The 57,671-nt window shown below is 47.0% G+C and carries 34 protein-coding genes (1 of these 34 running past the window's edge); 25 read left to right on the top strand and 9 right to left on the bottom strand.

The window, feature by feature from the left end:
• From HMPREF0645_RS02305 to HMPREF0645_RS02275, 7 genes are all read left to right on the top strand, one after another.
• Positions 1-1,905, top strand: partial view of a SusC/RagA family TonB-linked outer membrane protein gene (locus HMPREF0645_RS02305; RefSeq protein ID WP_007173219.1) — the 3' portion only. The gene continues 1,515 nt to the left of window position 1, outside the view; only the last 1,905 of its 3,420 coding nucleotides appear in the window; the start codon falls outside the window, past its left edge; its stop codon occupies positions 1,903-1,905.
• A gap of 24 nt (positions 1,906-1,929) precedes the next feature.
• Positions 1,930-3,390 carry a RagB/SusD family nutrient uptake outer membrane protein gene (locus tag HMPREF0645_RS02300; RefSeq protein WP_007173218.1) on the top strand — a complete coding sequence of 487 codons (1,461 nt, stop codon included), beginning with the start codon at positions 1,930-1,932 and terminating at the stop codon, positions 3,388-3,390.
• Complete coding sequence (locus HMPREF0645_RS02295; protein ID WP_007173217.1) at positions 3,377-4,003, top strand: fasciclin domain-containing protein; 627 nt, start codon at positions 3,377-3,379, stop codon at positions 4,001-4,003. Before HMPREF0645_RS02300 ends, HMPREF0645_RS02295 begins: the two co-directional genes overlap by 14 nt.
• A 7-nt stretch (positions 4,004-4,010) precedes the next feature.
• Positions 4,011-5,540: a hypothetical protein gene (locus HMPREF0645_RS02290; protein ID WP_044123146.1), complete on the top strand. Its 1,530-nt coding sequence runs from the start codon at positions 4,011-4,013 to the stop codon at positions 5,538-5,540.
• Between the two features lie 18 nt (positions 5,541-5,558).
• The gene (locus HMPREF0645_RS02285; RefSeq protein WP_007173215.1) at positions 5,559-6,524 is read left to right on the top strand and encodes a DUF6528 family protein; all 966 of its coding nucleotides are present in this window, start codon (positions 5,559-5,561) and stop codon (positions 6,522-6,524) included.
• Positions 6,525-6,526: 2 nt separating this feature from the next.
• On the top strand, positions 6,527-8,308 hold the full coding sequence (locus tag HMPREF0645_RS02280; RefSeq protein ID WP_007173214.1) for a glycoside hydrolase family 99 protein: 1,782 nt from the start codon (positions 6,527-6,529) through the stop codon (positions 8,306-8,308).
• Positions 8,309-8,964: 656 nt separating this feature from the next.
• The gene (locus HMPREF0645_RS02275) at positions 8,965-11,592 is read left to right on the top strand and encodes a glycoside hydrolase family 2 TIM barrel-domain containing protein (protein WP_044123234.1); all 2,628 of its coding nucleotides are present in this window, start codon (positions 8,965-8,967) and stop codon (positions 11,590-11,592) included.
• Positions 11,593-11,751: 159 nt separating this feature from the next.
• Here HMPREF0645_RS02275 and HMPREF0645_RS12940 read toward each other — a convergent pair whose 3' ends face one another.
• Genes HMPREF0645_RS12940 through HMPREF0645_RS02260 form a run of 3 tightly spaced genes read right to left on the bottom strand, consistent with a single transcriptional unit; the run spans position 11,752 to position 17,701 of the window.
• Positions 11,752-12,789, bottom strand: a complete 1,038-nt coding sequence (locus HMPREF0645_RS12940; protein ID WP_007173211.1) for a TlpA disulfide reductase family protein — start codon at positions 12,787-12,789, stop codon at positions 11,752-11,754.
• A 51-nt stretch (positions 12,790-12,840) separates the two neighbouring features.
• A complete protein-coding gene (locus HMPREF0645_RS02265; RefSeq protein WP_007173210.1) occupies positions 12,841-14,202 on the bottom strand; it encodes a RagB/SusD family nutrient uptake outer membrane protein in 1,362 nt (453 codons plus the stop codon).
• A 19-nt stretch (positions 14,203-14,221) separates the two neighbouring features.
• Positions 14,222-17,701, bottom strand: coding sequence for a SusC/RagA family TonB-linked outer membrane protein (locus HMPREF0645_RS02260; protein WP_169305446.1), 3,480 nt, complete (start codon positions 17,699-17,701; stop codon positions 14,222-14,224).
• Positions 17,702-18,654: 953 nt separating this feature from the next.
• Here HMPREF0645_RS02260 and HMPREF0645_RS02255 point away from each other — a divergent pair.
• From HMPREF0645_RS02255 to HMPREF0645_RS02205, 11 genes are all read left to right on the top strand, one after another.
• Positions 18,655-19,842 (top strand): DUF4876 domain-containing protein, encoded by a 1,188-nt coding sequence (locus HMPREF0645_RS02255; RefSeq protein ID WP_007173207.1) that lies wholly within the window; start codon positions 18,655-18,657, stop codon positions 19,840-19,842.
• Positions 19,843-19,948: 106 nt separating this feature from the next.
• Complete coding sequence (locus HMPREF0645_RS02250) at positions 19,949-22,675, top strand: TonB-dependent receptor (protein ID WP_007173206.1); 2,727 nt, start codon at positions 19,949-19,951, stop codon at positions 22,673-22,675.
• Between the two features lie 5 nt (positions 22,676-22,680).
• Positions 22,681-24,297: a DUF6850 family outer membrane beta-barrel protein gene (locus tag HMPREF0645_RS02245; protein ID WP_007173205.1), complete on the top strand. Its 1,617-nt coding sequence runs from the start codon at positions 22,681-22,683 to the stop codon at positions 24,295-24,297.
• 16 nt (positions 24,298-24,313) lie between these two features.
• The gene (locus tag HMPREF0645_RS02240) at positions 24,314-27,178 is read left to right on the top strand and encodes a S8 family serine peptidase (RefSeq protein ID WP_007173204.1); all 2,865 of its coding nucleotides are present in this window, start codon (positions 24,314-24,316) and stop codon (positions 27,176-27,178) included.
• A gap of 4 nt (positions 27,179-27,182) precedes the next feature.
• Positions 27,183-28,115 (top strand): PorV/PorQ family protein, encoded by a 933-nt coding sequence (locus HMPREF0645_RS02235; protein WP_156777821.1) that lies wholly within the window; start codon positions 27,183-27,185, stop codon positions 28,113-28,115.
• 1,156 nt (positions 28,116-29,271) lie between these two features.
• Complete coding sequence (locus HMPREF0645_RS02230) at positions 29,272-32,343, top strand: SusC/RagA family TonB-linked outer membrane protein (protein WP_007173201.1); 3,072 nt, start codon at positions 29,272-29,274, stop codon at positions 32,341-32,343.
• A gap of 59 nt (positions 32,344-32,402) precedes the next feature.
• Positions 32,403-33,872: a RagB/SusD family nutrient uptake outer membrane protein gene (locus HMPREF0645_RS02225; RefSeq protein ID WP_007173200.1), complete on the top strand. Its 1,470-nt coding sequence runs from the start codon at positions 32,403-32,405 to the stop codon at positions 33,870-33,872.
• Between the two features lie 3 nt (positions 33,873-33,875).
• A complete protein-coding gene (locus HMPREF0645_RS02220; RefSeq protein WP_007173199.1) occupies positions 33,876-34,631 on the top strand; it encodes a DUF4843 domain-containing protein in 756 nt (251 codons plus the stop codon).
• A 79-nt stretch (positions 34,632-34,710) separates the two neighbouring features.
• Positions 34,711-36,207 (top strand): PKD domain-containing protein, encoded by a 1,497-nt coding sequence (locus HMPREF0645_RS02215; RefSeq protein ID WP_007173198.1) that lies wholly within the window; start codon positions 34,711-34,713, stop codon positions 36,205-36,207.
• 15 nt (positions 36,208-36,222) lie between these two features.
• Positions 36,223-37,557, top strand: a complete 1,335-nt coding sequence (locus HMPREF0645_RS12935; RefSeq protein WP_007173197.1) for a TlpA family protein disulfide reductase — start codon at positions 36,223-36,225, stop codon at positions 37,555-37,557.
• Between the two features lie 256 nt (positions 37,558-37,813).
• The gene (locus tag HMPREF0645_RS02205; RefSeq protein WP_007173195.1) at positions 37,814-39,478 is read left to right on the top strand and encodes an AMP-binding protein; all 1,665 of its coding nucleotides are present in this window, start codon (positions 37,814-37,816) and stop codon (positions 39,476-39,478) included.
• A gap of 89 nt (positions 39,479-39,567) precedes the next feature.
• On the opposite strand, the gene aspS is transcribed toward HMPREF0645_RS02205, so the two are convergent.
• Positions 39,568-41,325 (bottom strand): aspartate--tRNA ligase, encoded by a 1,758-nt coding sequence (aspS, locus tag HMPREF0645_RS02200; protein WP_007173194.1) that lies wholly within the window; start codon positions 41,323-41,325, stop codon positions 39,568-39,570.
• A 139-nt stretch (positions 41,326-41,464) separates the two neighbouring features.
• Between aspS and HMPREF0645_RS02195 the strand changes: the two genes are divergently transcribed.
• The 5 genes from HMPREF0645_RS02195 to HMPREF0645_RS02175 all read left to right on the top strand — a co-directional run bounded on the left by HMPREF0645_RS02195 (position 41,465) and on the right by HMPREF0645_RS02175 (position 47,260).
• Complete coding sequence (locus HMPREF0645_RS02195) at positions 41,465-42,589, top strand: glycoside hydrolase family 88 protein (protein ID WP_007173193.1); 1,125 nt, start codon at positions 41,465-41,467, stop codon at positions 42,587-42,589.
• 809 nt (positions 42,590-43,398) lie between these two features.
• Positions 43,399-43,542 carry a hypothetical protein gene (locus tag HMPREF0645_RS14110; RefSeq protein WP_007173192.1) on the top strand — a complete coding sequence of 48 codons (144 nt, stop codon included), beginning with the start codon at positions 43,399-43,401 and terminating at the stop codon, positions 43,540-43,542.
• A 168-nt stretch (positions 43,543-43,710) separates the two neighbouring features.
• Positions 43,711-43,992, top strand: coding sequence for a hypothetical protein (locus tag HMPREF0645_RS02185; protein ID WP_044123231.1), 282 nt, complete (start codon positions 43,711-43,713; stop codon positions 43,990-43,992).
• A 71-nt stretch (positions 43,993-44,063) separates the two neighbouring features.
• Positions 44,064-46,172, top strand: coding sequence for a TonB-dependent receptor (locus tag HMPREF0645_RS02180; protein WP_007173190.1), 2,109 nt, complete (start codon positions 44,064-44,066; stop codon positions 46,170-46,172).
• A 68-nt stretch (positions 46,173-46,240) separates the two neighbouring features.
• Positions 46,241-47,260 (top strand): hypothetical protein, encoded by a 1,020-nt coding sequence (locus HMPREF0645_RS02175; RefSeq protein WP_156777820.1) that lies wholly within the window; start codon positions 46,241-46,243, stop codon positions 47,258-47,260.
• Between the two features lie 278 nt (positions 47,261-47,538).
• Here HMPREF0645_RS02175 and HMPREF0645_RS02170 read toward each other — a convergent pair whose 3' ends face one another.
• The 5 genes from HMPREF0645_RS02170 to HMPREF0645_RS02150 are packed head-to-tail and all read right to left on the bottom strand — an operon-like array spanning position 47,539 to position 53,421.
• Positions 47,539-48,819, bottom strand: a complete 1,281-nt coding sequence (locus HMPREF0645_RS02170; RefSeq protein WP_007173188.1) for an ABC transporter permease — start codon at positions 48,817-48,819, stop codon at positions 47,539-47,541.
• A 1-nt stretch (position 48,820) separates the two neighbouring features.
• On the bottom strand, positions 48,821-49,993 hold the full coding sequence (locus tag HMPREF0645_RS02165) for an ABC transporter permease (protein WP_007173187.1): 1,173 nt from the start codon (positions 49,991-49,993) through the stop codon (positions 48,821-48,823).
• Positions 49,990-50,976, bottom strand: coding sequence for an HlyD family secretion protein (locus HMPREF0645_RS02160; RefSeq protein WP_007173186.1), 987 nt, complete (start codon positions 50,974-50,976; stop codon positions 49,990-49,992). Before HMPREF0645_RS02160 ends, HMPREF0645_RS02165 begins: the two co-directional genes overlap by 4 nt.
• Positions 50,977-51,015: 39 nt before the next feature.
• Entirely contained in the window at positions 51,016-52,533 is a 1,518-nt protein-coding gene (locus HMPREF0645_RS02155) for a TolC family protein (RefSeq protein ID WP_044123229.1), read from the bottom strand.
• Positions 52,534-52,548: 15 nt separating this feature from the next.
• Entirely contained in the window at positions 52,549-53,421 is an 873-nt protein-coding gene (locus HMPREF0645_RS02150) for a hypothetical protein (protein WP_007173184.1), read from the bottom strand.
• Between the two features lie 350 nt (positions 53,422-53,771).
• Between HMPREF0645_RS02150 and HMPREF0645_RS02145 the strand changes: the two genes are divergently transcribed.
• The gene (locus HMPREF0645_RS02145) at positions 53,772-55,262 is read left to right on the top strand and encodes a glycoside hydrolase family 28 protein (RefSeq protein ID WP_007173183.1); all 1,491 of its coding nucleotides are present in this window, start codon (positions 53,772-53,774) and stop codon (positions 55,260-55,262) included.
• Positions 55,263-55,353: 91 nt separating this feature from the next.
• Complete coding sequence (locus HMPREF0645_RS02140; protein ID WP_007173182.1) at positions 55,354-56,994, top strand: alpha-L-fucosidase; 1,641 nt, start codon at positions 55,354-55,356, stop codon at positions 56,992-56,994.
• Positions 56,995-57,671 lie beyond the last annotated feature (677 nt).

The raw sequence follows: 57,671 nt of genomic DNA, 5'->3' as shown, positions 1-57,671 counted from the left end.
TCCATGGTGGGTGTGTTTAATGGTCAGAAGAACCCTATGGCATTGATTGAATACACAACCGATTTCACCGATTCGTATAAGATGAATTTCTTTCAGTTTGGTGTGATCAGGTTTAATAAGTATTTGAAGTTCCGCACCAATCTCAACTTCAATTTCTATCTCGACAAGCGCAAGCAGATGGAGCCGAGTCTTATTACTGATGAATGGCAAAAGTCGAACAAGGGGTTCTCATATAACCATACCAACTGGAACTGGATGAACGAGAACTACCTGACCTTTGAACGCAAGTTCGGGCAACATCACTTCCAGGCTATGGTGGGTATGAGCTTACAGCGTTGGCACTATGAGAACGAGAACCTGGTAGGCATCAACTCGTCCAACGACTACATCTACACCCTGAATGCCTTTTCTGCAAACCTCGACTTGTCCAACACGAGAACTTTTGTGTCCAATCACGCCTTGGCTTCTGTCTTCGGACGTGTGACCTACGACTACAAGAGTCGTTATCTGTTTGCTGCTAACTTCCGCAGAGACGGGTCTTCGCGCTTCTCCAAGGACAATCGTTACGGTAATTTCCCCTCGGTTTCATTAGGTTGGCGTTTCTCAGATGAGAAATTCCTCAAGGGTATGAAAAACGTTCTTACGGATGGCAAGCTGCGTGCCAGCTTCGGTATAACGGGCAACCAGTCTATTGGCAACTATGATTATGTATACACCTACTCGCCAAGTACGATTTATGACGGGGTAGGAGGCATTGCTCCGACCCGAATAGGAACGGAACACCTGAAGTGGGAAGAGACCAAGCAGTTTGATTTAGGTTTGGATCTGAACTTCTGGAACAGTCGTCTTGTTGTTACCGCCGACTATTATTACAAGTACACTGACGGACTTTTGGCTAATTACCAATTACCCAAAGAGTCCGGATTCTCATACATGAAAACCAATGTTGGTGAAATCAGTAATCAGGGTTTCGAAATCTCGGTGTCGGGAGACCTTATTCGTTCAAAGGATTGGACATGGAATGCGACCTTCAACCTCTCAAGAAACATCTCTCGTATAGAGAAGCTGCAAAATGGGAAAGCCTATATGGAAGGTGATATTTGGTGGATGGAAGAAGGAGGAAACATTGGCGACTTTTATGGATTCAAAAGCAACGGAATATTCCAGTATGATGAGTCGAATGCCTTTACCAAGGACTGGAAACAGCTTACCCCAGTGTTCGAGGACGGGGTTTTCCAATACAAATATCTGTTGAATGGCTCGCCATACACAGGTGACGTACATAAGAAAACCTTGCCAAATGGCAAAGCATTCCGCGGGGGCGACTATAACTGGATTGAGAATCCGGAGAGCCAGAACGGCGTGATCGATGACAACGACCGCATGGTTATTGGTAATGCCCTGCCTAATGTGACTGGCGGTTTCAACACCACCGTGCAGTGGAAGGACCTGAGCCTGTATGTAGGAATGTATTTTTCATTGGGCGGAAAGATTTACAACTATGCAGAGCATAACCGCAACCAGTTCAAGTATATGGGTACGACACCATCTCCTGAGGTGATATACAACCTGTGGTTGCAGCCCGGCGATGAGGCCATTTATCCCCGCCCATTCAACGACGAGTTCAACAACGCACGCATTGCCAACTCTTTCTATTTGGAGGATGCCTCTTTCGTCCGCTTGCAGAACATACGCCTGTCCTATCATTTACCAAAAATGCTCATGCAGAAGATATTCCTGAAAGACTTGAGTCTGTATGCTTTTGCAAACAATGTGCTGACTTGGACAGACTACTCGGGCTTCGATCCTGAGTTCTCTACCAACAACCCCTTACAGATTGGTAAAGATACCTATCGCTATCCGCGTAAGCGAGAGTTCGGCTTGGGTTTCATTGCAAATTTCTAATTACTAACCAATACGTTCTGAAGAATGAAAAATATAAAATATATCATCATCGGTCTATTAGGACTGTCAATAACAACCGGCTGTTCTGACTTCTTAGATGAGGAGACCGTAAGCGAGGTTCCTGCAGAGAAGATGTGGAAGACTGCCCGTGATGCCAAAGCCGGTGTGAATGAAATCTACGGCTTGTTGAGACAAACCTTGCGCGAGAACTATTTCTATTGGGGCGAGTTCCGTTCTGACAACTTTGCGCCCGGTGCCCCTGTGATGGTGAATCAGGCAAGAGCAATGAACAACTTGATGTCTACGGATGAGAAATGCGCCAAATGGACTAACCTCTACAAGATGATCAATCAAGCCAATCTTGCCATTAAGTATATTCCCGAAATCAGCATGCCCAACGTTTCCGACCGTAATGACTATTTAGGGCAAGCTTATGCACTCAGGGCCTTGGGCTACTTCTATGCTATCAGGGTTTGGGGAGACGTTCCCGTGTATACCGAACCAGTGGAAGTCTTCAACGACAAGATCTATCATGCACGTTCTCCTAAGGATTCTATTATTACACACGTGATCATTCCCGACTTAAAACGTGCCGAGCAGTTGATCAACCGAACGGGAAACCGTGAACGTAAGCGCATCTCTATATGTGGTGTATGGGCCATTATGGCTGATGTGTATATGTGGAACGAGCAGTACAGTCTGGCCGATCAGACTATCGACAAGATTTCCAGCATCAGCACTGGTCGTGAACGTTTTATTGATTTTGAACCATCGCTGGAAACCTATCGGCGAATGTTTACCGAGGAGCTTAACAACAAACCCTCGGATAACACGCCCGAAAATGATGAATACCAGACCAAGGAGTTCATATTTGTTTTGCATTATGACATGGACGAAGTGGGCACTAATGGCTACAGCTATATGTACCAATGGTTCACCGGGTCGGGAAACCGTGCGGCCGTCGTGGCAGACAAGTATATGGATATCTTCAATCAGCCGGATATGAACGGTGACCTCCGCAAGGACATGTTTGTGAAATCTTATCAGGGAGGCAACGAGTTGCGCAAGTATATTGCAGGCGACATCAGCACATCACTGAACAAGACGTGCGAGATAGCTTATCCGATTTATCGCTATACGGACATCATGTTGTTGCAGGCAGAAGCCAAGGCCCGACTCGGCAAGTGGGAGGAAGCCTTGGACCTAGTGACCAAAGTCCGCACACGTGCCGGATTGCAAACTCCTACAGCCGTGGAGTTTGGAACAGAGGAAGAGCTGGTTGATTTCATTCTCCGTGAACGCCAAGTAGAACTTATCGGCGAGGGACGGAGATGGTTCGATTTGCTGAGAACCAAGAAGTGGAAAGAGGTTATGGAACCTATCAACGGCATGAATACGGATGGAAACGAACTGTTCCCCATTCATTATTCGCATCTCATAGAGAACAATAAACTATATCAAAACACTTACTATGGAGACAAATAATATGCAGAAATATATGAAAACGATATATGGCATTTTGTGCTTGTCATGTGCCCTGCTCATGAGTTGTGATCTGGATTTACAGAAAGACTACGACTACAAGGCCTCTGTAGCCGATATGCGAGTGGACAAGACGGCCTGGGAATACTTACAGGATAATAATGAGGAGTTCTCGATGTTCATGGCTGCCATTGAGTATGCAGATCTGAAAGCGTACTACACCCAGTCGGCCCAGCCTTACACTTTTCTTGCGTTGAGCAACACGGCCATGAAGAGTTATATGGAGAATGTGTTCCCCGGCGAGGAAACTATCACATCGTGCGACCTTTCCACAGTCAGGGATATGCTCTTGTATCATATTGTGGATGGTGCTTACAGCTCGTACGGCCAGCTCGATGTAGAGCCGATGTACGTGCTGACCATGCTCAAGGGAGAGCAGGGACTGATGACCATGTGCGTATGGAAGAATCCCTGGCAGGCTGCTGTTGGAAAGGTGCTCATCAATCAGGCTGGCAGCAACGGCAAGTCTCCACAACGCAATGTGAGGAAGAGCAACATCATCGTTACCAATGGTGTGATGCATGTACTCGACAATTACTGTTATTACCAAAAATAAAAGAGCCATGAAAGATAAACTATATTATTTTCTAATCGGACTTTGTCTGCTGTTTGCAGCTTGTTCGGATAAAGACGATCTGCCGACGGGAACATTGCCTCCTGTCATCAATTTCCCCATGGAAAGTCTTTCGATAGATCTCAACAAGATAGATAATCTTCCCGTGATAGCCATTGTCAGGTCGGAGGTAGGACTCAGCGAGATTTCCGTTAAGATCAAGACAGCCGAAGGGATAGAAGATTACAAGACCATAACGGATTTCTTTGACGACAATGCCTACAGCCTTGCCGTTACCCCGGAGTATCGTGCAGATTTCGAGAGCATTATTGTTAAAGCCACGGACCGCAAGAATCAGGTGACGGAAGACACCTTGAAACTTTCTGTTATTGACGTGTTCAGCCGGCCGGAGATTACTTTCACGCCAGCAGCAATCGTCTATGACGAAATGGATGAGAATCCGCAGATTCCGCGTACCACGTATGTGGTTAAGTCGGACGCCGGTATCAAGCATGTGGAAATGTATCTGGTGTCTGCGGATGGACAGACCTCTAAGGGCGTTGCAGAGCTGGATGGTGAAAAGGAATACACCTTCGACGAGATGATAGAATACAAAGAGGGCGACAAGGGCTTCAAGGTGAAAGTGACTGACATATATGGCAACATCACAGTTTCCACCCTGCCGGTAACCTATAAGACCCTGCCCATTCCTTCGCTTACGTTGCCCACCCGCGCCATCAATACCACTTCAGACATACAGACAGGTGTCCCGATGAAGATTTCATCGGTAAGGGGTGTGCGTTCAATCAAGGTTTATGAGCAGACAGCAGATGGTGAGAACCTGCTCTTCGAGGAAAACAAGGCCAATGACCACGAGTTGGACATTGCTCCCAAGATGAAAATCTCTGATGCCGCCTACATGCTGAAGGTTGTTGTTTCGGATGGTCGTGCGGGCAAGGAAGCTGTTGGTTATGTCAAGGTCTATGTCGATATGAATGTTGGTTCTCTCATGGTTGGCAGTCAACCGTTGGCCAATGCAGCCCACAGCAAATATCCTGAGGCATTTGGAATGGTGTCGATCAGGGATATGAAGACCTATTCCGTGGACTATGCAATAGGCAGTGAGGCCAATGCCAAGAACATAGACTTCAAGTTCTATTGCTTCGGCGGGAAGGCCATTCCGCGTCTCTACTCCATGGACAATACCGAGAAAGACAAGGAGTTTAATGGCGCAACAGGCAAGCTTTCTGCTATTCCCGTCAAGAATGGAACGCGGTTTGCAAAGATGAACGACTTTGATTACGAGAAGGCCACCAAGGCTTCGATTTCCAAGATTCTGTCGAGTAATATTACCATATCCAAGCTCACACCGTTTGAGGAGGGTGATATCATTGCTTTCAGAACAGGCAAGAACTCCACGGCAGGCGGTGCCAAGATTGGCGTCATGAAGGTAGTCAAGATGGTTAGTTCGCAAGAGCTGGGACTTGCTAACAAGACCGCTGTTGTCCTGATCGTAGAGATTAAATTTCCTAAATACTAATTCAATGGTTTATACATCATGAACAGATTCAAGATAAAGGCTTTATCACTCACCGTTCTGGGATTGGGACTCATGTTCCAATCCTGTACCGATGATGAGAGTTATCAGCGTCCGGCCACACGCCCTAACAAACCGCTCACCGCTCTTCCTGCCAAATCGTTTGCACTGGCAGAGCAAGCCAGGAACGCCATTGTCATTCTTGATGCAGCCACGCAGCAAGTAGTTTGGGAATGGACAGCCGTAGAGGCAAAAGTGCCAGCCGGTTTCTCGAGGTGGTTTGTAGGCCCAACCGAAGCCAAGCCGGTGTATAACAACAAGTATATTCTGATGACGGCATCCGGCGGAGCTGTGGCCTTGATACGCATAGCCGACAAGAAGCTGATGTTCTATGCCAACTGCGGAGGCAACCCTCATTCCGCCGAGATGCTTCCTGATGGCAACATCGTGACCGCAGAATCCAAGAAAGGGGAGATCAATACCTTTGTGGTTGATACGGTAAAGGTGTTGGGCACCAAGGCCAATACGCTGAAGATAGGCAATGCCCACAATGTAATCTGGAGCCAGGAGCAGCAATGCCTGTATGCCACGGGCACTATGAGAGCCGGCAACACGGCCGTTTTCAGATTCAAATACAACAACGATGCTGCCCATCCCAAATTGCTGAACCAGAAACGCATCTATACCTTTGCGAAGGAAAACGGCGGGCACGACCTTTATCCGGTATATGGAGAAAAGGGAAAACTCTGGCTCACCGCTGCCCATGCCGTTTATAAAATCGACGTGACCCGGGCGGAAGTTACCTGCGACAAGATATACGACATGCCCGACATCAAGGGTATATGCAACGATGCGGAGGGCGTATATATGTTGAGTCCCACGGAGGAATGGTGGGCAGAAGGGCTTGTCAACGACAAGGGCGAGCAGATTTTCCGTCTCAACGGCTCACGAATTTACAAGGGTAGAATCATGATTAATCAGCCATAGCCATGAAGAAGTTGCTGACCTTCCTGATGTTGCTCATGCCTCTCGTGGGCTTTTCGCAGAATGGAAAGAAGGTTTACGTAGATTTTCACGGGGTGAGATTCACCCGTCAGCACGATGGCAAGCTGGGGCGATGGGGATTGTATGCCAATACCGAGAAGTCGGCTACGGGCATCAGGAGCCTGTGCTACAATGCTGATATCCTGCACGAAGAAACGGGCAGGAACAACATTGCCGCCGCAGCTTACCCATCGCTCGGAATGCAGTCTGACCTCGACCCTGATTATATAGAATATCAAATTCTGTTAGCCAAGACGGCCGGGGTAGATGGATTCTTTATCGAGTGGGGCTTCTTTCCTCATGAAAACAACACGCTGTTGCAGGCGATGCTGCCCGTGGCACGCAAATATAACTTCGAAATAGGCGTGAATTGGTGCGATGGTTGGTTGTATTACGACTGGATAACAAAGATTTATCCACAAATCAACAACCGTGAGGCGAAGACTGCCTACATGGCCAAATGCTTCCAATATCTTATCGATTCGGTCTTCACGGCGCCCACGGCACCAATCGTTTGCGGCCGGCCGGTGTTCTATCATTTCGGCCCGGGTGCCCGGGTAGACGAGTTTCGGGAGGTGCTCTCTGCGGTAAACTTCGGAGAGGCGGCTCCCGTCGGACTTCGCCGTTGGGCCGACTGGGGAGAGCTGCGCAACGATGTCTACATGCCGGTGCGCTACAGCGAGGAGATCAAGCAGTGGGAACAGCTGGGCGAGGTGCCCACAGCATGGATACCGGCACGGGTAAGGCCTCGTGATGCCCGGCATCCGCAGTGCGACCATTATGCCACAGAGGCCGACCTCATTGAGTTTATGAAGCCTTTTCGCGACTCCGTCTGGCTTTCTCCCAACCCGCAGTATGTTGTCAAGTCGGGGTTTGCCATGCCCGGCATGGACAATAGGGGGTGTGCCGGCTGGGGACGCTCGCACTTTTATTTCATTCCCAGAAACAACGGGCAGACCTATCGCGACATGTGGAACTTCTGCATGGAGAGTGCCGATAGTCTGGACATGATGTTCATCGCCTCATGGAACGACTTTACCGAAGGGCATGAGATATTGCCTACGATAGAAAATGGGAACCGTGAATTGCAGACCACTTTGGAGTATGCTTCCATGTTCAAGGACATGGAAGCCGACTATCATGGCTTGGCATTGCCTGAGAAGTTGTTCAGCCTTCGCAAAACGGCTTATTTCCTGACGATGCTGAAAGCAGATGTCCTAAGCCAACAGGCCGCGCTCGATAAGGCTGCCCTGAACATCTCGACAGGCAAGTATCGGGAGGCGGAAACGCAACTTCATCAGTTGCAAGAACAATTCAATGAACGCATGAAAGGCATCAAACAGGAGACGCTGACACTGTCTGAGTTTGACGTGGACATCAAGCACAAGCAGAATGATGCGGAGGCCGGTGTGGAAGAGTTTTCCATCACGCTGCCCGTCAAAGCAACCGTATTGTTTCAGCAACATTATTTCAAGGCGTATCTTGAGTTCGATTATTTGGACAGAGGGCAGGAGTTTGTTCATATTGGGTGCAAGACCAACAGGGTGCCCAAGGAATCCTATAATACGGTGGCACACTTCCGGACAGACGATTCGAATACGTGGAAACATGCGAAAATAGAACTGTTCTGGGAAAACCTGTCGTTCCCCTACAACAAGCCTTTCCTCTTCTTCAAGGGCAGGAGCAAGTTCAGGAATATCTCCATGGTGTTCAGTCTCTATAAATAGTGAAAAGGACATTGGCGGTTGCCAGTTGTGTGTAAAAATTAACTACCATTTTTCAGATGCATGTTTTTGTAGTAAATAGAAAGAAATGCGCCATGTTTTGGCCGTTTATTATCTGCGAAAACAACATGAAAATATAGAGTACGATGCGTTTAGCATTCGATCATCATGCGTTGAGGGCTTCAAGACCGCACGAGAGAGACCTGATCGGTGTGCGTTTAGGGCTTTATCGTCTTGCCATTCGATATGCAATCGCGGGTGACAAAATTGAAGTTGTAAGCAGTATTCGGCTAAGTGGTTGATTATTAGACAACTGCAAATTGCTTCAAATTTTGCGTATTTCGGAGCGAACGGTTTATATTTTTAAATTCGCGAAGCATGGAAGGGAATTTGTTAAGATAATGGATAATTGATAATTTATAATGTACAATGGACAATGTATAATGTATAATGTATAATGAATAATGTACAATGGGTGCTTCCTATGCCATAAAAGTTCCCGTGTTTTGCGCTTTAAACATTTCGATTTGTTGAGAATAACATATTTTAAGACTGGAAATACAAAATACAAAATATGAAAGCAAATATATTTCGAAAGGAATGTGTATTTTTGCATGGAGTACTATGATTCTGCTAACGATAAAGACCAATTCATAGCTATGAAGAAAACAACAACTTTACTTTTGTGTTTGATGTTGCTCTGTGTAGGTGCACTGCATGCACAGCAGCGGTTGGTTTACACCATCAACTCCGGGTGGACTTTCGACAACCGGCAAACCGTGGACATTCCGCACACTTGGAACGCCCAAGACTGTATGGACGACACCCCAGGATATTTGAGGGGAACAAGGGAATATACCAAATCGGTGTTTATAGACCAGGCTCAACAGTCGAAAAGAGTGCTCATTTATTTCGAGGGTGCCAATCAGGTTACTACTGTCTATGTAAACGGGACGCGTGTTGGCGAACACAAGGGAGGCTACACCCGGTTTTGCTTCGACATCACTCCGCATGTCACTTTTGGAGCCGACAATCAGTTTCGGGTTGTTGTAGACAATTCCCACCAGCCCGACATTCCGCCCCTCTCTGCCGATTTCAATTTCTATGGGGGCATCTATCGCGATGTGTATTTGCAGTTTGTCAATCCTGTGCACTTGTCGCATGACGATGAAGCAACATCCGGAGTGTATGTCAGGAGCAAGGAGGTCAGGGAAGATTTGGCCACTGTTCATATTCTGTCGCTTGTTGACAATGCCACCCAGGAGGCAAGGAACATTCGGGTGCAACACTCGATTATCGATTCCGACAACCGAGTTGTGGCAACCGCTTCCGGCAAACTCAGGCTCAAGGCGAATACGGAGCAGACGCGTAATGAGCAGGAACTGAAGGTGAGAAACCCGCATCTTTGGGATGTGTCGGCACCGTATATGTATCAGGTAAAGACCGAGTTGATAGACGAGAAGACCCAGGCGGTGATCGATTGTTGCGTCAGTCCGTTGGGTATTCGTACGTTTGCTTTCGACCCGGACAAGGGGTTCGTCCTGAACGGAAAACATGTCAAGCTGATCGGAACCTCCCGACATCAGGACTATCAGAACAAGGGCAATGCGCTGCCTGATGAGATTCACGTGAGAGATGTGATGGAACTGAAGGAAATGGGCGGCAACTTCCTCCGCGTATCTCATTATCCACAAGACCCAGTGGTGATGGAAATGTGCGACAAGCTGGGCATTCTTACGTCTGTGGAAATACCTGTTGTGAATGGTGTGACGGGGAGCGATGCTTTCTTGAGCAATTCCGTCCAGATGGCCAAGGAGATGATCAAGCAGAACTATAATCACCCATCTGTCATCATTTGGGCATACATGAACGAGGTGTTGTTGAGGTTGCCGCAATTGGACAGTGCCCGTATGGAAACTTATTTCAAGTCGGTTTATCATGTGGCGAGCACGCTGGAGACACTCATTCGGCATACAGACCCCACGCGTTATACCATGATGGCTTATCACAATGCATACGAAAGATACAGCAAGTGTGGCATTACCGAGCTGCCGATGATACAGGGGTGGAACCTGTATGCGGGCTGGTATGAGAGAGACATCAACGCTTTCCAGCGCACACTCGACCGCCTGCATGGCTTGCACCCCGATAAGATTCTCATGGTTACGGAGTATGGAGCCGGCGCCGATCCCCGTCTGCACTCATACCACCCCGAGCAATTCGATTTCTCGCAGGAGTATGCGGTGGTGTATCATAAGCACTACCTCAACGAAATTCAGAAGCGCCCGTTTGTTGCCGGCGCATGCGTATGGAACCTCAACGACTTCTATTCCGAAACAAGGGGCGATGCCGTGCCACATGTCAACAACAAGGGATTGGCCGGATTGGATCGTGAGTTGAAGGACGTCTATCTCTATTATCAAGCCTCATTGAGCACGCAGCCAATGCTGAATATAGGCAATCGTGAATGGAAATGGCGTGCCGGTGTGGCCGGGGAAGGTCAGGTACAGTGTCTGCAAACCGTGCCGGTATATACCAATGCCTCACAGGTGGAGTTGATCGTTAATGGTAAAAGTATTGGAACGAAGGATGTTGCAGATTGCACGGCAGAGTTCAGGGTGCCCTTTGCAGACGGGCGAAACTGCATAGAAGCCGTGGCAACAAGGGACGGCAAAACAATGCGCGATGTGATTTATCCCCACTTCAGTGTAGTAGGAAAGCGTCTCACACAACAAAACTTCCCGACAAAGGGACTGAATGTGATGCTGGGCTCCGACCGGTATTATGAAGACCGCGAGGGCGGCGTGTGCTGGATTCCGGAGCAAGAATACAGTGTTGGCAGTTGGGGATATGTTGGAGGAAAGCCTTATCGTAAAGGCTTAAATCTCGGTTCTGACATCAATATAGAAGGAACGGAACACGACCCTGTTTTCCAGACACAACGTGTTGGAATCGAAAGCTTCAAGGCCGACATTCCCGATGGGCAATACAGCGTAAGTCTTTATTGGTCGGAGTTGGACGGTAAGAAGCCTGCCGGGGCTTTGCTTTATAATCTGGGCAGCGGCTCTTCTGCCCCGGAGCAAATACATCAACGCAGCTTCTCGGTAACGATCAACGATGTTGAGATGCTCTCCGATCATGCGATGAGCAAGGAGCTATTCCCCGCCCGCCCGGTTATCAGGAAGTTTATAGTGAACGTAAGTGGTGGAAAGGGCCTGACCATTAATTTCAAATCAACTCAAGGCAACACCATACTGAATGCCGTCAGGATTTTTAAGAACATGTAAAAAGTGATATAACTCTAAAAAATAACTTCCTACATATCGCGAGGTGAGAAAGCAAAAACCTCCGTATCCCAGACGGAGCGTACGGTGATGTGAAAGACCTGTAAATACAAAAGTAGGAGGTAAGTACTTGCGATTAGTATCTACCTCCTACACGATAATTTATTTTTTAATAAGAGAATTCAAGTTTGGACTTTGACTTGTAATAAAGCCTTGCGGACTGATCAAAAACAGTTGAGGAATAAATGATACCTGATAGGCCTGTGCTATTTTGTTTTTATTAAACGGCACTACATCGCATGTATTTGTCCATGAAATTCCTTCCTCACGGCTTGCTTTCCTCCATGCTTCAATGTCCTCGTCGAGACTGATGCTGACAACGGTTATACCTTGCTTTGTGAGCTCTGGATATATGGCTTTCAGCTTTTTCATTTTCGCTCTGCATGGCAGGCACCAGGATGCCCAGAAATCCAGCAGTACTGTCTTGCCTCTAAAATCACTTAACCTGACCACTTTACCATTAATGTCCTTGGTGATAAAGTCTGGAGCTTCCTTGTCCTGTATCCACTTTGCAGACACCTGACGGAAGTCGTTATCAAAGCGTTTCCATGCCCTGGTGTATGTATACGGACTTGATGAAAGAACTTTATGCAAGCGTGAAAGCAGGGGGTAGTCTGAAGAAAGCAGCTCAGAGGCTACTATCATTGCAGCCAAGCTGTTCGGGTCAGACTGGATAAATTTTGCTTTGATGTCAACGGCACGTGTAAACAAGGCGTTGTTTGGCTCAAGCCATTTCTCAGCTTCCTCATCTTTCCCTTGTTCTTTCAGAGTGGAATACTTTTGACTAATTACCTGCATACTGTCGTTCAATGGCTCAAGGACAGAGTTAAGACTATCTATTCGGGCCTGCTCTTTGCCACCTTGGATAACTTTTCCATCAGAACCTTCCATCGTGATAGTATATTGCACTCCTGGTTCTGCGAGAACGGAAGTGTTAAAGCGGAAGGGCCTGCTTACCAGTGTATATTCATCGGGATGGTCAATGCTGTGTGAGATTGAGAAAGCCGATCCGTTGACTTCAACAGAATCCACTTGTGTGAGTCTGTCCTTGATACAGCATAGATACACCTTGCCTTGGAACGCCTTGTCGAGTCTGACATGAAATGTCGTTGGTTTCTGGGCTTGGATGTGCAGGCACATCAATAACGACAAGAATAGGAATGACAATCTGTTCATTTGCTATATGAGATGTTATTTGCGGTTATTGGGGATAATGTTTTTGTTGAGCGACAGCACCTGCAGGGGGATGGGCAGCACATACAACTTTGAATTAGGTTCCAGTTTATATGTCACACCGTTAAACTCGCGTTTTAGCACAGTTTTATAAATTCCTTCTGCTGCTAAGCGTTTCATGTCAAGCCATCTCAGGCTGTTCAGGCAAAGTTCCCTTCTGCGTTCCTTCAGGACAATGTCAAGAAGAGAAGTCTCCTTGTTGGCTGTCAGTGGTTTATAGTGTTCTGTGTCTATTCTTTTGATGCGGAGTTTGTTGATAATGTCCAGTGCCTTACTGTCATTATTGCGTGCCAATGCCTCTGCCTCAATGAGCATCATTTCCGGGACGGAGAAGCTGTAGTCAAGGTTCTGCAGATAGCGATATCTTCCATCTTCCCAGGGTCCTCCTGTACGGGTGAGATTGCTGAAATAGAACTTGAAACGCAGGTCGCCCTCGTCATACAGTTCCTTAAGGTCATCACTGATGCAGAATGAAGTTATAAGGGATGAGAAACTGTTGCTCATATACCATAATTTCTCAGGGGATTTATAGTTATGTATTTCTCGTCCATTAATGCCGGCACTTGGCTTACTGCTTTTTTTGAAGGTCCATGTACGCATGTCGTACAAGGAGTTGTTGACGGAAAGTGCAAGCCTGGCTTGTTCCGCCGCCTCGTTATATTTATGCTCATAGAAAAGGATACGTGCCTTGAGGGCATATACGGCACCTTTTGTTGGACGGAACGCGTTTGTAGCCTGGTCCGGCAAAATTTTCTCGGCTTCGTCAAGATCAGCCCATATCTGATCCGTCACTTCACGAACGGTAGCCCGAGGCAATTTGGCTTCCAAGTCAGGCGTCAGCGAAAGTGGTACACTGAGGTCAGTTGCCGCTGTCGCTTCATTATAGTCTTTGGCATAGAGTGACTGCAGATACCAGTAATAGTATGCGCGCCACACCTTTGCTTCTGTAAGTATTGCCTGCTTCTCGCTCGTGGTTCCCTCTGTCGAAGCCATGACATTGCCAATGACAACATTCATGACGTAGATGTGTGCATAGGTTTTGTTCCATGCGTCATCATTTTCATTTACTTTGTAGAAGTCTTCCAACCAGAAGTATGCCTTGCTTGTAGCACTCACCCCGTTTTGGTCGGTGCTGAAAACGTCATCACAGCTAACATTTGCTATTGGAAAACCTGTTGAAGAATTCGCCACGTCTATGGTCATCTCTCGGTAATCTTCCGTTGTAGTCGGGATGACCTTACCTTTGGGGATAATCTCTGTGAAATCACTGCATGCAGTCATTGCTGCTGCTATAGTGAGCATTACTATATATTTTTTCATTATTTTGTTGCTATACGAATTAGAAATCTAACTTAAAGCCCATAGTGAAAGAGAAGGGCTGAGGCAGGGACAATCTGCCCGATAGTGGATCTATCGCTTCCGGGTCGTAGCCCTCGCGATTTGCCGTCCACAGCCATACGTTGTTCATCTGCAGGGTAAGCGATAGCCGCTTAACGAATGTTTGTCGTAATAATGAATTGGGCAGCTCGTAGTTGAACAGTATTTCGCGCAGGCGGATCATATTGCCCTTGCGGATGCTGTTTGAGGAATACTTGCATGCATGGCTGCGGTAGTAGGTGTTTGCCCACAGATCCTTCATTGAAGGCAGACAAGCGACATCGGTTTTTTCCTCATCTCCCGGTTTCATCCAGCGCAGCGCAACCTTATCTGTCATTGACGGTGAGGCGTCATAAGGATTCAGTCCTGGGTATTCAGCGCGGAATACATGTCCAAAATTATAGACGAACATGAGGTTCAGAGTCAATTGGCGGAATCGCAGACTTGAGGTCATCGAACCATTATACTTTGGTTGGTAAGTACCGCTGTATTCCAAGTCTTCCGGATCAAGGGTTGCGATGTCGTAGGTTTTCTCGCCCTTGCGATTATACACTTGCGGTTCACCCTTCTCGTCAAGGCCGGCCCACTTATAGCTCCAGATGGCTTCACGTGCATACCCTTCCACAAATTGCGTTGTACCTGTTACGCGGTCTAAGTGTGCTTCACTTTCCGTGATTTTGTTCTTGATGATCTTGTTCTTGTTGTAAGCGAAGACCCATCTAAGGTTCCATGTCCAGTTCTTGTTACTAATTGCATCTGCTGATAGATCAAGCTCCCATCCGTGGTTGCGCATGTCAGCTGCGTTGATCTTTGCCGATGTATATCCGTTCGTCGGGTCTACGAGCGTGTTGCCGAGCAGGTCATAACAGTAGTTATTGTAATACGTTATTGTGCCGTTGATGCGATTGTAGAACCCAAAGTCAAGAGAAACGTTAACAGAACGGTTGCGCTCCCATCTCAACTTGGCGTTTGGCGGGGTTGACAGTCGGATAACGTTATCATTGATAGTCGAAAAGTATCGTTTGTACCCAACCATTACGGGAGTCGTCGATCCTGATCGGTCGAAGTTTCCGGTAAGTCCAAACGAGGTACGAAGTAGCAGGGACGTTATCGGTTTGAAATAGAAGAACTTTTCATTCCTGATATTCCAGCTTGCGCCAAATGCGTATATCGGATTTCTACGAAACTTATGACTTGCGCCAAAGAGGTTCGATTCGTCGATACGAAGGCTTGCCGATCCTGTGTAGCGTTTGTCGTAGGTGTAGATGGCTGATAGAAAATAAGACAACTCGCGGTTTTTCACATCACCAAAGCTGTCGTAAAAGGATGCGTCATAAATATGTTGTTCGCCGTTCCACCACAAATACCCATTTTGCAGAGCTACTTGGTCGATAGGCTGCCAATTCAGTGTCTGAGTGTTATATCCCAGTTTACGATAGCTTTCGTTCAGCCGATGGTGTTCGCGCATCTCAAGTCCCGCTACGGCATTAACATAGTGTTCGCCGTTAGAGCCGAAAGATCGGTTAAGTGTTGTTCCCAGCTTGAGAATCCAAGATTCTGCGTCATACTGTGAGTGATCCAGAATATTTCCCTGTGGCAGGTTATATGTCAATTTACCATCATTACCGGGCACTGCCATGCTATTGATCAGGTGTCTTGTGTTGTGACTGTCTTTTGAGGATATGTTTTGCGTGCGCGATAGCAGCTTCTCATATTGGTAGTCAGCATTCAACGACAGTCCTTTAAGTAACATGTAGTCCAACCCCATTGAAACCTTATAGTTGGTGTTTCGTGTAGTGTTGTCGGCCAACTGCACTTCCTCGATGATGTTTTTGCCTTCATTGGCATAGCCATAATCCTTGATCATTGAAAGAGCTTGCTCGCGGTTGAACGAGGCATAGTCGTAAACTAAATCGCCTTTGGTATCCTTCAGCATTTGGTATGGATAGAGGTTGTAGATATCCGATGCTATCGGGGTATATCCGTTCTTGTTCCGTGTAAATGCTGCATATACGTCAGTGCGTAATTTCAGGTTATCAAGCAAGTGCACGGTCAGCCTTGAATTTATCTCAAACATCTTCTGTGTGTCACCTTGCTGATAGGCTGAATGTCCCCCCGTGTAGCTTCCGGAGACGAGGTAATTGATTTTGTCGCTACCTCCTGATACCGACACCATGTGGTTTTGTCTCAGGGCATGACGGAGCAGCAAGTCATCTATTTGCGACTTGTTGCTCTGCAGGGCAAGGTCATTTAGCCTGGTGTCCATTTCCTTGAGCCTGTCATCGGTAAGCTCTGATGGGTCGTTTACCAAGTAATCTTTCAGAATCTCCTGTGAGAGCGAATACCCGTTTGTGTTATAGTCGAAAAATCCTGGGAAATAGAATCCGCCCCTATAGGCATCTCTGTCATAGGCAACAATATCGGCAGAGCTTGCACGGTGCAGGGCATTGTAGTTGGGCTTGGCAGTGATCCTGACGTTCCCGGAGTAGCTTATCTTTGCAGCCTCCGTTTTACCGCGTTTCGTCGTGATGACAATTACGCCGTTTGCTGCCCGTGATCCCCATATAGCCGTTGCTGCCGCATCCTTCAGAACTGTTATCGATTCTATTTGGTCCATGTTCCCCGGTAGCTGCTCTGCCTCGAAGTTGTCGACGATGATAAGAGGGCTGTTCCCTGATTTAAGAGATGCACCACCACGAATGCGGTATTCGCCGTCGTAGACAGTCAGCCCCGGCACTTCGCCCTCAAGGATAGATAGCAAATCGTTGCTGGACCGGAGGTCTATTTTCTCGTTACCGATCACATTAACGCTACCCGTCATGTTGTATTTCTTCATCCTCTGGTAACCTGTCACGACAATGTCCGAAAGCTCCACGGTCGAACTTGCCATCCGTACGTTGACCCTGCCGTCAGCACCTACTTTCTTTCGTTCCGTGGTATATTGGAGATAGTTGAATTCAAGCTCCTCCCCCGGGATAGCCATAATAGAGTAGTTCCCGTCGATATCTGTCACCGCAAGTCTGCCGGTTTGCAGTGATTTTACGGTGCACCCTATCAATGGCTTTCCAGACGATTCTTCTATTACCGTTCCCCGCACTATACGCGATGTTGTTGATTTTTGCTGTGCCTTACTGATAGTGATAGTCTTACCTGTCATTTTCCAATGGAGGTTCTGATTCTGCAGAATCTGCTCAAGCATTGAGGCAACGCTGGTGTTTTTGAAGTCAACAGTTACTGTTTTGTTGAGGTCAATCTCCTTGACGTTATACCTTATGGAGTAACCCAAGTGATTCTTCATGTAGTTCAGTGCTGTCTTTACAGTCATCGGCTTGCCTGCTACTTCCATGACTATGTCGGCAGTGTTGGCCAACACAACACTTCCTGGCAATGGTATGGTAGCACACACCGCAGCCAGGAGGAATTGCAAAGTTTTCTTTCTCATTCTAATCTCTCTCATTTTAGGGTTATTTGTAATTTGTGACATATCCCTTATTGATTTACTCGGGTTCTCAAATTGGTTATTTAAAGCTCTAAGGGGTATAGCATTCTGTTTTGTTAATGTCTTAGAACATAGGAGCACTCATGCCGCATTGGTCTTCGAAAGCCCTCCAACATGTCCATGTTTTTAAATGAAAGGGTCAAAGTTATGACTTTTATTTTTTATATACAACTTTTTGCACATTTTTCGATTAAGATAAATATAACTCTTGATTTTTCTCAATTTTTTGCTTGTTTTGTGCATAGGCTTACCGTTATCATTCGCAATTTTCTTGACAAACATTCTCTCAAATTTTGAGAATTTGAAAACAAACACCCTTTGTTCCGAGATTCTCGAAATTTGATGTAAAATGTAGGCAATTGACAATCAGATATTTATCTTGTTTTCTTTACCGCGGCCTTTTTTGTCGTCTGCCGTTGGGTATCAAACGGCCATGCGGTTAAGGCTTAGTCACACGACGAGAAGACTTCTGTCACACAATGGATAAGCCCAAACCGCACGACCAAAGGATACCAACCGCAGAGCCTGTAAAATTTTCTGCTAAATTTAACCAATACTGACAGTGAAAACATGGCGCTTTACTCGCTAAATGCCTTGGAAATAATTATCGAAATTTGGTAATTTCATTTTACTCACAAAGTCAACGCGTCAGTCAAGTTTTAGTTGCTAGTTCATTGCATGATGAGACAGGGCAGCCCGAATGGTAAAAACAACAGGGTATGGTATTAACCTTAAACCTGTAACATCTTGTATTTTCTCTTTTATTTAATGGCAAGGATATAGTATAAAACATATTTATAAATACCTATTATTAGGTATTGTAGCAGAGCGTTATTACTTATATCTTTGCAAGCAATATTTTATTATACATATTCAAACCTTTAAATTATTTAAGAATGAAAAAGCTATTATGGATGTTTATTGCCATACTTTCCTTTATTACGCTATATTCATGTTCGGAAGATGAGCAAGATCAACTGTGTGCGCTATCCATACAAATTGAAGGCGTAAATGACGCTTCCATGTACACTAAGTTTCAGGTTAAACTAACCGAACAAAAATCGGGAGCAACGACTACGGCTACCGTCAATGACAAGGGGATTGCCACAGCAACACTCCCACAGGGTACATACAAAATAACAGCAGAAGACGCAGAGAATGGTGCTTGCACCATGTATGGCGCAATAGACAATTATACGCTCAGTCAAAAGAATGCCGAACTGAAACTTGTCGTCAAACCTATTTTTGAGACTTTAGACAAGACCTTTGTCTTGGACGAGCTGTTTTTCAACTGTTCCTCAAACGATGGGGCATACGATCGAAATTATTTTGAAGAATATCTCACCATTAAAAATATCAGTAACCAACCATTGTACGCAGACGGTTTAAGTATCGCGATTGCTGCAGACCCTAATGATTCAGAAGCCGGAGAAATGACCGAATACCTCAAAAAGGACAAAATTGTCATCAGTCAGCTTTACACTATTCCCGGCAAAGGGCGTGAACACCTCGTGCAACCCGGCCAAAGCATAGTCATTGCGCATTCGGCCGTAGACCATAGTGAAGGTGGAAAGAAGGCGAAAGCGCGTAATCTGACAGGAGCCAACTTCGAGATTTTTGTTCCCCACCAATATGCCACGACGGTTGACAATCCAGAGGTAGACAACATGATTGTAAACTTCTCTACGTTCCAAGCCTTTCAATGGGGATATGGAGGAGGCATCTCTATTATGCTTGTAAAAACAAAAGAAGACGCTACTCAATATTGCAATGGGAACAAGGTGACAATGAACAACCCCAATGCTTATATGACAAAAAAGCAAGACTATGTTATCCTTCCGACCAATACGATCATCGATGGTGTTGAAATTGGCGCTAAAGGATCGCTCGTTCACAAGGCTCTGCCAAATAACATTGATCGCGGTGCCGTATTGATTGACGACACGCCGGGCATGATGGGCGGCTTCAAAGGTCTGTTTGTACAACGTAAAACGGCCGAAAAAGGTTATCTGCAAGATACCAACAACAGCACTGACGACTTTGTTGTTATAGCCAATGGGCAGAAAAACTATATCAAAAAATAGACATCTGATTGAGCGTGCAACCCTTTATCAGCTGCACTAAACGACGACACTAAGGTGCACTACGCGTGCGTCTTAGTGTCGTTTTCATATATTGTATCTAATCTTTATGCGCTACAAATTGTTTCTTTCCCTTGTGTTTCAGTTAAGCCTTGCATCTGTTTCGCTCGCACAAAACATTCTACAAGGCAAAATATACGATGGCAAGACCATGCAACCCGTGAGTTTTGCCAGCGTCTATGCTATAGAAATTGGCAAGGGCGTTATGGCTGATGTACAGGGGCAGTATGTCTTTCACCATGCCTTTAGCGGTGATTACCGACTCAGGATTTCATGCATGGGATATGCCACACAAGAGATAAGCGTCAAGGCAGGCACCACGTCTCTGAATGTTGCGATGCTCGAGCAAAGTGTTACGCTACGCGACTTTACTGTTACCGCCAAATATAATAGTAAAATTGGAAGCGAGGCCACAATCAACCAAGAAGCCTTAGAATACATACAGCCCACGTCTTTGAATGATATTTTTGTATTGTTACCAGGTGGAAAGATGGGCAGCAATAACATTCAAAATAACACACTTATCAGCTCTCGGCAGGTGGGAACAGACCTTGCCACTGCCTTTGGAATGGGTGTTTCTATCAATGGAGTGCCCATACAAAATGATGGCATGCGTATGCAGCTGAGCGGACTGACAGGATCATCTATGGCTGACCCTAACGGCAATGTGACTGCCAACACCGGGATAGACCTGCGAACCATATCCACAGACCATATCGAACGCATTACGGTTACACGAGGAATATCGTCGGCCAAAGAAGGCAACCTTAGCTCTGGAGCTATCAAAATAGATTTGAAGCAAGGCAAAAGCCCATTAAGGATAAGAGCAAAGTTTGACCCTTTAAACAAACTGGCATATGTTGGCAAGGGCTTTTTGTTGTCGGAACAGTTGGGAACGCTATATATTGGTGCAGATATTGTGCAGTCTGCCGCAGATATTGCCGACACGCGCGGAGCGTACAACCGCGTCACAACACAACTTAATTATAACAACAAATGTCAGTGGTGGGGCAAAACCATAGACTTAAACATGCGCGGAAGCTGTGTGACATCATTCAACAACAACAAGACAGATGCATTGATCAAGGCTTATCAGGAGAAATATAACACTTTATACCAACGCCTTGACTTCTCTGCCAAACTGAAGATGGCTCTCGAACTACCATGGATTGACTATATAGAACTGGTGACGTCGACAGACTATACCAATAACAAATTGGAACATCACAAGCATGTTGTCAACCATTCTGTCACTCCCATGCCACAGTCCTATGGCGAAGGTGAGCACGACGGAATCTTCCTGCCATCTACCTACGACACATATTATGAAATTATCAATCGTCCTATCAATACATTCGCACAACTTTGTGGACAAAAATTTGGTAAGTGGAGCAAATGCCTAAACTACAACCTGTTACTCGGATCCTCTCTGAATTATACCAAAAACTTAGGAGACGGAACGATTATGAACCCTCAACGTCCTCCATTTCCAACAAGCAGTTTCATACGTCCGCGCAAGAACAGCGACATCCCCGCATTGGTCAATCAGGCCGCGTTTGCAGAGATGACATTGCGTTTTCAGGCACGACGTAACGAGGTTAACATGCGCATAGGTGTTAGAGAGGCCATGATGCTCAATCTCCCAAAACATTATGACCTGCACGGCAAACCGTTGTTAGAGCCTCGTATACAATTGGCTTATACCATAACAGGGTCTCATCACATGCAAAACACGTTTCGCATAGGATATGGAGTTGAAAACAAGCTGCCCTCTGCCGACTATCTGTATCCTGATAAGGTATACCATGATTTGATGGTTATGAACGCCTACTTCAACGACGAGAGCAAGCGACGTCTCATACTTGACACGCATATAGCCGACCCCTCCAATCCACGTCTGCATGAAAACAAAAACAAAAAGTGGGAAATAGGCTACGACTTTTCTTGTCATGGATGGAAAATAAACCTGTCGGCGTTTCATGAAGAGATGAACGATGGCATCGAATACTTCACGCAATACGAGCCAGTGGCATACACCTATTATTATCAATTGAAACATCCCGTTAGCACAAGGCCCTCGCGCAAGGACTTCCTCTCTCGGACCATGCACTCTTTTTTATCTAATCGAATGCCCAAAAACAGCGCGAAAGTAATCAAAAAAGGATTGGAATACCGAATACACATTCCCACCCTAACTGCAATAAAGTCAGACATAGAGGTCAATGGCGCTTACTATCATACCATCTATACCGACGGTGTTCCTGTCATGTATTGGCCAGGCACTATCCAGAACGACAAGCCTTATCCCTACGTGGGACTATACGATGGATTTGAAAAAAAATATGCATCAAGCCTCAATACCAACATGTGGATTAACACAAGACTACCCCAATGGAAACTCATCTTTACCAATTTTATACAGACCGTATGGTTCACTAAAAGCAGATTAGGGAAGGATGTCGATATATATCCGGCAAATTACCTCGATTGTGATGGTGTCATTCATCGTTTTCGCTACGAAGATTTGGAACGAAATCCAATACTCCAATCGCTCAAACGTGAATTTATAGGCGCTCGGTACAACGAAAACAAGGCGCCTGTCTCGCTTCTATGGAATATAAAATTGACAAAGGAGATGGGGCGCTCGTTCAAACTTTCGTTCTTCGCCAACAATATTATACAGATTAATCCTAAATATGTAAATGCATATTATCAAACGACGCGAAGCTGGCACAAACCATTCTTTGGCGCAGAACTCACGGTCAACGTTTTTTAAGCAATATGAGAACACCTATTTACATTATCGGCTTGTTGCTATCTATTAGCGTTCAAAATATTTTCGCGCAGAACAACTTAACCTATCTGTTGAGTGGAGACAGGTTGGCCAGTTCCCCCTATGTTGAGCCAATGCCATTTCATAATACTGATATTGAGAACAGCGCCGTACATCTTATGCGTGAGAATGCCGCGCTCTTCCATTTCATGCAATCGCTCAACGATAGCAGCACTTACTTCAAAAGCCACCGTCGCGATAATGTCAACATACTCAAATCAAGCATTAACCATGTCAATACATCGGGAAAATATCTATCGTACAATGGATGCAAACTCTTTGATGGAGACATAGCCGCATCAGGAACATACCGCACCAATCATGGTACCATATTCGGAAACGCGACTTACATATACCGTGGCAAAGACGGTGTGACATATAATTATGCCACCCAACCAGAACTTTACAAACCCTATTTTGTAGGTGACACGCTGTCCAAGGGATGGCTGCGCCAAGAAGTTTATTATCTTAAAGGAGGCTACGGCTTCCGATTGGGCAAGCTCTACTATGGTATCGATGCCCTATATGAAGGCATTGCGCAGTCACGTCCAGACAACCCCAAGCAGTCAAATTACTCTTATTGGTTAACATTGGGACTAAACATGGCATACGTTCACCGCCAAAATCTTTACGCCATCAAGGTAACACCCGAGCTAAACAGGCAGTCCATATCGGCCAACACGGTGTCAGACGGCATACGTTTTTTCCAGTTTTATGGATTTGGGCAATGGCATCGTCAGGAGAGCAAAGGTACGTTGGCATACGGAAGGACACAAAAAATAGAAGGGGTTACGACCGAAATGCTCTGGCAAAGAGACGGGAAAACTGAAGACGAATGGGACGTTGCCACCCATCTGTCATACAATTACCGCCACGCCTGCACCGAGGAAACTTCGTTCAAAAACCTATTCGAACTTCACACCCACAGGTTCAGCCAACAAGTAGTACTGGACAGGCGGTTCGAAAGCTCATCCTTGCACATACAATTGATGGGCAACGAAAATGTCAAAAAAGGCGTGGAAAATATTTACGAAAACCAAATACAAAATAAAGAGCAATACATTTATGATGCGAAAAAAGTGGGAAGCGGACAGCTATACAAAGCCCGGAGCCAGTCTGTAGACCTACGTGCTAAGTACATTCTGCCTTTGTCCATAGGGCATCAGGTATACATGATGGCGGCAGCTAACTATTATGGTTACCAAGAGAGTTATGTTTCGCCACGAATGAAGATAACCAATCACTCTTTTTCTCCATCGCTTGGCACCGGCTATGCCATGAGCAACACTAAAAACAGTCTTGTGGCAGACTTTCTTCTCGACATGCGGCAGGGAATAAAAAATTATTATTCGGTGCCCATTCCTTTCGACAAGTTTGTCGATGCCCATGCCTACACGCCCTATTTGCTGCGTGGAGAGAACGCACAACGTTTATCGATGCGTATGGGCTATGCCCGAAACCTAAAAGGAAGGCAATGGTTCGGCATCGAAACAACCTTGTCCTACATGCGCTCTGACTATCGAAAAATAACAGCAATGCACTGTAGTTTGTTCTACTTCTTCTAATTTTTATACTTATATCATGTTCTCAAACAGCATAACATACAGCTTTCATATTGCCCAACAGTTATTGGCAGCAACAGCCATTGTCGCCTTTACGGCATGCACCGACACGATAACTACCACCGATCTGACAAGTCAGACGGAGTCGCGTAATGTCTCTATAATACCTAATAGGCTCAATATCAAGCTGAAAGCATGTGTCATACAGCAAATAGATAACTCAAGAAACACGCTGTCCACACCAACAGGAAGTGACTTGCTGGATAAATATTTGCGTGATGTCGGAGTCAATAAAATAGAGCGCATCTTTCCCTTTGCCGGCAAGGATGAGCACAGGCAACGAGCCGCCGCGCTCAACACATGGTACTCCATCGCCATGGACAGCACCAAAACGTGCGGCACAAGGGCTGCTACACAAAACCAATTAGAAACTATCGCAGACTATACCGAGCCTGCTTACCATGCTGTTTTGGAAAGCTCTGAATACATACCAGGCGATGACAAGCTGCAGACACGAGCAAACGAGGGCACATATTTTAACGACCCCTTGTACGACAAACAGTGGAATCTGCGTAACAATGGCAATATAGGGAACTATACTGACGGTACGGGAAAGCGCATCACAAGCAGTATTGCACATGCCGACATCAATGCCGAAGCGGCTTGGCGGCAGACAACCGGCGACCCGTCAGTGGTCGTTGCCGTTGTGGATGGTGGTATAGACATTCACCATGAAGATTTGCAAGGAAGCATTTGGATTAACAAAAATGAAATACCAGGCAATGGTATCGACGACGATAATAATGGATATATAGACGATGTGTACGGTTATAACTTTACGGAAGACACTGCGCTCATTACTCCCACGCGACACGCTACGCATGTTGCGGGGATTATCGCCGCTCGCAACAACAACGCAAAGGGCATCAGCGGCATAGCAGGAGGCAATGGTAATCCCGACACGGGGGTCAGACTGATGTGCTGTCAGATATTCAGAAACAATCCCAATTACGACCCATCTGACAAACACTCCTCGGAAACTATCGGCACGGGAGACCGCAACCGCGAAGCGGCGGCGATAGTATATGGTGCCAATAACGGAGCGATAATCAGCCAAAACTCATGGGGATACGATCGCATTATGAAACAAACGCCACAAGTTATTAAAGATGCCATCCACTATTTTAACACCTACGCAGGTGGCGACAAGACCGACAAACCACTGATGCAAGGTGGATTGGTGGTATTTGCTGCCGGTAACGATGCCACATCCGCCCCCAGCATGCCTTCGGCGGAATCGTCTGTGGTGTCGGTATCATCTTTCAACCCCGATTTTAGTGCATCTTGGTACACCAACTATGGTTCGTGGACCGACATCTCGGCACCAGGTGGTTCAAAACCGGTAAATGGGCTTTATCCGTTGCAGGACGGCCAGCCCACGTCTGCCATATTGAGCACCGTGCCTGCCACCACGGCTCATCCCAATGGTGGCTATGCCTATATGCAAGGCACGTCAATGGCCACACCACACGTGTCGGCCATTGCGGCGCTTATCGTTTCTAAATACGGCAACGGGCATTTCACCGCCAAACAACTTAGGGAAAGACTATTGACAGGTGTTCGCCCAATAGATTACAACAAGTATTTAACCGAGACATATCGCAACTCCATGGGCAGTGGCTATGCCGACGCACTCGTGGCACTGGCCGATTACGACCACGACACAACTCCCGCAGCACCCTTTTTCCTTGTCAATCAGGCTACACCCGATTATGGTAAAATAAGGCTGGCGTGGACATCAAAAAACAATGGGGCTGATGGCTCATTACAAAAATATGTGCTCTACTGTTCCAAAAATCCCATTACAACAGCCAATTACACCAACAAGGATGTCCAAGCGTACAACATTCCTGCCCAATTTGCCACAGACAACCAAGTGTTTCAATATGCCATCACGCATTTGGACAACAACACAAAATATTATTTTGGCATATTGGCAGAGGCGAGGAATGGACACCAATCGACTTTGACTGTGTTGCCAAACAGCATTGCGACGCTCAACAACACACCACCACAAATCACACCAGACATCGAAAGCGAGCGCATAACGTTAGCCGGCAATGACACCAAAGACATCACGCTGCGCATCGAAGACCCTGAGAACCATAAATGGACTGTGGCCTTCAGTACTGTTGATAGATTGCGCATCGTCCGTACCCAATCTGGGGTAAATATACACATAGAGGCCAAACATTACATGCCGGGCGTTTATCCAGTCATTGTTAGCGCAAGAGACGAGTTTGGCGCCAAGAGTTCCTATCAATTCATCATAGAGGTGGTGGCAGACAAAGCCCCTTCCATGAAGAGTCAGGCGCAGAAGATACGACTGCGGTTGGGTGAGTGCACGCAAATTGATTTACGCGAAATAACGGACGACGAAGACGTGAACTCAGTTCGGTACGAACTGATAAACAGTGAAGACCAGGGAACAGATATCTCCGTCAAAGATGGTCGTATGAACGTGATGGGCTCCACATGGGGACAGCGACAAATACACATAAAAGCCACTGACAAGCACGGACAGAGCTGCACGATGACCTTCGACGTGTTTGTATATCGGAATGAAGGTATATACAGTTTGTTTCCCACGATGACCACTGGAACGTTATATCTTAAGGTGGGAGATACCATTGATGGCCATGTAAAGTGGGAAATAAGGAATGTGGCGGGTAAACTGGTTAAAGCTAACGCTTTTGACACTTCCTCATTAGATGCTGACAAGCGCACTTATTCAATGGATGTGTCAAGCCTCACGGTGGGGCAATACACGCTCTACATAACCTGCCAAGGCAAGACCTACCAAGAAATGTTCGTTAAAAACTAATGCCATGAATAAATATCTCCTCATCGTAATCGGATGCCTCGTCTCATGCCATGCGATGGCGCAAGGCCGACCTTTTCCCATCACAGACCTACCCTCATCACCCCGCTCCCTTAGTATGGGCGGGACTACAACTTTGCGAGATGGCGGTTGCTACGTCTACACACAGCCATCCAATATTTTTATGACGCAAGACACGTCTATGAGAGCCGACTATCAATTAGGTTACATTGACAATGCCGAGCATGTCAACAACTACACATGGCACACGCTCACCATGACTTGGCGACGTGAAAAACAGGCTATAGGTGTAGGAATGCGATACCTTGACATGGGCAAGCTGGAACAAAACGTGGACAAAGACATGAACCAGGTGCCTGGAAACGGGAAATGCATGCGTAGCTTCTCATTCGACATGGGATACGCCTTGCAACTAAACAGCAGCCTGTCCGTATATGCCACGGCGGCACTGATGAGCGAGAGGACATTGTTGACCATGAATGGCTGTGCGCTGAACACAGGTGCAGCCTACTCCTCACATGGGCACAACATATCATATACTGCCGCCATGGGAATCCGAAATGTAGGCTTTTACAGCTATCAAAACACCACCAAAATGCTTACTCCACTCGTATATATAGGCGGAAACATTTCTTTGCCGACATGGGGCAACCAAAGACTTACTGTCGCTGCAGAATCTGGAGCCTATGTGGGCAATGGACGCGTCAAAAGCAGTTGCACCCTCTCGATGGGCGTAGCCTACAGCGTATGCCGTTATCTCAGCTTAAGAATGGGTACACATTGGGGAGATGAAGACAACTATATGGCATACGGATTAGGTGCGAGATTTGGGAAAATATCGATCGATACTGCCATAAAGACACCGGTCACGGCCAATGTAGGCAAGATGTACATGGTTGGGATTGGAGTGAATATTTGACAATATCCACTTCTTAAACTCTCTATACCACCGTATTTCATGTCTTGAGGAGTTTGTGGCAAAGTCGAGTTCCTGGTGTTGGATCAATACAAAAGTAAGAGGCAAAACCTACAATTTGTATGAACCTCCTACCCGATTCAACAAGTCACTTTTTTGGTTCATCCGACATTTGGAGTGATAACCCTAATCTAACACGAGATGCAAGATTATTCCCGACGAGGGTGACTCCTGTGTCCTATTACATCAACTAAAATGGATCATCGTTCATCCATGCAGTTTTGTTCTCATCAACAGATGTATAGGGTGAATCCAGAGACAACAGATACTAATATTTTTTCTGACAAACATCTCTCTATATTTCGCGAATTCAAAAATAAGAATCCATCGGTTTGGAATTCGAGAAATTTGAGATAATTCGTAGTGGGTTGACAATCAGAGTTTTAATAAATATGATTTTACCATACGGCTTTTGTTGTCTACGATTAGATATCAAACGCCACTGCGGTTAAACTCTAACCACGATGCGACAAAGGCTCGGTCGCGCAATCGATAAGCTCGAATCGCGGTGCCACAAGGCTGTAACCGCATCGGTCTTGTGTTTCTGATGTTCTTCAGGAACAAAGTTATCCGCAAAAACATGGCGCATTTTTGTCCAGATGCGACGAAAGGAATTGGCCGGAAACGGTAATAATATTTTATAAAGTGAAGAGTGAAGAATGTAGAATGAAGAGGGATGAATATGCACTACATGACTGTCGTATCACTCGAAATGTCGGATGAGTCATTTTTTCTGATGGAAGCACTTGAAAAGGTAATGAGGTTTATGTTAATTCTTTAGCATTTATACATAATTTTATAGAACCTTTAAAATAAAAGGGTATCTTTATTGCAAATTATTATTTTTTTTGTATTTTTGTGGCTGAATTTTGGAGGTGTGAATAGTCTGTTCACTTTGGCTTCCTGATATGTTAAGGAATATGTTGGGATTCGGAGGTGAAACGGGCATTTATGGGAATTTAAGACTGGCCTGATTTTACAGGCCATTCGCATGAAGCTATAGAACGAATTTAAGAAAAAGGTGGATAGCTGTCTGCCCATTCACTTCGGCATGTTAGCTCTGCGGAAAATATTACCCTCACATTATTATATATAAGCGATGTATATCACAGAAAGATTAAAGGAGAAAGGAAGGCTTGCGGCCATGGTTCTCTCACTGCTGGCACTGCCTGCATGGGCGAGTGCCACGGAGCAGATCTCAACCCAAAATCAACAGGTTGGCCAGCTTAAACAGCAACAGAAAAGTCGATTGTTGCAGGGGCAGATTATCGATGAGAACAATGAACCGCTGATCGGTGTGACCATACAGGTGGAAGGTACACCAGCGAAGGCTGTATCTGACGTTGACGGCAACTATCAGATCTATGTGCCCAGAGATCAAGGTTGCAGGGTGATATTCACCTATGTGGGCATGGAGAAGCAGGTGCTTAACGTGAAAAAAGGTGAGGACAAAATTACGGAAAATATCGTGATGCACAGCAGCCAGGAATTGGAGGCTGTTGTAGTTACGGGTTTTTACACCCGTAACAAGGAAACGTTTACCGGGGCGGCACAGACCTACCGGGGCGAAGATCTGCGTAACATCTCCCCGACCAATATCATGCAGGCACTGTCGACGTTGGATGCCGGTATTACCATTAGTCAGAACAATGCAGCGGGAAGCAACCCCAACCAGATTCCTGACCTTGTTGTGCGCAGCACAACGTCGCTGGCTACAGGTGAGGAGAGTGGTCTGAACAGTCCGTTGATTGTTATTGACGGCGTGGAGCAAAATTTGCAGGCTCTCTACGATATTGACATCAACGATATTGAGCGTGTGGATATTCTCAAGGATGCCTCGGCCACTGCCCTCTATGGTGAGAATGCTGCCAACGGGGTTATTGTCGTTGAGCGTAAACGGGTAAGTCAGTCGCCGGTCAAGGTGCGCTATACGTTCACGCCGACGTTGAGCTTTGCCGACCTTGGTAGTTATGACCTTTGCAACGCCGCCCAGAAGTTGGAACTGGAACGACGTGCCGGGCTCTACAACTCGTTGAATGGCAGTTTGGATCAGAACTATTACGACAAACTTGCCTTGGTGAGCAGCGGCATCAACACCGATTGGATTTCGAAACCGGTGCGCAACAGTTTCTCCCATGCCCACTCCATATCTGTTTCCGGACGCGGACAGGGGCTTGACTACAATATTAACGGCAACTATGCCAACACACAGGGAGTCATGAAAAACGATGGGCGCAGCCGATATGGCATGGACATCTATTTGTCGTACCGCCAAGTGAAAAACCTGATCCTTACGCTCCGCGCCAGCCACAGTGAACTGAAGGTTAAGCCTTCCAACTATGGCACTTTCTCTGATTACACCCAGGCCAACCCTTACGATTTGCCCTACGACGATCATGGCCATCTGCGTCGCATGCTGTCATACGCCAAGAATAACCCGCTCTACGAGGCCTCACTGAGTAGCTTCAGGAAATCGGAAAGCCGAACCAACGAAATTTCTCTCGACCTGCGCTATAATTTCAAGCCTACGCTCTATGTCACGGCACAAGGTTCCTTCAATACCACGCGTGGTACAGAGGATACGTTTGTCTCGCCCGAGAGCAATCAGTTTACCACAACCCTTGATAACACGAAGAAAGGAAGTTACCAGCTGGGTAACACTGGTAGCGATAATTGGTCGGCTAAGATTGTGGGAAACTGGATTATCAACTTTGATGATGCCGGGTCGATGCTCACGCTTAATGCCGGTGGTGAGGCTAAGCGCCAACGTTCCTATCTGCGTAATCTCGCAGCGACGGGTTTTCTGAGCAATGATCTCAGCGACATTGTCTATGCGACCAACTATCCTGACGGTCGCCCTTCCGGCACAGAAGACATTGCTACGAGCATGGGACTTTTTGCATCGGCCAACTATGTTTACAAGATGCGTTATTTTGTGGATGGTTCCTACCGTATGTCAGGGTCGTCGAAGTTTGGAGAGAACAATCGCTACGCACCGTTTTGGAGCGGTGGTGTGGGCTGGAACCTGCATAATGAGAAATTTATCAAGCGCCTCGGATGGATCAATACACTTCGCCTACGTGGCAGCTATGGCTATACCGGCAGCGTGAAATTTTCCAGCTATCAAGCTGTAACCACCTATCACTATACCAATGATTATGTGCATTACAGTGGAGTAGGGGCTGTGCCGCTTGGGATGTCGAATCCGGACTTGACATGGCAGACCACTAAAAAAGCGAACGTCGGCATAGTATCAGCGATGTTCAACGACCGCCTGAATGTAAATTTGGACTATTATCGCGAGAATACCGATGACATGCTTATCGACATGTCGTTGCCCCCGTCGTCGGGAGCGACAAGCGTCAAGAGCAATATCGGACGTCAGAAGAGTAATGGTGTCGAGTTTAGTGTGTGGGGTAGGATTGTCGATACCAAGGACTGGACACTGACGACAACGCTGAACGGCCTGCATACCAAGACCACCATTCTGGGTATCAGTGAAGCCTTGAAACGTTGGAATGAGCAGAATGCCGCCAACGACAAGAGTGCTGCACCACGCCTGCAGTTCCGGGAGGGTGAGTCGCCAACAGCTATCTATACTGTGCGCTCGGCCGGCATAGACCCGGCTTCCGGCAAGGAAATATTCATCAAGAAGGATGGCAGCTACACCTATGACTATACTACGGAAGACCTGATGAACTGTGGTGATACTAACCCTATCTTGCAGGGGTCGATCAGTGCACAGCTGCGGTGGAAACGTTTCTATCTCATGACCAGTTTCTCCTATAGATTTGGCGGAGATATGTATAACTCCACGCGCGCCTCAAAGATAGAGAACATTGACCCGCAGAAGAATGCCGATGTGCGTGCATTCACCGAGCGGTGGCATAAGCCCGGCAACGTGGTGCCCTATCTGAACATCTCTACCGAGGGTGGAAAGTCGTTTGTCTATACAGACCGTTTTGTGGAGAGAGATAATGAGTTTTGGTTTTCAAGTCTTCAGCTGCGTTACGATGTACCTGACGAGTGGTCTCGGAAATTCTTTGCCGAGAAAGTATATGTCAGCGTTGGAACGTCAGACCTGTTCCGACTCACATCGGCTAAATATGAGCGTGGCACAAGCTATCCCTACAGCCGTAGTGTGAACTTTACGTTTAACATCACTTTCTAAGCCTTTGCGTTCAGAACAATGGAGATGCGAACATTGAACATAGATTTACTGAAATAAAAATGAGAAACAATTTATACAAGATATTGCTGATGGGTGCTGTAGTGCTGTCGATGACAGCCTGCGACGACTTCCTCGATGTCAGACCCAAAGCGGAGAAGCTGGAGCGAGAACAATTCTCTACTGCCAAAGGGTTTGAAGATGCCATTTACGGCGTGTATGGAGAGATGCAGACCACCGATCTCTATGGTAAGAATCTCACATGGGGGGTCACAGAGTTGCTGGCTCAGAATCTGACATCCAGTAGTACGGCAGCTGAGGCTTTAGAGAAATACGACTATACCAGCAATGCCACTGTGCGTAAAATGTTTAGTAGCATTTGGACGAAAGCGTACGAGACCGTCGGACATGCCAATAACATTCTCGACCAGCTTTCGAAGAAAAGCCCTGCTGACCTGCCTCTGTATAACTATTATAAAGGTGAGATGCTCGGCGCGCGTGCCATGCTTCATTTTGAGTTGCTGCGCATGTTTGCGCCTACCGACACCACGGCCATGGGCATACCTTACGTGACGGGATATTCGCCTACGGTGAAGCCTTTCGAGACCGTTGGAGCCAACTACCGACATATCCTCTCCGATCTTACAGAGGCTGTGACTCTGCTTCGTGCCGAGCGCGACATCATCACTTACCCGCGTCAGGACACCAACTATGATAAGTTCCTAAACAAGCAGGAAACTCATCTTAATGCCTACGCTCTCGAAGCTTTGCTTGCCCGTGTCTATTGGTATATGGGCGACTTTAGCAATGCCGCGCGTCATGCCGAAAGTGTTATTGCCAGCGGTGCATTTCCATTGGTTAATGAGAACGAGGTGAAAGATTATGTAGCTGGGGTGCTCTCGCCCAAAGAGACGATATTTGGGTTGTTTTCCACAACATGGGCAAGTACGGTGAAGTCATACCTATACAATTACACAACTTTCTTTTCTTATACGCCATACTACAACGGAGCCTTTACGGGTACTAACTATATCGATCCCTATACCGAAATATATGCCAGAAACATCAGTGCTACCGAACAGGATCGCCGACTTGATCACTTTATACAGAAAAAGGGATATGCCACGTGGCAGAAAATGGTGGACTACTACAATATAGAAGGCAACAAGCGTGCTAATGAAGACAGTTACATCAAGGGCATATCAGTGCTTCATGTGGCTGAGGTCTATCTGATCGCTGCAGATGCCTTGCTCGACACCAACTACGACCTTGCCTTGCGGTATTTTGATGCGGTGGTTCAGAGTCGTGGACTCAACGGCTATGCGCGTCAAGGCAAGACACTTACCCATGATATCCTCTTTGACGAGTATCGCAAGGAGATGTTTGGTGAGGGACAAACCTGGTACAATATGAAACGTCTGAACCGTGATATCAAGAGCAACCACGCAAATCGTGTGATCCCGGGTAGTAAGGCGGTGTACAATATTCCCATTCCGGAAGATGAGTATGAATACAGAAATCAGGAGGACTAAGTCATGAAGCAATATATTAGATGTGCGCTACTTGCAGTTGCTGTAATATTCACGGCTTGCTCAGAGGAAGATTATAAACTCTATGACACGAGCCAGGTTGATGCAGTTTTCTTTCAATATAAGAATGCCCAAGGCGATGAAGTAGACACAGTAAACTATGTGTTCAATTACGAAACGGCCAACAGCCATTCCATAGAGTTGCCTGTGATGCTTATGGGAATGCCGGCCAACCATGACCGCAAAATCGAAATAAAAGCCATGCCCGACTCCAGTGATATGGTGCTCGGCGTACATTATACTGTAGAGAATGCCGTGCTTCCGGCCAATGCAGTGAGTACAGTGGTGACGGTTAAACTATTGCGGGACAATGACCCAGAACTTCAGACCCGAGCCAAGCACGTTCTGCTTCATATTGAGGATGGAGAAGAGCTGAGAAGTGTGGGCAAAAGCTCATTCCGCATTACTTACAGCGATATCAGACCAACAATTCGTCCCGAATGGTGGAGCACAACAGCCACGTTGCCCGTTTATTCTTTCGAGAATGCCCAGCTGTTTTTCAAGTATTTCTATGAATATGCACCAAAAGCCAATTTGGATGTTTTCAATGAGATGAACGAACGCTACGGCGAATATTTTGTCAAAGCTGCACGTTTCCAGGGTCCGATGGCTATGTACGGTGACTTCCTGATGATGTATGTGCTCATGCCGCTTTATCGGGATCATCATGACATAGAATGGCAAGAGGTGCCGGGCTTCTGACAAACCTGAAATTCTTAAAGCTCGGAACATTTTGGCATTTTGTATTTATCAATCCTTACAGAACAATTACTTATTCAGAATGAAGATAAGACACATTACTTTTCTCTTGCTGCTCCTCGTTATGGGGCTGTCGTCTTGTATCTCCGACGATAGTGAGGGGGTGTCTGTCCTGGTGCCGACTATTGGTATCGAGACTGATGACACCACTTCCATGCCTGTGAAGAATTTTAATCTTGGCAACGATGCTGTCATTACACCAAAGATTAGTTATTCCGGACAAGACGAACTGGTCTATACTTGGTATGTTGGTACTTATAAGAATGGAGTCAAAGGTGAAATGAAAATGGTGAGCAATGACAAAACGCTGAGTCATCGATTCACGAACGGCGGCAACTACTATGCTCACCTTACTGTCACCGACGGACGGGTGGGGGCCGCCCGAGACTATCGCATCAACATCCGTCGCACTTTTGAGGAGGGATACCTTATCGTGAGCAACGATGCCAATGGTAAAGGCAATCTTGCCTTTGTCAAGACCATGACACCGGAGGAAATCGCGGAAGGAGAGAAGCAGATCTGCATGGAACATATCATAGAGCGCATGAACGAAGGTATCACTGTTGGCCATTTATACGGAGCTATGCATGGATTTATCACATGGCCGAAAACTATTCACCGCATCATTGCGGCAACCGAAGACCACAGCTACTTCTTTGATCCCAACTCATTTACAATCACATCAAGTGTACGTTACGCTGACGTGGTGGATGGATTCAAGGCTTCAGGGTTCTATGCAGATTCGTATAGTCCGTTCGCCTACGACGCATCGAGAAAGAAATTCATCCATCTCAATCAGCAGTATATGTTCGGCTACGAACTTGGATATTTCCAAGGACAGTCTTTCGAGGACTTATTTCAAAATCCATATGCGGCATTTGGTTCAGTCTACTACAGTAATTTGTATGTAGACTACACCACCAGTACGGTGAAGGCGCTCAATATGAATATGGGCACGTTCAACGATACGGGTGAACGACTTGCCCAAGAAGAGATTATTTCGTGTTTCCTTTCCCCCATACTGGAGTACATACCCCATGATCTTATCCTCACACGTTCCAAGGCTGACCCAACTCAATGGCATCTGCACGATTATGCTGGCATAGCGTATATTGCTGAGGATGACAACGGCAAAACTACTGATTTTAACGTTTCAGCCAATACCGCTGTACCTGCACAAGGCACTCGGTTTGCCTTTTCAGAACCCAATAATCGTTATTTCTATCCTGTGGACAATCATATCTATGTGTTTATCCCAACCAACAGCAAACCAATGCCGGACAAGGATCAATGGGCCGTCGAAATGCCTAAGGGGGAGACGATCACCTACATGAATATCAATTCTAAAACTGACGAACTTTATGTAGGTTCAGTCACTACAAGCACAGGTCGTGGGAACTTTTATATCTTCAAGAGTTCAGACATCAAGACCGACAACCAAGGCCGTGTACGCCCAATCGCCACTCACAAGAATGTGGCCGATCGTATTTCACAGATAATCTACAAACCCAGTCTATAACCCCAGTCTATAAACATGAAACGGATCATTCTATCGCTTGCAGCCGCTGTGATAACTGTCGCCAGTGCTGCGCAGACTATACATATCCAAGGCACCTACGACCCTTCGGTTATCGAGGGTCTTAAACTTCTCATTTCGCCCATGTCCGGCCAGGAGGATGCTCCTACGGAACTGACTCTTGCCGACGGAACGTTCGGCGGAGACGTTCCACTCGCCTCCGATGGATTATACAATCTCCTGGGAGTCAACAGTCAAATGCAACTGCATTTACCGTTCTATATATCGTCAGACACGCAGAAGAAAAAACTTAAGGTCACTTTCGTTGGGCAATGTCCACAAATTAATATTGATAGCAACAACAAGGCGCTTTCAGCCTATAATCTTGTGGTGTGGAACAAACTGCGAGATATTTGGATGAATGCGCAGAAAATGTCCAATGAGGAGTTGAAGAATAGTCTTGCAGGTTTCTGGAGTGCTGCCGACTCTGTGCTGGCTGTTTACAAAACAGATACAGATGTTCAAGAATATATTCGCCTTTGGGCCACGATGGCAGCTTTTAATGGTTATAGCGCCAGCAGCCATCTTTTGAGGGATAGAACGAACAGTAAACCTACACCTTTCGTTCAACTTTGTAAAATTAATCTTGGAACACTTGATACTGACAAAGTATTTTACTTCCCTGAATCATATCGATGTATTCGTTCCACAATAGCATCTCATGCACCGCTGAACGAACTGCTCGAGGAGTTACAAGAAAAATATAATAACCCGAAGGTAATCAGGAATATTGGCAATTTTATTTTAGATAACTTTATACGCCTTTACGATTACAATGCTGACTACAATAAAGGTTTGAATTTGATAAAGAATGCTGTAAGTCAGTACGGACTTTCGGAAGAATACATCAAGGCTTTCGAAAGCCATCAGGCTACGATTGGTGGTAAGCCGTTCCCTACAGGAATTAATATTATCGATGCAAATGGCAATGCAGTTGATTTCAGCAGTTTGAAAGGATATTATGTTTATATTGACCTTTGGGCATCGTGGTGTGCGCCCTGCCGCAAGGAGATACCACATCTACAACGTCTTGAAAAAGAACTCAAGAATCCACTTGTCAAATTCGTCAGCATTTCCATAGACCGTACGGAGGCTCCGTGGCGAAAGGCTATGCAAGAGATGAACTGCGAGGGCAACCAATGGATTAATGCCGATGGTTCACTGCCTAATGTGCTTAATATTCAAGGTATTCCACACTTCCTTATCTATGACAAGAACGGCAAACTCCTCAAATATGATGCACCACGCCCAAGTGATCCAAAGTTGAAGGCTGAATTGGAGGCGCTCAGATAGGAACGAATTCCCCAACCTACATATTTTATAGCAGACACAAAGTTTGGTAGATGAACGAAAATTCTGCACATTTTTTTTGGGGATGTGCATATAACGTTGTATCTTTGCACAAAATTTAGAACAGTGTGCAACGAAGCAAGTACCAGTTCAATCTTGCGATTGAAAGCTCTATTATCATCAACCAAACCAGTATAAATCTAAACAGATTTTTGAAAACCAAAATTACACTCTGCTATAATATTTAGGTAGATAAATTATGGAGAAATATACAAGCTTTAACCAGTTTATCCAACAGAGCATTATTGAAAATTGGCATCGCGATGCACTTACCGATTTTCAGGGATCCACGTTACAATATCACGACGTAGCCAGAAAAATAGAAAAGCTACACATCATGTTCGAGAACTCGGGTGTGGTGAAGGGCGATAAAATTGCCTTGGCAGGTCGCAACAGTGCTGCATGGGCAGCAGCTTTTCTCGCAATTCTGACCTATGGTGCGGTAGCCGTGCCCATCCTTCATGAGTTTACGGCAGACCAGATACATAATATTGTCAACCACTCGGATGCCAAATTGCTTTTTGTGGGCGATGTGGTGGCCACGCAGATCGACGCCGAGGAAATGCCTAAGTTAGAGGGTATTATATATATTCCCGATTACTCTTTGGTATTGTCGCGCACCCAGAAACTTACCTTTGCCCGAGAACACCTCAACGAACTCTTTGGAAAGAAATACCCGAAATATTTCCGTGAGGAGCATGTGAACTATTACATGGATACGGATCCCGACGAGTTGGCACTCATTAATTATACCAGTGGGACAACAGGATTCTCCAAAGGCGTTATGCTGCCCTATCGAGCCTTGCTGGGCAACTATAACTTTGCCGTTGATGCTATGGGCAACAAATTCAAGCCCGGCGATCATATGATTAGCATACTTCCCATGGCCCACATGTATGGCTTGTCTTTCGAGTTTCTCTTCGAGTTCATGCAGGGTGGCCATATTTATTACCTCAGTCGTGTACCGTCGCCGATGATTATTGCCCAAGCATTTGCAGAGGTCAAGCCAAAGATTATCGTTGCGGTTCCCTTGATCATCGAGAAGATTATCCGCAAGAAGGTACTGCCGAAGATAGACGATCCCAAGATTCGATTGCTGTTGAAACTCCCGGGAATCAACCGTAAGATTTTCGAAAAGGTTTGTGATGAAGTAACCAACGCTTTTGGTGGTAATTTCTACCAAGTTATTGTCGGTGGAGCTGCTTTCAATCAGGACGTTGAAGCATTTCTCAACCATATTGGTTTTCGTTACACGGTGGGATACGGTGCAACCGAGTGTGCGCCTATCATTTGCTATGCCGACTACAAAGACTTTGTGCCTGGCTCGTGTGGAAAGGCTGCACTGGGCATGCAGGTGCGGATCGACAGCAGTAATCCTGAAACCGTGCCAGGTGAGATTCTGGTTAAGGGCCCCAATGTCATGCTGGGCTATTATAAGAACGAAGAAGCCACACAGGCAAGTATTGATGCCGACGGATGGTTCCACACTGGCGACCTCGGCTTGATGGATGCCAACGGCAATGTGTTTATCAAAGGTCGCTCCAAAAACATGCTTCTTGGCTCCAACGGACAGAACATATATCCCGAAGAGATAGAGGACAAGCTGAATTCCATGAACATGGTGAGCGAAAGTGTGGTGATTCAAGACAGAGACAAGCTGGTAGGCTTGGTTTATCCTGACTATGATGATGCCAAGCAGCAGGGGTACAGCAAGGAAAAGTTGTCGGAGATTATGGAAGAAAACAGGAAACTTCTCAACGAAACGCTTCCTGCCTACTGCCGAATCAGTTCCATTGAACTCCGTGATGAGGAATTTGCCAAAACCCCCAAGCGTTCTATCAGAAGGTATCTCTATATGCGATAGATACGTTGGGAAACAAACGATAAACGAGAACTCCCGTTGGTTGTTTCATCACCAACGGGAGTTCTCGTTTCTTCTTGTCTGTTCAAGACCTATGCTTTCAGGTCAAGTTTGATTTGCAACTCGTCTAACTGCTTGTCATCAATCCGAGAGGGCGCATCGAGCATGACATCCCGGCCGCTGTTGTTCTTCGGGAAGGCCATGCAGTCGCGAATACTGTCGAGTCCGGCCATGATGCTCACAAATCGATCCAGTCCGAAAGCCAGTCCTGCATGGGGTGGGGCACCATACTTAAAGGCATTCATCAGGAAGCCAAACTGTGCCTCGGCACTCTCCGGGGTGAATCCCAGCACTTCAAACATTTTTTCCTGAAGTTGAGTGTCGTGGATACGAATACTGCCTCCACCCACTTCAATGCCATTGCACACAAAGTCGTAAGCCTTGGCACGCACTTGCTCGGGATGCTCGTCGAGCAGAGAAATGTCGTCGGGATTGGGCATGGTAAAGGGATGGTGGGTTGCCATAAGGCGCTGTTCCTCATCGCTCCACTCAAACAGTGGGAAGTCAACAATCCATAGACATTTGAACACGTTTTTGTCGCGCAGGCCGAGACGGTTGCCCATCTCCAGACGCAGACTGCAAAGCTGAATGCGGGTTTTGTTGGCATTATCGCCTGAAAGAATCAGAACGAGGTCGCCGTCTTTGGCTCCCGTCTTCTCCTTGATTTCTGCCAGCACCTCAGGGCTGTAGAACTTGTCCACAGAACTCTTGACCGATCCGTCGGCCATGAACTTAATATATACCAACCCCTTGGCACCCACTTGCGGGCGCTTCACAAAGTCTGTCAGCTCGTTGAGTTGTTTCCGGCTGTAGTCAGCACAACCGGGTACGCAGATCCCACCAATATAGGCAGCCTCATTGAACACGGAAAAATCGCCCTTGCCTGCAAAAGCATCTTTCAGTTCGACAAATTCCATACCGAAACGCAAGTCGGGTTTGTCCGAGCCATAGCGCTTCATGGCTTCGTGCCAGGTCATTTGTTCGAGCTTAGGCAGTTCCACACCACGGATTTCCTTGAACAAATGGCGGGCCATCTCCTCGAAGAGGTCGATCACATCGTCCTGATCCACAAAGCTCATCTCACAGTCTATCTGTGTGAACTCCGGCTGACGGTCGGCGCGCAGATCCTCATCGCGGAAACATTTGGCAATTTGAAAATATCGGTCAAATCCACCGACCATGAGCAACTGCTTCAGGGTCTGCGGACTTTGGGGCAGGGCATAGAACTGCCCCGGATTCATGCGCGAGGGAACGACAAAGTCGCGTGCCCCCTCGGGCGTAGAGCCAATGAGTATCGGGGTTTCCACCTCCATGAACTGATGCTTGTCGAGGAAGTTGCGAATCAGGATCGTCATGCGGTGGCGCAACTCCAGATTCTTCCGCACAGCTTCCCGGCGCAAGTCGAGGTAGCGGTATTTCATGCGCAGGTCGTCACCTCCGTCCGTATTGTCCTCAATGGTAAACGGGGGCGTGAGCGATGAGCTGAGAACAGTAAGTTCCTGTGCCACAACCTCAATGTCGCCGGTATCCATCTTGGGATTTTTGCTTTGGCGTTCACACACGGCTCCCTTTACCTGGACGCAATATTCGCGTCCCAATTTGTTTGCACGGTCACAGAGTGACTGGTCGTCGGCCTCATTGAAGACAATCTGGGTGATGCCATACCGGTCGCGAAGATCCACAAAGGTCATACCCCCCATCTTACGAGTGCGCTGCACCCATCCCGCAAGCGTAACTTCCTTGCCGGCATCGGTCAGCCGCAGCTCTCCACAAGTGTTTGTTCTATACATGTTATGTGAAAAATGAAATAATGTAATATAGCACAAAATTACAACTTTTTTATCGAAAGATGCTAAAAACACCCTGTAAACTTAAACGATAAAGATTATATTTCGTATCTTTGCTTCATAAAACTAACTATAAAACAAAATGAAAAAACCACTTCTTCTCATCGTGCTGATCGGTTTATCGATGAGCCTAACGGCCCAGACTGCACAAGGTATCCTCTCTGCTGCCCGCAAGGCTAACGACTATTTCATGGCCAAATACCCCGACCCCACACGTGCCACATTTGTCAAGAAGGTGCGTCCCAGCAGCCTTTGGACGCGTGCCGTGTACTACGAGGGACTGATGGCGCTGCACAAGATCGACCCGCAAGACCGCTACATCAAGTATGCCATGGACTGGGCCAACTTCCACAAGTGGACTCCGCGCAACGGCGTGAACACCACCGATGCCGACGACCAGTGCTGTGGACAGACCTATATGATGCTGTTGCCCTACGCAGGCAGGCCCGACAGCGAGCTGACAGCCAAGCTGAGGCAGAACCTCGACAACCAGATGGCCACTGGTCGCCATGATTATTGGACATGGATTGATGCCATACAAATGGCCATGCCGGTCTATGCGCAGATGTACAAATACACGGGCGACCGCAAATATATGGACTATGCGATGCAGAGCTATCGCTGGGCCCGCAACGAATGTGGTGGTGGACTCTTCAACACGGCCAATGGGTTCTGGTTTCGCGACAAGGATTATGTACCTCCCTACAAGGAACCCGATGGCAAGGATTGTTACTGGAGCCGCGGCGACGGATGGGTGTATGCGGCCTTGGTGCGTGTGATGGATATCATCGGCAAGAAAGACAAATACTACAAGGAACTCAAGAAGGATTTTCTCTTGATGACCAAGGCCATTGCCAGTTGTCAACGCGAAGATGGACTCTGGAACGTGAGCCTCGTGTCTACCAACTATGAAGGCAAGGAACTCACGGGCTCTGCCCTGTTTCTCTATGGCTTGAGCTGGGGCATTAACAACGGTTTGCTCAAGGCCAAGGATTACCGTTCGATGTGCGACAAGACATGGACAGCACTCGAACGCGACTGTGTTCATGCCGACGGTTTCCTGGGATATGTGCAGGGAACGGGCAAGGAGCCTTCAGCGGGACAACCCGTGACCTACACCAGCGTGCCCGATTTTGAGGACTATGGCACAGGTTGTTTCCTCTTGGGAGCCACAGCATATCATCAGATGGTTAGCCGGGACAAATAGCGTTGCCCTGGAGCGATTGTCCTCCCCGTGTGGGGAAATAAACTGATATTTTTTATTGACAATCCCCTTTCTATAATTTGCGGATTCAAAAACAAAACTGCCCCAGTTCGAAATTCTCGAATTTTGGGGCAGTTTGCAATGTGTTGACGGTCAGCCGATTGGCAAAAATCCATTCGTGACATGCATCCGTCCGCTTGCGATTGCATATCCAATGGCGTGGCGAAAAGGCCTTAACCGCACTGCGTCGAGGCTTGAACCGCTCAGCCACTAAGCCCGAAACGCACGACGAAAGGGCAGTAATCGCATCGCTCCCTACGGTTTTGGCTCCCTGCGGACAGCTTTGCGGCGGCCGAAACATGGCGCAATTTCCGCTGGAAGAGCTGAAAAGAATCACCGAAAAATGGTTATTTGATTTTACACCGCTTCTCCTGACTTCATCACTTTCTGTGTAAACTTTTTGAGGAGCAGAAAAACGAAAGCGCTTTTTCAGCGTCTGTGTATAAACCCTTTACTTGGTAAAATACGCTAATTCCACTTTTGCGTGATTTTCCTCGCTAAAAAGTTTGTATTATCAATGATTATTCGTATCTTTACAGCAACAGAATCCGCCACGCTTCCCATTTGAACAGCGAACCAGGGTGGGTCTTTTGCTTTTATGGGAACATTAAGATTATATTAAACAGGCTCTTTATATTTCCGAACAAATAGAACTGCTAAAAGGTAGAGGCTTAAATATTGCTGATTCATCTAAGGCTACAAAATTTCTTGGAGAGGTCAGTTATTTTCGTTTTGTACAATACATTCGTCCTATGGAGGCAGACAAGACTACGCATCAATTTAAGCCTAATAGTAGATTTGAAGATGCCGTAGCTCTCTACAACTTTGAGAATGCGGCCGGTCACTTTTACATCCGAAAAAAACAATTTTTAAGAACCAACTCCTGTTTGTCGTAACAATTACTAAAAAATGGTGTTGTTCGTGTTCCACCCCTTGTTACTTACATTCTTTTTTATACATTTGCACCCGATGAAATCCGTACGAGAATCTCGGTGAGGACGTTTATAAGACGAAAACAACAGTAAGTGAAAATCAGCAAAACCATAAAAGCAACATTGGCGTGGATGTTTATTGTAACATTCATGTCAGCCTTTATCATCAAGGATTTTCACGTCCATCCGGATTATCAGGTGGAAACGTTGTCATCGGATGCCGGAAATCAGGCTGTCGTACACGGCACTTGTTACATTTGCGACTTTACATTTCAGAAAGCTGAGGGCGTAAAAATTATTCACTTTGTGCCTGCCGTTACTGTGAAGTATATAGAAAGGCACGTCTTTTCCGCACAAACCGTCTGTCGTGATGTAGAGTCGGTCAACGCACATTCGCCGCCGTTTATGGTATAATACCTTAATATTATACTTTAAGTGCGCGCAATCCATTTGCGCACTACCATTTTATCAATTTATTTTTTGGAATGAAACGCAAGTTTATAATTGCGCTCGTTCTGTGCTTGCAGGTATATGCTGCGGTCGCTGTTTGTGCCCCAAAAGAGGGACAGGACGGACGGCATGATGTGGCCGACTCGCTGATACTAAACGAGGTGGTGGTCAAAGGTGTACGTACCACGGCAAGCACGAACAGTGTCAGCAGCAAATTGAATCATACGGACATTAGCAAATCGCTGGGTAAATCGCTGGCTGCCATGCTGGAAGACGTGAGTGGGCTAAGCTCCATACGTACCGGAACCATTGTGGCTAAACCTGTAATACAGGGTATGTACGGCAATAGGATACTCATCGTGAATAACGGTGCCCGATTGACGGGACAGCAGTGGGGTGAAGACCATGCGCCCGAAATAGACAAGAACGGCTTCTCGAGTATTGAGGTGGTGAAAGGTGCCGAATCGGTAAGATACGGTTCGGAGGCTCTCGGAGGCATCATCATTATGAATCCGGCACCCCTTCCTTACGGCGTACACCAACCAAAGGGGTCGCTGACAACCCTCTATGGAAGCAATGGCAGGAGGTATTCTGCATCAGGCCAGCTGGAGGGAAGTCTGCCGGGTAATGACAATTTGGCCTGGCGATTACAGGGAACATACGTCAATGGCGGCGACAGAAGCACGGCCAACTACCTGCTCAATAATACCGGCATGAGAGAAACCGGTGTGTCGTGTGCCTTAGGCTATCGGTCGGGACGTTTGAAAGCGGAGGGAAGCTACAGTTTCTTCCGTCAGAAGATGGGCGTTATGCTCAGTGCCCAAATGGGAAGCATTGACGTGCTGAAGCGACGTATTGCCATCGGACGTCCTTTGGATATAGAGCCTTTCTCCCGCCGTATTGATTATCCCAGTCAGCAGATTACGCACCATACGGGTATTGTTAAAGCAGGTTACGACCTTGGACAGTTCGGGCGTGCCGAATATCAGTTGTCGTTGCAGAAGGATGTGCGCACCGAGAACCGCATACGACGCATGAATCATTCGGATATTCCTGCGGTGAGCCTGCATCTCACATCGGTGCAGAACCGATTACATTGGAAAAAGTACTACGGTGACTGGATAACGGAGGCGGGTGTGGATATGCTGCACATCAGAAACCGCAATCAGGCCGGCACAGGCATTGTTCCTATCATTCCCAATTACACGGAGAACAGTGTCGGAGCATATGCCTTGCAACGCTATCATCATGGCAAATGGGGAGTGGAAGGTGGTGCACGCTTCGATCATCAGCAAACGAATGCCGCCGGATACGACTGGACAGGCAGCTACTATGGCGGAAGTCGACAGTTCGGATGCTTTACCTACAACATCGGAGGTAAGTACGAGGCGAGTCGGAAGCTCACCTTGGTGTCTAATTTCGGATTGGCTTGGCGTGCCCCTCATGTCTACGAGCTATACAGCAATGGTAATGAACTGGGCTCGGGCATGTTTGTATGCGGCGACTCCACCCTCCGGTCCGAGCAAAGTTATAAATGGGTGACGTCGATGAAATACAAGACAACATGGGCAGATGTCTCTGTCGATGCCTTTGTACAGTGGATACACAACTATATTTACGACCAGCCGACACACGAAGAAACTGTAGTTATATCGGGTGCTTATCCTGTGTTCAGGTATCGGCAAACGTCAGCATTCTTCAGAGGTATCGATGCCGACGTGGCTCTCCGCCCCTTACATGGCTTGGAGTATCGCATGGTGGCATCGCTCATCTGGGCTAACGAACGGTCGACGGGCAACTATTTGCCCTATATCCCGTCGGCACATCTTCATAATCAATTAACGTGGACACCACCGGCTCACCTCAGATGGCTGCCCTATGTGAGCGTAAGTCATTGCTTTGTGGGCAAGCAGACCCGCTTCGACCCGGCTACCGACTTGATCGACACGACACCTGCAGCCTACAATCTCTTCGGATTGGAACTGGGTATGACTATTCCTGTGGGGCGGCAGCAGAAACTGACGGTGACACTCCTCGGCGACAACTTATTCAATAAAGAATATAAGGAGTACACCAATCGGGCACGTTACTATGCACACGACATGGGACGCGACCTGCAGTGCAATATAAGTTGGATTTTTTGATTGGAAAGAAAGAACAAAACATAACATGATATCGAAATATGAATTTAAACAATGAAATAAAGAAGAAAATGAAAACAAGAAAGTTGAACATGAAAATGGCAGCAATAACCTTTGGGGCTTTGCTTGCATTCACAGGTTTCACATCGTGCAGCAACGATGTGGACGAACCGACACCCGAAGTAGAACACAAGTTGCATGAGGATCCGGCTAAAGTGGAGTTGATACTCGTGGACTGCCATCTGCATTCCAAGTGGAAAAGCATTCAGGACGTGGGAGGACCACATCAAAATCCGGACACTGAGGCCAAGCATATCAAAACGGTGCAGAAGATCGTCTGGCAGCTGAATCCTGCAACCAAGAAATGGGAATTTGGCAAGGACGGCCAGGAAAAGTTCTACGTGCAGAAGGCAGACTGGTATGATGGTGAGCCGGCTCCTGTATATATGCTCTTTATTCACTACTACAATGCGTCCGGAAAGGAGATTACCGACCAGTTCCAGACTGAGGACCAGCGTAAGATACATCAGCACTTCTTCACTGCTGAGGATGTAAAGACGATGAAATACGGCAAGGCTGAGGCTGACGACAACCAAACCGAAAAGCTCTTCGACTATCTCTATTGCGATACCGATCCTTGGAACAAAACGACGAAGGAAGGAGGGAAGATTATAGGCAAAGAAGACCCCGTTGGCTTCAAGGGTGTGCTGCGCTTTTTGAAGAGCAGAAAGCAATTCAACCTTCGCATTCAGCTCTATCACGGTTACAAGTCGAAATTCTTCGACGGTGGCAAACCGCGTCCTTATTACGACCTCTCCAACCGTTTATTGCTGAATGGTGTGACTGACATCGACTTCAAGATTCCGTTCGTTATCTACATGGAACGAGAGGACGCCAGCCTCTTCGACGAGGATATAGACAACGATACTGACTTGAGCACTATAGCCGAGGATAGTCTTGATGACGACAGCAATAGGGTAGTGCATTATTTTATGGATACGTTTGGCCTGTCGTGGAAAGACGCCTTGCAGGAGTTTATAGACTTAATCTATAACAAGAAACCCCACTCTGAAAAAGGTTACTGGCTGTAAGCAGCCTGCACACCGATAATCGGAACTTAAAAAGATAATATGGAAGGCGGTCTTTGGACTGCCTTCTTCTCTTTTCGACAGTTGAAAAGCAACATATCGGAAACCTCGTAGTGCTTCTACACGGATTTTGAATTACATTAAAGTCATCATGCATCCATATCCTACATACTGTTGCTATTACGGCTAAATCAAAAATACAGATTACATCCGTAGGATGTTCGTTTCCTCTCATGGATGGCTTTCCACAACAGGTCTGCCACATCTTTAGACCAGTTCTATCAGCGCAGCGCTTCTTTCTCGCGTAATTTTTTCTGCTTAGCCTGGATGGCTTTTTCCTTCAGCATTTGCAAGTGTTCGTAGGCATGATATCTGGTGCGGTTAATCTGGTATCTGTAAACAGCACAGGTCAGTAGGAAATAGAGCAGCACTTGAATCCAGAGGGCTTGGTATTCAAACTGAATATCGGACAGTTCGGCCCCCATGGACGATATTCGGAGGAATCCGCGTATGCCAAATGTCGATGGAACGAGGTAGGCCACACCTTGCAAGAAGCCCGGTATGTTGTATTGAGGCCAACTCAACCCCGACATGAAAAGAAAGGGCAGGGACGTGATGACGATGAGTAGGAAAACATTTTCGCGGTATCTCACCAAACACGAGAGCACCATGCTGAAGAATATGCAGGAGAGAATGTAAGGCGTTAACAGCATGAATAGCGATTTGGCCGACACCAAAGATATAAACCCGAACAGCTTGGGAATGACCAGAGCCAAGTAGGTTCCCATGACGGCATAGATCATGAAATAGCACATCGACTTGCCCAAGACAATGCGGAAGATACCATTGTAGTGTTTGGAAATAGGCACCAAGTCTTTGTATCGGTTGTTTTCGCGTGCCGTTCCGGCGGCCAATCCAATACCCAGCATCAGCGTTTGCTGCAAGATTAGCATGAGCACACCGGGCAGAATGGCGTTGCCATAGCCGACGGTGGTGTTGAAGATGGGCACTTCCTCATATTCGAGCGGTAGCGTGGCCACCTCGTCGTCGCGGTTGGTAAAGCCGCCTCCCTGTTTGGCCTGTATCTCCGAACCCATTTCGGATGCAACAGTCTGGGCCGACATCAGGATGGCCTTGTAGGTGAGCATCAGGCTCATGTCGGCATACAAACTTACGGTGGCTTGTTCTCCTCGGTTCAGTTTCTTCTCGAAATCGGCTGGGAAATATAATGTTCCGTGAACCTGTTGTTTACCGGTTAGTTCCTTTGCCTCGTCTAATGATGTGCAGTGGTAGGCCACACGAGTGTCCGGACAGGCATTGAAATTGCGAATAAACTGGCGGGAGGCATTGGAGTGGGACAGGTCTACGACTGCCACGGGCACCTTTCTCACCACCTCGTTGTTGTAGATCCATGAATACAGCAGGGGGTAGAGAAGTGGCACGAGAATACAGAAAATGAGCACACCCTCGTCGGTGATGGTGCTTCGCATCTCCTTGAGCCATATATAACATGTATCCGAGATGCCTTCTTTTATTCTATAGAGCAAGCTTTCTTTGTCCATTCTAAGGGATATAGGTATAGATGAGCATGGCCCGTTTGATGTTGTAGACCGTAAAAATGGGCAGGCAAATGAATATGCAGAAGGCCATGATGTTAAACCATGCGTAGGTCAGGGGATAGCCGTTCAAGATGGTCATCTGATAGACCATGTAGTAATGTCGTAGGGGAAACATTTGGGCTATACTCTGAATCGGGGTGTCCATGGCGAAGATGGGGAAGGTGGCTCCACTGGCGGATATGCCCACAACGGCCCATAGCGAGCAAACCGACAGGGACATGCGCAGGGAGGGCATCAGCCCAAAGACAAACACGCCGAACGCCTGAGCCGAGAGCACGGTCAGCAGTCCTAACAACAGGATGGGGATAATGCCGCCGGGGTGAGGGAATTGCAGCACATGGAAAATATAAAACGAGAATCCATACATCACGGTCAGGAAAATCAGCGTTTGTGGAATGAGTTTACCGATCAGGGCGACATTCATGTTGCCGCCGGCCATCTTGATCCATTGGCGCGAACGATGGAATTTGAGTTCGGTGCCGATGGAGTAGGGGGTGAGCAGCAAGATCAGAATCATGATGCCTGCGGGCACCATGGTTGTGGAGAGGTAAACATTATAGTCGCTCCACGGGTTTTGAACCATGTGTACGTCAAGGGCGATGGGTTGCAACGCTGCTTTGATTTCACGGTTGGTTTTTCCCGTGGCGGCAAGTTTGGCAGAGGTTGCCCCGGCTGAACCGAGCACGGCGATGGTCTTGAGATCTTTGTAGAGCATGGAGCCGGACAGGAGGGTGACGTTGCTGTAATAGAAAGATATTTTGGGTTGATTCTGCGTCATCAACCCGCTGGTGGTGCCTTTGGGAATGACGAGGAAGGCTTGGATTTCATTGCGCTGGATGGCTTTCCGCGCCTCATTCATGTTGGTATAATATCCTACAACATGAGTGGATTGGAAAGCATCGAGCTGCCTGACCAACGAGCGTGTGGTATGCGTGTTGTCTTGGTCAACAACCCCAACGGGCATATTGGACGGTTGTCCTTCGCCCATTAGCGTTGTGAAAAATACAATCAGCAGAATGGGAAATACAATCGTGCAGAAGCCGTAGATGGGATTTTGGCGCATGATTCCCATCTCACGTAATGCTATGCGGTAGATTCTGCTTATTAGTTCTCTCATTTCTTGATGATCAATGACATGCCGGGACGAAGCCCTTCGAACTTGTCGTTGAAGCGTGCTTTCACTTCAAAGGTCTTTAAGTCATACTGTCCGTTGCTTTTTGTGGCTTTCCAAACCGCATAGGCTCCTTGATCCTTGATATAGTAAACCTTCATGTTCACCTCCTTGTTGAAAGCCGGTGAATATGCGGTGAACGTATCGCCAATTTTCATTCCGTTCAGTTGGTCTTCACGTATGTTGAACGTTCCCCACGTGTCGTTTAGGATCGAGATGCTCATAATCGGGGAACCGCTGCCCACCAATTCACCAATTTTGGGATAGATGGAGCTAACCTCTCCTGCTATCGTGGCAGTCTGTACGGTTTCACGCAGTACGGAATTCACCATATCCACGGCTCCCTTGGCTGCCTGGGCATTCTTTTTGGCTGCGGTTTTTTCCTGCTCGCGGGCACCGTTCTTTGCCATTTCGTATTGGCTTCTTGCTGCGGCCACCTGAGCTTCTGCGGCTTTGTAGGCCGCGTAGGCCTCGTCGCGTTTCTGCGCCGTCATCACACCCTCGTCGTACAAGTTTTGTACACGCGTGTAGCTCTTCTTGGCGATTTCTGCCGCTGCCTTGGCTTGTTGCATGAGTTGGTAGGCACCTTGTATTTGCTCTTTGCGTGCTCCGGCCTCGGCGAGGTCGCTCAAAGCTTCTGAAGCACCCTTGGTTGCTTCAGCCACTTTCTTCTGAGCATCCAGCTCCGGCATTTCGAGAATGGCCAGGGTATCGCCCACATGAACGTAGTCGCCCTCTTTAACGCGCAACTCCAGAATGCGGGCCGGCAGTTTGCTACTCACGCGATACTCTGCCACTTCAACTTCTCCCTGAATGATTTCGTCGGTCTTGTCGAGTGTTAGAAAGCCGATGAGACCAACTATCGTCACGACAATGACAAATCCCAATACGGCGAGAAGAATGTTGTTATGCTGTGTTTTGGCTGACATGATATAGTAGTTTTATAATTTTTATGTTGATAAAATAATTTAGTTGAGAATTCCGAGTGCTTTTTTCAAGTTGACGTGGCTAAGCTTTACCTCTACTTCGGCATCAATCTTTTGGCTTTGTGCCTTTTGCCATGCCGTTTGTGCGGCCATGACATCCGTAGATTCCATAACTCCTTCCCGGAAGCCGATTTGTGCACAGCGTAGGTTTTCCTCAGCACTTTTGATGTTTTTTTCGGCCATGGACAATCGCTTCTCGGCTTCAGATACTTTGTACCGGCTTTGGGCAATTTGCAGGTTAATCTTTTCGCGGGCTTCGCGAAGTTCCATAGCGGCAATGCTGGTGCTGGATTTTGCGGCCTTGACCTTGTAGTTGCCTTCGAACCAGTTCCATACGGGAATCTGAACCAGAACGCCCACATTCCACATCCCGTCGAATTTTTTCTGGAATCCGTTAAAGGAGTTGGGATTGGTAATCAGGTATCCCCCAGTTAAGGCTACGTGTGGCAGATAGGCTGCCCGAATCAGTTTGGATTTCTGAGTGCTGAGTTCCACGGCGTTTTGCAGCAGTCTGATTTCGGGTCTGCTGGTCAGCGTGGAGTCGGGGACGAAGCCAGTGGCTGCGATGACGTTGGCGTTGAGATTCTCGTTGTCTTCGTCAGCGAGTTTGATATCCTCGTCCATGGGTAAGCCGCAAAGCTGGCAGAGCAACATCTTGGCCAGCGACAATCCGTCTTCTACTTGTGTGATTTGCATGTCGGCCTCGTTAACTTTCACGTCTACTCGAAGTCCGTCGGCACGGGTGGCAACGCCCTCTTTAATCATTTTCGCAACATCATCGTCTAACTTCTTAACCAAGTCACGATAGCTGTTGGCCAGCTTATGTTTCTGTCTCAGGGAGACAACAGTCCAATAGGCTTGGTCAATATCATAGAGTGTGGCCTGGGTTTTGAGGCTGACATCATCGGCGGCCATTTTCCCGGAGATATCTGCCATGCGATTGGCTGCGATAATGGCTCCACCCATATAGATGGGCTGACGCAACATGACAGCTCCGCCAAACATATTTCTGGTGTCGGTACGGAATCCATTGACAATCTGTTCGCCGATCGAGTTGCCGATGGCGCCTAAATGCTGGGCAATGGGGCCGTTGCCGATTTGCTGCATCATCATGCCGAGCCGCTGGGCTTGCTGTGGCGAGATAACACCTTGTTTCACCCAGTCCTGAACGTGTCCGTTAAGACTCGTGGACAGCGTGGAGCCGATTTTCTGTAGACTTCCTGTTCCAATGTTACTGAGCTTGGTTTTCTGGTCATCACTCAGCAAGCTGACCTCCCGGCTTGTCAGCTGATAGCCGGCCACCACATCCACCTTAGGCAAATACTTGGTGCGCATGGCCTTCTTGGTGTTCATGGCGACATCTTGCTTAAGGCGGGAGATATTGATCTGCTTGTTGTTTCGCAGAGCCAGCGCCCTGCAACTATCAAGTGTGAGGACGCGCTGTCCGTGAACCGATATGAAGGTGCTTAGTAATAAAATGGTGAAAGATACTTTCCTCATCATATTGCATTGTTTTTATTTTAACACAAAGCTTTGGCTGCCTATCATATTGCCATCAGCGAATATGCTGACGCGGTATGTGCCTGCTTGCAAGGCTTGGTCGATGTTGCAGAAAAGAGTGATAGGAGTCTCTTTCCCATTGTATTCCACGGTGCGTTTCATCGAGCATTGCAGGTTTTTGTTTTCATAGGGAAATGTTCCGGCTCCGCCAAGAAGAGCACCCGTGGGGGTGTTGATGCGCACATATATGGTTTTCATTCCGCTCGGTGCGGTGACATTTTTGGCCAAGGAGAAGTTCACTTGCAAGGCCTTGGTCTTCTTCAACTTCCTTGTGGCTCGGTTGCGTTTATCCATGCCGGTCATATTGATACCTACGGCATCAAGTTGTGAGGCTATGGCCACCTTTTCAGAAAGGTTTTGCTTCTCAGTGCTCAAACCTTCAATCTGCTTGTTGGCCTCCTCATACTGCCCTTTGATGCGAGTGTTTTCAGCTGTGAGGTTTTGGTTCAGGCGATTCAGCGAATCAATCTCAATGACATAGCTGCGGATAACGGCTCGCATGGTAGCCAATTCCTTTTTCAGTCGGGCAATTTCGCGGGCGTCCGTGCTTTTGGTTTGCTGTAATTCTTTGAGCAAGCGCTGGGTTTTCTCCTGCTCCCGCGTCAGTTGGGCAACAATCGAGTCGTTGTTGATTTGCGTTTTCATCTCGCTGTACTGGCGGGCAAACTGCTGGTACTCGTTTTCCATTTCCTTCTTGTCGAGTTCGGCAAGTTGTACCATCTCTTCTTTTTCTTTCTTCTGCTTATCGAGATTGAAATACAACCATGCCATGCCGCCTGCAAGTAGCAGGATGAGCAGGATGAGAGGGATGAATATTTTCTTGTTCATGATTTAACTATCCTTGACAGATCTTGTTGAACAACGAAGATCCAATCATATCCATATTAACTTTGTGGGTAATTATGAATTAACTTCATGCAAAGTTAAACTATTTTCTTTTAAACAGCAAGGTTTTTTCACATCACCTATCTCATTATTTTGTTTTTTATGATTATTAGAGAAAATTAGAACAATATTAGGCTGTGCTTATGAAAATCGCTCGATCGGATTTGTTGTTAAAAAAAGATAAAAAAGAGTGGCGAACCGTTAAATGACCAGATATAGCTTTATATTTGCAATAATCTTAGTTTCCCTAAAATAAGTTCTCAACTATCTTAAAAATAAATTTACAAAAGCAAATGATCAAGAAACTTTTATGCATCACTTTTGTGTCGTTAGCCTTGACAGCGCAAGCACAAAACTGTTGCTCTCAAGAGAACCGTTATCAGAAATATACCCAGAACCTACCCTTTGAAATGCAAGAGCTCAAGGCTCCGGCGATTCCTGACCGCCAGGTCAACCTCAAGGACTTTGGGGCAGTGGGCGATGGGACGACCTTGTGTACAGAAGCCTTTGCCAAGGCTATCGACAAACTCAGTGAACAAGGGGGTGGCAAGCTGATTGTACCCGGCGGCGTGTGGTTCACCGGGCCAATCGTGCTCAAGTCGAACATCAATTTGCATTTGGAGGTGGGTGCCGTCATCCAGTTTTCTGGCGACGAGTCGCTTTATCCTGTGATAAAAACCTCGTTCGAGGGGTTGGAAACACGCAGGTGCCAGTCGCCACTCTCGGCTAACGGCGCAAAGAACATTGCCATCACCGGACAGGGTGTTATTGACGGCAATGGACAGTTCTGGCGTCCTGTGAAAAGAGGGAAGGTGACTGATGGGCAGTGGAAGGAAATACTGGCACGCCCTGGTGGCGTGGAGGCGAAGAAGGGCTATTGGGTACCCAACCAGGCCTATGCCGATGCCGAGAAGAATGCCGACATGAACGTGCCCAGGGCAGAGACAGATGAAGAGTGGAACGCCATCAAGCGATTCCTGCGCCCCGTGATGGTTAGTCTGGTGAACTGCAAGAATGTATTGCTCAAGGATGTGATATTCCAGAACTCCCCGGCATGGAACATCCATCCGCTGATGTGTGAGAATGTGATTATCGACGGTGTGCTTGCCCGCAATCCCTCTTATGCCCAGAATGGCGACGCCCTTGATTTGGAGTCGTGCAAAAACGTTCTTGTTGTCAACTCGAAGTTTGACGCGGGCGATGACGGCATCTGTATCAAGAGCGGTAAGGACGAGAGTGGAAGAAAGCGCGGTCGTCCATGTGAGAATGTTGTGGTTGACGGTTGCACGGTATTTGCCGGACATGGTGGTTTTGTTGTCGGTTCGGAGATGAGTGGCGGTGTGCGCAACATTCTGGTCAAGCGTTGCCAGTTTTTGGGCACCGATGTGGGGCTACGCTTTAAGTCGAAGCGTGGACGTGGAGGTATTGTCGAGAATATTTTCATCCACGACATATCGATGACTGATATCAAGACAGATGCCATTACGTTCAACATGTACTATGGTGGGAAGTCGGTGGCAGAGATGTTGGCAGACGGCGACAATCCCGACAACGTCAGCAAGATGCCAGTCACAGGGGAGACGCCTATCTTCCGCCATATCGACATCCGGAACATCGTCTGCTACGGTGCGGGGAGGGCTATGGAATTCAACGGTCTGCCCGAGATGCCCATCGAGAACATCAATCTTGAGAATGTGCATATCATTGCCAAGAAAGATGCGGTATTCACCAACTATAAGGATGTGAAGAAGAACAATGTCGTCATCACGCTGGAAAATAAGTGAGTATGCTCACTCATTTCAATGAATGGAGAAGCAACGACCTGTTTTGATAGGGTGAATGACAACATCGTGAAACTTATCATGGAATAGCAATATGCAAATCAAACGATTATTATTGGTTTGTGGAACCCTTTTCGCGTTGAACGTAGAGGCACAGGAAGTTCAAGTTCCCGTGTCTGAGGCTCATGAAAAGATGGCCACGGGGAAATATCAACCTACATGGCAGTCGCTTCGTCAGCACAGGGTTCCGGAGTGGTTCCGCAATGCGAAGTTTGGGATTTGGGCACATTGGGGACCACAGTGTGTTGAAGGTACGGGAGACTGGATGGCTCGCTCGATGTATATGGAAGGAAGCCGCGAATACAAACACCATGTTGAACACTATGGCCATCCTTCAGAGTTTGGGTTCAAGGACCTGCTTCCCTTGTTCAAGGCAGAGAACTGGGATCCTGACAAATTAGTGGAGAAATACAAGAAGGTGGGTGCCCAGTATTTCTTTGTCTTGGGCAATCATCATGACAATTTCGATCTATGGGACAGCAAATATCAGCCATGGAACGCCAAGAATATGGGTCCCCGGCGTGATGTGGTGGGAGAGTGGGCCCAAGCGGCTCGCAAGCATGGGTTGCCTTTTGGCATCAGTTTCCATGCCGACCATGCCTGGACATGGTATGAGCCAGCACAACGTTACGACCAGCGTGGTCCCAAGGCCGGTGTCTACTATGACGGCAAGATGACCAAGGCCGATGGGAAAGGAAAATGGTGGGAAGGGCTCGACCCGCAGGATCTCTACCAGCAAGACCACCCCATGAGCGACCGCAGCTGGAACAATGGACAGATTCACAGTCAGTGGGATTGGTCGAACGGGGCTGCGCTACCATCTCAGAAGTTCGTCACCAATTTCTACGACCGCTGCCTCGATGCCATCAATAGGTATAATCCCGACCTGATTTATTTTGACGTGACGGTGATTCCCTTTCATCAAATCAGTGATGCCGGATTGAAAATAGCAGCTCACTTCTACAATCATAATGCCCAGACCCACAAGGGAAAGGAAACCTCTGTGATGTTTGGGAAGATTCTCAACGAGGAACAGCGCAAAGCCATCACGTGGGATGTAGAGCGCGGTGCGCCGAATCAGATTATCGATGAGCCGTGGCAAACGTGCAACTGTATAGGAGGGTGGCACTACAACACTTCTATCTATGAAAACAATGGTTATAAGTCTGCGGCAACAGTCGTGAAACAGTTGGTGGATATTGTCAGCAAGAATGGCAACCTGCTGCTGAGCATTCCGTTGCGTGCTGATGGTACCTATGACGACAAGGAAGCCAAGGTGCTTGATGAGTTGGGCGAATGGATGCAAGTCAACAAAGAGTCGATTATCGGCACGCGACCCTGGAAACTCTTTGGCGAAGGTCCTGTAGCTGAAGCGAATATCAAACTGAATGCACAGGGATTCAACGATGGGATGTATGGCAACATGACGTGGAAGGATATCCGGTTCAACCAGACTTCGAAATATCTCTATGCTACAGCCATGGGGTGGCCGGAGAGTGGACAACTCATCATCAAGTCATTAGCCAAGGGAAAATCGGGACTGACACGAAAAATCAATGATGTTGAACTGTTGGGATACGGTAGGATTAAGACGCAACAAACGTCCGAGGGATTAGTAGTTAATCTTCCAAAACCAGTGAACAGTATTGCTCCGGTTTTGAAGATTAAGAAGTAACGGTAACTGCTGCGGACATTCATTTAAGCATATGCACTTTCAAAAATGGTAAAATATAATTACCGTTTTTGGAGCATAATTTTCGAGTCATCCAGAGAGAAAAGCGCCATCTTTTTTCGGCATAGCCGAGCCCGGCATTTCCCAAATGCGTAAGTTTGTTGCGATTGCAACCTTCTCACTGGGCGGTTAGGCCTTTGTGGCTGCGCGGAAGAACCTCAATCGCACGGCGGTTGAGGCTTTTCCGCCATGCCGTTCGATACTCAATCGCAGGTGAAAAAACAGGGGTAAGAAGTTCGTTTTTTCAAAACCGCTGACCGTCAGCCGTTTACAAACTACCGCAGATTTTGCGTATTTCGAGCGGAGGCAAACTTATTTTCAAATTAGCGAAAATTTGAAGACATTTTGTCAACATGTTTAACCCTTCATGATGATGTCTTTCCCTAAAAAAAGTTGACGCTCATAGTCAACAATGATGTGGAAGTACAATTGCAAGAAAAGAAATCAGTATTATGCTGCAGCAATCCGCCTCTATATCCATGAAAATATGGACGGGAGGAATATTTCGAGAATTATTCCGGTCTCAGAGTCGATAATTTCAAGATGGATTCGTAACTTTACGGCAGAAACCAAGGGACAAGTCGTTATGAAAAGTAAGTCGTCCATCAAGTCAGCATCCT

Source organism: Hallella bergensis DSM 17361, assembly GCF_000160535.1.
In the GTDB taxonomy this organism is placed as follows: Bacteria; Bacteroidota; Bacteroidia; order Bacteroidales; family Bacteroidaceae; genus Prevotella; species Prevotella bergensis.
This window is presented reverse-complemented; position numbering and strand designations above follow the sequence as displayed.

Bases quoted from the DNA above. Each gene is read 5' to 3' on its own strand.
- HMPREF0645_RS02145 (WP_007173183.1), top strand. From the start codon at position 53,772: ATGATCAAGAAACTTTTATGCATCACTTTTGTGTCGTTAGCCTTGACA.
- HMPREF0645_RS02295 (WP_007173217.1), top strand. From the start codon at position 3,377: ATGGAGACAAATAATATGCAGAAATATATGAAAACGATATATGGCATT.
- aspS (WP_007173194.1), bottom strand. From the start codon at position 41,325: ATGTATAGAACAAACACTTGTGGAGAGCTGCGGCTGACCGATGCCGGC.
- HMPREF0645_RS02250 (WP_007173206.1), top strand. From the start codon at position 19,949: ATGCGCTACAAATTGTTTCTTTCCCTTGTGTTTCAGTTAAGCCTTGCA.
- HMPREF0645_RS02265 (WP_007173210.1), bottom strand. From the start codon at position 14,202: ATGAAAAAATATATAGTAATGCTCACTATAGCAGCAGCAATGACTGCA.
- HMPREF0645_RS02170 (WP_007173188.1), bottom strand. From the start codon at position 48,819: ATGGACAAAGAAAGCTTGCTCTATAGAATAAAAGAAGGCATCTCGGAT.
- HMPREF0645_RS02155 (WP_044123229.1), bottom strand. From the start codon at position 52,533: ATGAGGAAAGTATCTTTCACCATTTTATTACTAAGCACCTTCATATCG.
- HMPREF0645_RS02150 (WP_007173184.1), bottom strand. From the start codon at position 53,421: ATGAACAAGAAAATATTCATCCCTCTCATCCTGCTCATCCTGCTACTT.
- HMPREF0645_RS02245 (WP_007173205.1), top strand. From the start codon at position 22,681: ATGAGAACACCTATTTACATTATCGGCTTGTTGCTATCTATTAGCGTT.
- HMPREF0645_RS02175 (WP_156777820.1), top strand. From the start codon at position 46,241: ATGAAAACAAGAAAGTTGAACATGAAAATGGCAGCAATAACCTTTGGG.
- HMPREF0645_RS02290 (WP_044123146.1), top strand. From the start codon at position 4,011: ATGAAAGATAAACTATATTATTTTCTAATCGGACTTTGTCTGCTGTTT.
- HMPREF0645_RS14110 (WP_007173192.1), top strand. From the start codon at position 43,399: ATGGAGGCAGACAAGACTACGCATCAATTTAAGCCTAATAGTAGATTT.
- HMPREF0645_RS12940 (WP_007173211.1), bottom strand. From the start codon at position 12,789: ATGTGCCTGCACATCCAAGCCCAGAAACCAACGACATTTCATGTCAGA.
- HMPREF0645_RS02225 (WP_007173200.1), top strand. From the start codon at position 32,403: ATGAGAAACAATTTATACAAGATATTGCTGATGGGTGCTGTAGTGCTG.
- HMPREF0645_RS02215 (WP_007173198.1), top strand. From the start codon at position 34,711: ATGAAGATAAGACACATTACTTTTCTCTTGCTGCTCCTCGTTATGGGG.
- HMPREF0645_RS02280 (WP_007173214.1), top strand. From the start codon at position 6,527: ATGAAGAAGTTGCTGACCTTCCTGATGTTGCTCATGCCTCTCGTGGGC.
- HMPREF0645_RS02165 (WP_007173187.1), bottom strand. From the start codon at position 49,993: ATGAGAGAACTAATAAGCAGAATCTACCGCATAGCATTACGTGAGATG.
- HMPREF0645_RS02285 (WP_007173215.1), top strand. From the start codon at position 5,559: ATGAACAGATTCAAGATAAAGGCTTTATCACTCACCGTTCTGGGATTG.
- HMPREF0645_RS02195 (WP_007173193.1), top strand. From the start codon at position 41,465: ATGAAAAAACCACTTCTTCTCATCGTGCTGATCGGTTTATCGATGAGC.
- HMPREF0645_RS02140 (WP_007173182.1), top strand. From the start codon at position 55,354: ATGCAAATCAAACGATTATTATTGGTTTGTGGAACCCTTTTCGCGTTG.
- HMPREF0645_RS02300 (WP_007173218.1), top strand. From the start codon at position 1,930: ATGAAAAATATAAAATATATCATCATCGGTCTATTAGGACTGTCAATA.
- HMPREF0645_RS02160 (WP_007173186.1), bottom strand. From the start codon at position 50,976: ATGTCAGCCAAAACACAGCATAACAACATTCTTCTCGCCGTATTGGGA.
- HMPREF0645_RS02205 (WP_007173195.1), top strand. From the start codon at position 37,814: ATGGAGAAATATACAAGCTTTAACCAGTTTATCCAACAGAGCATTATT.
- HMPREF0645_RS12935 (WP_007173197.1), top strand. From the start codon at position 36,223: ATGAAACGGATCATTCTATCGCTTGCAGCCGCTGTGATAACTGTCGCC.
- HMPREF0645_RS02235 (WP_156777821.1), top strand. From the start codon at position 27,183: ATGAATAAATATCTCCTCATCGTAATCGGATGCCTCGTCTCATGCCAT.
- HMPREF0645_RS02260 (WP_169305446.1), bottom strand. From the start codon at position 17,701: ATGAGAAAGAAAACTTTGCAATTCCTCCTGGCTGCGGTGTGTGCTACC.
- HMPREF0645_RS02255 (WP_007173207.1), top strand. From the start codon at position 18,655: ATGAAAAAGCTATTATGGATGTTTATTGCCATACTTTCCTTTATTACG.
- HMPREF0645_RS02240 (WP_007173204.1), top strand. From the start codon at position 24,314: ATGTTCTCAAACAGCATAACATACAGCTTTCATATTGCCCAACAGTTA.
- HMPREF0645_RS02185 (WP_044123231.1), top strand. From the start codon at position 43,711: ATGTTTATTGTAACATTCATGTCAGCCTTTATCATCAAGGATTTTCAC.
- HMPREF0645_RS02180 (WP_007173190.1), top strand. From the start codon at position 44,064: ATGAAACGCAAGTTTATAATTGCGCTCGTTCTGTGCTTGCAGGTATAT.
- HMPREF0645_RS02275 (WP_044123234.1), top strand. From the start codon at position 8,965: ATGAAGAAAACAACAACTTTACTTTTGTGTTTGATGTTGCTCTGTGTA.
- HMPREF0645_RS02220 (WP_007173199.1), top strand. From the start codon at position 33,876: ATGAAGCAATATATTAGATGTGCGCTACTTGCAGTTGCTGTAATATTC.
- HMPREF0645_RS02230 (WP_007173201.1), top strand. From the start codon at position 29,272: ATGTATATCACAGAAAGATTAAAGGAGAAAGGAAGGCTTGCGGCCATG.